A 56,974-nucleotide genomic window follows, 5' to 3' on the forward strand; every position below is an offset into this window, starting at 1 on the left:
TTGCACAAGGCTTCCGCCACGATCAGCCAAAACCACGCGCTTGTGGTGCTCGAAGACTTGCAGGTAGGCAACATGTCACGGTCGGCAAAGGGCAGTGTTGAGCAGCCGGGGCGCAACATCCGCGCCAAGTCGGGGCTCAATCGCGCCATTCTCGACCAGGGCTGGTTCGAGTTCCGGCGCCAGCTCGACTACAAACTGGCTTGGCGCGGGGCGCATCTGGTGGTGGTGCCGCCGCGCAACACCAGCCGCACGTGTACCGAGTGCGGGCATGTGGCCGCGGAGAACCGGGGCAGCCAAGCTCGCTTCGCCTGTGTCGAGTGTGGCTTTAAGGCCAATGCCGATCTTGTCGGCGCGATCAATGTGCTAAGGGCAGGGCATGCCCGGTTAGCCTGTGAAGTGAGCGGTGCAGTAAGGCCGCCAGCAGCAGGAACCCACCGAAGCGACTCAGGAAAGCCGTAGGCTGAGCCTGAGCGCCGTAGGAATCCTCTTCCTTTCCGCCCCAGGCGGCAGCTTCCTAAGAAGCTGAGGGAGAGGAGGATGTCAAGTCTATTTCACGCTCAGCGTGCCAGGCGTCGTAGGCCGCCTGGAGGCGCAGCCATAGGCCGGGGCCGTTACCGAATAACTTGCCGAGGCGTGCAGCCATTTCTGGCGATACTGGCTTGCGCGTGGCCAGGATAGCGTGCAAATGCTGGCGTGAGATGCCTAACATTTGCGCAATGGCTTTCTTGCTGTAATTCATATCCTCTAGCATGTCTTCGATCACCTCGCCGGGGTGCGGCGGGCAGCGGTTGGGGTTTTGCTTTGCGGTAATAGACATAGTGATTCCACCCTCTCAGTGGTATTGCTCGTCAATGGTATTGTTCGAAATCAACTTGGTAAACGTTACCGTCCTCAAACTCAAAAGTGAGGCACTTATTTGACTTGGCAGGAGGCCGACTTGTCGGGCGAGCCCTTGGTGTTTACCCCAGGCGCCTGCGGCGCCAATCGCCGGCTAAAGCCAGCTCCCACGGGGTAGTGGCCGTGGTTTGGTAGGAGCCTGACTTGTCGGGCGAGCCCTTGATGTTTACCCCAGGCGCCTGCGGCGCCCATCCCGGCTGAAGCCAGCTCCTACGCAAGAAACCCCTCGCGCGATGAATCGCCCTCCCACCCCACAGATTCAACCAAGCCAAGTCGGCGCCCTGATGAATAAGCTGGGCTGAAAGCTGTTGCAGTTTAGTAGTCTAAAAACTACAATCCAGTCATGCTTGATATCAAACAGACAGATACCTACCGAAAATGGGAGCGCAAACTCCGTGATCAGCGCGCCAAGGCACTGATTGCCGCGCGTGTTTTCCGTCTGGCTAACGGCCTATCCGGGGACGTCAAGCCTGTTGGACAGGGAGTCAGCGAGCTTCGTATCCATCACGGCCCAGGGTATCGGGTATATTTTAAGCAGCGTGGAAGCGAAATCGTCATTCTTCTGTGCGGTGGCGACAAAAGTACGCAGCAAAGTGACATCGAAACAGCACAGCGTCTTGCGGCAGAATGGGAGGCGTTATGAGCGATAAGATCTATGATTACGACCCGGCAGCGGCCCTTGAAAGTGAAGAAGCAATTGCCGTGTTTCTCGCCGATGCACTGGAAACCGGTGATTCAGCCTACGTGGCCAAGGCGATGGGCGTCGTTGCACGCGCCAAGGGCATGACGGAGCTTGCCCGTGAGACGGGCCTTTCTCGTGAGCAACTTTACCGCTCGTTCAGCGAGCAGGGGAACCCCACACTGAAAACCATGCTCACCGTGATGCGGGCGCTTGGCGTCGACTTGACGGCTCGTCCTCACGAACCCACTGCTTAAGCTTGGATTACCACCCAGGCGAGGGTGGTGTTGCCCAGGCGCCTGCGGCGCCAATCGCCGGCTGAAGCCAGCTCCTACGCAAGCAACCCCTCGCGCGATAAATCGCCCTCCCACCCGATAATCAACCTCCCATAGTCAGCCAAGCCGGTGGCGGGTGCCATCCAGGCGCAGGGAGGTATTGATACGCTAGACGGGCCGCTAGTCAAAGCCACCGTGCAAGCGGTAAATGGGAGCCTTTCGCTAGTGACGGTGATGGTGGGGTTTGCTATGTTGGCCTGCTTGTGGAGAAAGATCATGAGTGAGCAAGATATCCGCTGGCAACAACGGTTTGCCAACTTCAAAAATGCACACGCGCAGCTTGCTAGTGCATTGGCGTTGATGGAACAGCGCTCGCTCAGTGACCTGGAAAAGCAAGGCCTCATTCAGGCATTCAAATTCACCTACGAGCTTGCCTGGAACCTGCTGCGCGATTATCTCATTTGGCAGGGGGCGGCCACCATCGCTGGGGCAAGGGACGCGATTCGTGAGGCGTTCAAGCGTGAGCTGATCAGTGATGGCCACGCCTGGATGGCGATGCTGCAAGATAGAAATCGCACTGTGCACACCTACAACGAAGCCACCGCCAACGAAATTCTGGCGCATCTTAGTCAGCGTTATGCCGCCCTGTTTCGCGAGCTCAGGGAGACGTTCGCTGAATTGAACAGTGAGCAGGCCCAGCAGCTCGGGGAGCCTTGATCATGGCGGCACGGTTTGGTTTGTCACAAGACGATATCGAGAAGCTGTGCGGGGTGTTTGAACGCTATCCCCAGATTCAGCAGGTGGTTGTTTATGGCTCGCGTGCCAAGGGGAACTATCGACCCGGCTCCGATATCGATCTCACCATCATGGGGCATCTGGACTGGCTGACGTTCAATCAGCTGGAAATTGACCTCGACGACCTGCTATTGCCCTACCAGATCGACCTCTCGTTGCACGAGCACATCGACAATGCCGAGTTGAAAGCCCATATCGAGCGTGTAGGGCAGGTGCTGTATTCCTCCGCATCAGGTACGAAATAATAGGGCCGCCGCCGGCAGGAGCCCGACTTGTCGGGCGAGCCCTTGATGTTTACCCCAGGCGCCTGCGGCGCCAATCGCCGGCTGAAGCCAGCTCCTACGGAGGGGGTGGCAGCGGGGTGGTGGGAGCCTGACTTGTCGGGCGAGCCCTTGATTGTTGCGTGCATCAGTGGGACGCCAGTTCGTTGAAGAATGCCGGGTTATCTTGGAGGGTCGCCAACACCTTGGCCGCCAAGCCGGTGGGATTGCGGCGCTTGGTTTCCCAGCTTTTGATCGTGTCGACGCTGGTTCCCATGGCATTGGCAAACTCGGTCTGAGACACCTGTAGCTTCGCCCGAATGGCCTTCACATCGGCTACCTCGTGCCGCGTGACACGGCTGGCCTGGGCCTTGTCCTGTTTAATGTCGACAGCTTCCTGCAGCGATGTGTGGAGTTCGTCAAAAATGCTCATTGGGAAGCCTCCCCTTTTAACTGGTGGGTCAGGGTTTTCAGTGTAGCCTTTTCAGCAGACGTCAAACTGTCTTTTGCGCTTTTGGGATAGGCCAGTATCAGGTAAACGATGTCGGCGGTGGCCGAGGAGGTAGCCGAGGCGGTGCGCTCCATCTTCGATACATAGAATCCTGAAGGAAGTAGGGCAGGTGTACACCACCCGGCTGATACAAAGTGGGAGGCCGACTTGTCGGGCGAGCCCTTGGTTATTGCCCTTTGCAGCCAACCCCTCGCGCGATAAATCGCCCTCCCACCCGGCAACCCCACCCGGCTGATACAGGGCCGGCATGTCGCGCGATAAATCGTCCTCTCATCTATCCTCTTTTTAATTCAAAGGCGTGATCATTATGCGTAAATATTTCGGTACCGATGGGGTGCGCGGGCGGGTCGGGGAATTTCCCATGACCCCGGATTTTGCCATGCGCTTGGGCTGGGCGGCGGGCCAGGTGCTCGGCGCACAGGGCGTCAGCGAAGTGTTGATCGGCAAGGACACCCGCGCCAGTGGCTATATGCTGGAGTCCGCCCTGGAGGCGGGCTTTTCCGCCGCCGGCGTCAACGTTGCCCTGGTGGGGCCCTTGCCCACCCCGGCAATTGCCTATCTGGCCACCACCTTTCGTGCCAATGCCGGCCTGGTGATCAGCGCCTCGCACAACCCCTTTTACGATAACGGCATCAAGCTTTTTGCCCAGTCGGGGCATAAATTGACCGATGCTCAGGAGCAGGAGATCGAGCGCTGGCTGCAGCATGCGCTGGACGAGGGCATGACCTGCGTGAGCTCGGAAAAGCTCGGCAAGGCGCGGCGCATCGAGGATGCGGCGGGGCGCTATATCGAGTACTGCAAGTCGCACTTTCCCAGCCGACAGAGCCTCAACGGCCTGAAAATCGTGGTGGATAGCGCCAACGGCGCGGGCTATAAGGTCGGCCCGGCGGTGTATCGCGAACTGGGCGCCGAGGTGATCAGCCTGCACGATGCGCCCAATGGGGTGAACATCAACCATGAGTGCGGGGCCACGGATCTCACCAGCTTGCGTGCCGCGGTGATCGAACAGGGCGCGGATTTAGGCATTGCCCTGGACGGCGACGCGGATCGCTTGATGATGGTGGATCATACCGGCGCGATAGTGGATGGCGATGAGCTGCTGTTCTTGCTTGCCCGCGAGGCACAGGCGGCAGGCTACACCGGCGGCGTGGTGGGCACCCAGATGAGTAACCTGGGCCTTGAACAGGCGCTGGCGGAGCGGGGCATTGCGTTCAAGCGCGCCAAGGTCGGCGATCGTTATGTGATGGAGCAGCTCACAGCCACCGGGTGGCGGCTGGGCGGCGAGGGCTCCGGCCACCTGCTGAGCCTGGACCACGCCGCCACCGGCGATGCGATCATTGCCTCCATCCGGGTGCTGGCGGCGCTGCTCGCCCAGGGGACTACCTTGCACCTGGCCAAGCAGGGCATGCGCAAGCTGCCGCAGACCCTGGTGAATGTGCGCTACCAGGCCCAGGAAGGCGTTGACCCGCTCGGCACGCCAGGGGTCAAGGCCGCCATGCAGGCGGTGGAGGCGCGCCTGGGCACCGCCGGCCGAGTATTGCTGCGCAAATCCGGCACCGAGCCGTTGATCCGCGTGATGGTCGAAGCCGAAGACGCCGACCAGGCCAACGGCTGTGCCCAGGAAATCGCCGGCGCGCTGGGGTAGGGCGCCCCCCTATAGCCAGCCAAGCCGGTGGGAGGCCGACTTGTCGGGCGAGCCCTTGATGGTTGCCCCAGGCGGCGCCAATTGCCGGCTGACGCCAGCGCCTACGGGTGGGGTAGTGACAGAGTTGGTGTTGACCGGCAATATGCCTTATGGTTTAAGGCATGTTGCCGGATGAGGATGGTTTGTGATGGAAGCACTCGATATTGAGCTAGAGGAAGAGGTTGCCCTGCTGATGGGCGGTCGTCGTGGGGTCCGCACTGACGAGCTGATCCGGCAGGGTGTTCCGTTGGCTGCGCTGGAGCGTCTTGCGCAGCACGGCGTAGATGTCGCCCGGCTAGGAATCATCAAGCCCCGCACGCTTAGTCATCGTCGTGCAAAAGGTGAGGCCCTCTCTCCTGAAGAGGGTGACCGACTGTATCGCGCCAGCAAGATCATCCTGCTCGCAGAGGAGATCTTCGGGTCCCAGGAGAAGGCCGCCAAGTGGTTGAAGAAGCCACGGCGGGCGCTGGGCAACCTCAGTGCCCTGCAAGCCATAGCCACCACGCCCGGCTACGCGGCTGCCGAGGAGCTTTTAGAGCAACTGCGTCACGGATTCGCTGCCTGATGGGGCGGGTACTGTGGCGAATTTCAGAGTTCAAGGATCTTTCTGGCATCGGCGGGACTGTCGTCTCAGGACGCTGGCACCATAAGGGGCGGCCGATTGTTTATCTTGCCGACTGTCCGGCCACGGCGCTGCTTGAAATTCTCGTAAACCTGGAAATCGATTTGGATGAGCTGCCCGAGACGTTCACCCTGCTGCGGGTTGAGCTACACAGTGATGCCAGCGAGCGTGATGCCCGCGATGTTCTCCCAGTAGAATGGAACAATCATTTGGCTGTTACCCGGCAGTTTGGAGATGACTGGCTGAGAAAGGCCGACACACTGCTTTTGCAGGTGCCGACGGCGATTGTGCCGCACAACTCTAACTTTCTGTTCAATCCTCTTCACCCTGACGCTGGCCACGTCGAGCTGACTCACTTCGAGTTCCCGGTCGATCCCCGTTTGTTCAGGTCGGCGCGATAACTCGTCCTCCCACCCGATAATCAAATCCCCAGCGGATCTCAAGGCTTTTCCTTTGTTTACCCCCCGTTAGTTTGCCTAACTTAAGCACTTCATCCACTATCCCGGAATATTCTAAGCCTCCTAATATTTTCAGGGGCATTGCTACATGGAGCTATGTGCGTGAGCGATGATTTTACTCAGATGGAAACTCAGCAGACTATCCACGAACTGATCGCTCAGCAGGCGCCTCTGGAAAAAAGCCTGGATGCGATTGCTCATTGGATCGGTATCCTTTTTCCCGGTGCCATCGTGGCTTTCATGCGCTTCAATCCCGCTCGTCAGTCCTTGAGCCTCTATCCCGGCCAGCGCTTCTCCGAGCGCTATCAGAACCTGCTGCAAGACGTGCCGATCGGCCCTGATTCGCCCTCCTTTGGCTGCGCGGCCTACCAGCGCCAACTGGTGGTGACCGAGGACATTCGCAGCGACCCTCGCTGGTCAGCGTTTCGCGAGGCCGCCGAGCACGAAGGCCTGCGCGCCTGCTGGTCGAGCCCGGTGATGACTGCCAGCGGTGATTTGCTGGGAACCTTCGGCACCTATTATCGCCAGCCCGCCTTGCCTGACGAAGCGAGTCAGCGTCGTTTGCGCCAGGCCGCCGCGCTGGTGGCGCTGGCCATCGTGCGTGATCGCGATAGCCTCTGTCATCGCACCTTGTCCGAATGGCACCGCTCGCTGTTCGTGAACCATCCGGACGGCGTCTATGAGTTTGACCTGGAAGGTTGCTTCCAGCGCAGTAATGCCGCCTTGTCGCGCATCTCGGGCTATCCGGAAGAGGCGCTGATTGGCCGGCATTTCAACGACTTCCTTGACCCTGGCTACCGTGAGTTCACCCAGGCCAGTTTTGATATCGCCCGACAAGGCGGCTCGCGCCAATACGAAACCATGGGTAAGCACCGCGATGGCCACGCCTATTATCTGGAAGTCCTGAACTTTCCCGTGTCCATTGATGGCGAGGTTGTCGGGGTCTACGGCATCTGCCGCGATATCACGCGGCGCAAGCAGGCCGAGGCGTCACGGCGCCTGCTGGAGCGAGGTATCCAGGCGACGCCTAACGGGATTGTCATGGCCGATGCCAGCAAGCCCGACATGCCGCTGGTCTATGTCAATGAGGCCTTCTGTACCCTCTCCGGTTACCCGCCGGAGGAAGTCCTGGGCCGCAACTGCCGTTTGCTGCAGGGGCCGGACACCGATGTCGCGTCCGTCGCCACCATCCAGCAGGCCATCGCCAGGTGCGATCGCGTGGATACCACGCTGCTCAACTACCGCAAGAATGGCTCGACCTTCTGGAACCGCCTGTCGCTGAGTCCGGTGCTCGACGACCAGGGCGTATGCACCCATTACATCGGTACCCAGCAAGACATCACCCAGCATCGCGAACAGAAGGCCCAGCTGGCCTATCAGGCGACCCATGACCTCCTGACCGGCCTGGCTAACCGCACCGAGCTGGATAAGTACCTCTGTGAAGCCTTCGCCCGTGTCCAGCAGGAACAGAGCCTGCTGGTGGTCATGCACCTCGATCTGGACGGTTTCAAGGCGGTCAATGATGGGCTGGGGCATCATGTCGGCAACTTGCTGCTGGTCGCAGTGGCCGAGCGCCTGCAACAGCTGATAGCGCCGGGGGATACGGTGGCGCGTCTGACCGGCGACGAGTTTGCACTGCTGCTTCCCAACCTGGAGAGCATCCAGGCCGGCAAGGCCCTTGCCGAGCGGGTGCTGGAAGCGCTGACCATGCCCGTATGGGTCGCGGACAAGCCCTTGCACATCAGTGCCAGCATTGGCATTGCCTGCAACGACGCCACACTGGAACAGCCCCATGAGCTGATGCAGCGCGCCGACCTGGCGATGGCCGAGGCCAAGCAGCAGGGCCGCAACACCTGGCACTGGTATCAGGGTGACGTCCAGCGAGTCACCCGGGAATCGGTATTGCTGCGCCAGGAGCTGCATGCCGCGCTGAGCCATGACCAGTTCGAGCTGTTTTACCAGCCCATTGTGGAGGCGGTGAGCGGTCGCATTCGTGGCCTGGAGGCGCTGATCCGCTGGCGACATCCCGAGAAGGGTTTGGTTTCGCCGATAACGTTCATTCCGCTCGCGGAACAAACCGGTCAGATCATCCCCATAGGGCGCTGGGTGCTACGCCGCGCCTGCCAGGACGCCGCGGCCCTCTACGCGGCGGGCGAGCGGGGGGTGCCGGTGGCCGTCAATATCTCATCATTGCAGTTTCGGCGTGACGGCTTCCTGGAGGACGTCCAGCAGGTGCTGGCCGACACCGGCCTGCCGCCAGCACTGCTGGAATTTGAGATAACCGAGAGTGTGCTGCTGGACGGGGCCGACCAGGCCATCGAATTGATCAATCAGCTCAAGAACATCGGCATCCAGGTGGCTCTCGACGACTTCGGTACCGGCTTCTCAAGCCTGAGCTATCTGCGCGACCTGCCCATCCATAAGGTCAAGCTGGACCGGGCTTTCATCAAGGATATCCTCACCAACCGCTGCAATGCCGCCATTGTGCAGGGGATTATCACCATGGCGCACCATATGGAGCTGGTGGTGATCGCCGAGGGCATTGAAGAGCGCGAGCAGCAGGAGGATCTGGTGCGTCGTGAATGCGATCTGCTCCAGGGCTTTCTTTTCGCCAAGCCCATGCCGTTAAAAGACCTGCTGAGCCTGCCCGACTTCCTGCCCCACCCATAACAACCCCCAGCGTCAGCCAATCGGGTAGGAGCCTGACTTGTCGGGCGAGCCCTGGGGTTTGTCCTTTCTGATAATGAAAACTAAGGCTGGGATGGTAGAATGCCGCCCAGCCTTTTTTTTTGCTGTTTGGCCATCAACGGTCACTAACCCAATCTCGTTTCATTAATAGGTTCACATGAATACCTTCCCGTTCTGGCTGACGCCTTATGGCGCATTGGCAATGTCGGCGGCAGTGTTGCAGCACCGCAGCCTCAAATGACACGCTTGAACAATATTTGGGTGTTGCTGTTCGGCGCCCTGTTGATCGGGGTGCCATGGGGCTATGCCGTGATCCCGTTGCTGGCGGGCGGCTCGTTATTGCTCTGGCTGGGCATGCGGCCGAGAAGCATCCGGCGCCTGCAGTGCCTGGACCGGGACGATGCCTGGCTGTGCCTGGCATTGCTTGTTTTTGGTGGCGTATGGCTCGCCGATGTAGGGCGTAGCGGGCACTGGCCGGTGGGCCAGGGCAACCAGGGGGTGATGCTGCCGCTCTGGCCGCTGCTGGCGGCGGCCTTTCTGGCAGGGCTGCGCTTACGGCCCCTGACGCCTGGGGTGTTATGGGCCGCGGTGAGTCTCGGCGCCCTGGGCGCGGGCAGCATTGCACTGTATGAACGCTTGATCATCGGGCATGCCCGGGCCGCCAACGGCATGAATGCGATCCCCTTTGGCAACCTTTCGCTGTTGCTGGGTGGGCTGTCTTTTATCGGCGCCCTCTGGTGCATGCGGGGCGCCAAGACCCAGCATAAAAGCCTGCTGGCGCTTACCCTGGTCGCGGGGCTGGCCGGCATGCTGGGCTCGCTGTTGTCCGGTACCCGCGGGGGCTGGATTGCGGCACCGCTATTGTTGTGGGTGATCTACCGGGCGGCCCGCGAGGTGCTGTCGTTGGCGTGCCTGCATCGGCTGGCGGCGGGGATGCTAATGCTGCTGATCGCGGTGGTGATGGTGCCGCAAAGCGGGGTGCGCGATCGCGTGGCGCTGGCGGTGAGCAATGTAGAGGCTTACTGGACCCAGGATGTGCGCGGCACCTCGGTCGGGTTGCGCCTGGAAATGTGGCGGGCCGGCGGCAGCTTGTTTGTCGAGCGACCTTGGCTCGGCTGGGGAGAGGGGGCGCTTGAGGTGGCCAGAGACGACCTGGTGGCGGAGGGACGATTGCACCCGGGCATCAGCCGGCATGATCAGCTGCACAGCGACCTGATCGATACCGCCGCGCGGCGCGGAAGCCTGGGGCTGCTAAGCCTGTTGCTGCTGTATGGCGTGCCGATCGGGCTGTTCTGGAAACACCTGCGAGCGCCCGGCGCTGGCGCGGAAATACGCTTGCTTGCCGCCGCCGGCATGATGGTGCCGGTGGCGTTCATCGATTTCGGCCTCACCCAGTCCATGCTGCGCGATGCGCGTGGTCTGAGTGGTTATCTGGGCTTGCTGGTCATCTGCTGGACGGTGCTCAGGCAAGCTCAAGTCTCTGCGCCTGACGCCGCCTTGCGCAGGGGATCAGCGACTTGGTTATCGAAGCGCTGCACCGGATAAATCCCTGTCTAGAGACGCGAGATAAAAACCCCATGCCTGTAGCACTGCCTCGCCATTTGGCGATTTTACTGCTGATGACGGTAGCCACGTTGTTTGCTGCCAACCACGTCTCGGCACGGCTGGCCTTTGACGACGGTGCCGGGCTGCTGCTGGCCGTGTTGATGCGCTCCGGGGTGGCCTGCGTGATCTTGGCGGCATTGGTGATCGGGCAAAAAAAGCGCCTGCGACTGCCGGCGGGGACATGGCCGTGGCAGCTGGCGGTGGGGCTGCTCATCACGCTGCAGAGTGTTTTTCTCTACTCGGCGGTAGCGCGCCTGCCGGTGGTGATCGCGCTGCTGCTGGTCAACACCTTTCCCATTCAGCTGGCGCTGATCAGCTGGGCGCTGGGCGGGCGGCGGCCGACGCTGCGTCAGTGCCTATTCATGGGCACCATCCTGATCGGGCTTCTGGTGGTGCTGGATATTCCCACCTGGTTGAAAGAGGCGGAGAGCCTCGGCCCCGCCTGGACGCAAGGTATCGGTCTGGGGCTGGCGGCGGCGTTCTGCTTTGCCAATGCGTTGTGGATCACCGAGCACCGCTTAAGTGCGCTCAGCAGCACCGTGCGCAGCTACCTGACCATGCAGACGGTGTTTATCGCCATCATCATTGCCGGCATGCTGGGCGTTATGCCCGGCGGGCTGGCACTGCCGGCAAGCAGCACCGGCTGGCTGGGGCTGACGTTCTTGGCGCTACTTTACGCCACCGCCTTTTCGACACTGTTTATTTTCGTGCCGCGCCTGGACATGGCGCGCAACGCGCCGGTGATGAACGTTGAGCCGGTGGCATCGCTAATCATTGGCTACGTCGTGCTGGGGCAAATGCTCAACCCCAGCCAGCTTGTCGGCGGCGCCGTGGTGCTCAGCGGCATCGTGATGATGGGGCTTTCCAAAGGTCGCTGATGATGTGGTATTGGTAGGAAGGGCGCCCCCGTAGGAAATGGGGGAACGGGTCCATCCCATTTCCTACCCTGTATCAGTTGGGTGGGGTTGACGGGTGGGAGGGCGATTCATCGCGCGAGGGGTTACCTGCAAAGGGCAACCATCAAAAGCTCGCCCGATAAATCAGGCTCCTACCAATCCACTGCCACCACCCCGTAGGAGCTGGCTTCAGCCGGCGATTGGCGCCGTAGGCGGCTAGGGCAACCATCAAAAGCTCGCCCGATAAATCAGGCTCCTACCAATCCACAGCCACCCCCCGTAGGAGCTGGCTTCAGCCGGCGATTGGCGCCGTAGGCGCCTGGCCGTTCTGGATCACGAGCGCATGGTTAACGATTGCAGCGCTGATCGTTGCTAGCGGTGCGGCCCCGAAGGGCAATGGTCTATGCTATAAACCAACGTCCATTATCTTGGAGCAAGGCAATGAATCATCCGCAGCTCGATATGCCGCTCATCCGTAAGCGCCTGGAGAACCAGCGCCGGGCGCTGCTCGCTGAGAGTCTCGAGAGCCTGGCGTCTCGGGGGACTGTGATGCTGGATCAAACCGCGGTGGGGCGCCTTTCGCGCATGGATGCCCTCCAGGCCCAGGCCATGGCCGAGGCCGAGGAAGATCGGCGTCAGTTGCAGATCAGGCGCATCGACAATGCCCTTTTACGCATCGACAATGCAGAGTTGGGTGAATGTATCGAATGCGGCGAGTGGATCGGCACCCGCCGCTTGGAAAGCGATCCTACCTTGCTCAAGTGCATCGAGTGCGCAGCCTGAGGTCGTCCGACCGACGTTAGACGTCGATAGGGGTCACGCGGATCGGCAAGCCCTGACGCACGGCGGCGCCGCTGATCGGCTCCAGCCAGGTGCCGTCCACGTTGCGGGTGGGATCCTTGAAGCCCAGGTCGTTGATGTTGATGCCTGCGCGCAGCCATTCGAGGTCGGGCTGGGACTCGCCGTCGATCACATGGGGGGTGGCCCCCAGATCACGGTGGCCGTAGCCGTGCTCGATGCCCAGCGCCCCCGGCATCACCCCCTCGCCGACCAGCGCCAGGGCCACCACGCTGCCGCCGGGACTCTCGATACGGATGGTGTCGCCATGGGAGATGCCGAAACGCTCGGCGTCCTGGCGGTGCATCATCACCGGGTTGTAGGGCTTGATCATGCGCAGTCGCTCGAGACCGATGGCGTAGGAGTTCATCAGGTTCGACTTGAACGAGAACGCCAGCAGCGGCCACTCTTCCTCGGTGAATACCTCGCGCATGGCGCGCCCGTCGGCCAGCGGCGGCAGGCCGTGGCAGGGCACACCGCGGTTGGGCTGGCCACTCTGGGTGTTGATGCTGGTGCCCACCTGCTCGTTGTAGACGCACAGGGTGCGCTTCCAGGCGCTGGTGAGGTTCTGGCCCTTGAAGTGGTCCTTGAAGTCCTCGAAGCGCCCACCGCGGGCGTAGAGGTAGGCCACCGGGCCGCGCTCCTCGGGCTTGAGGGTGCGCGCCAGGCGCGGCATCAGCGGTGCCAGGCCGGCATGCTGGATGTCGCTCGCGTCGGCGGCGGGCAGTGGCTCGCCCTGCATGGCCACGTTGGCGGCGGCGCGCAGGAAGAAGTCCTCGGCACGGTTGAGCGGGTGCAGCTTGCCCTCGGCATCGGGGATCGCCTCGTCGCCGAAACCGGGCAGGCCCAGACGCTTGGCGGTGGCGATGAAGAAGCTCTCCATGGAGACCGGCTCGCCTTCCGCGGTCTGCTGCTGGCGCGGTTCCACCACCGGCCAGCAAGCGGTGGTCATCTTGCCCAGATTGCCCTTCCAGGCACCGGTAAAGCCCCACACTTCGTACATCACCGAGTCCGGGACGATATAGTCGGCGTAGCGGTTGGTCTCGTTGAGGAAACCGTCGATGGCCACGAACAGCCCCAGGCGCTTCGGGTCCTTGAGCTTCTCGGCGATCAGCGCTTCAAGGCCCGCCTGGCCGTAGATGGGGTTGGCCATGCAGCCGATCACTGCCTTGATCGGGTAGGGGTAGCCGTCCAGCGCCGAGGACAGGTGCTCGGTGAGAATGGGCGGCGCCAGCGAGCGCCAGGGGGCCCGGGCCGGATAGGGGTCCTCGCCGGCGGCCACCTTGCGCTGGTACTCGGAGGACTTCTCGTAGGGAAAGCGCGAGCGGGACAGAAACAGGCCCTGGGGGCCGCGCTTGCCGGGGAAGTTGGCCAGGTCGTAGCGGGGGCCTTCGCCGACGCCGTTGAACTGGCCGCCGCCCATGGCGCTGCCGCCCTTGCGGTTGTGGTTGCCGGCCAGCACGTTGAGCATCTGCATGCCGAAGGCGGCGTAGAAGCCGTTGCCCGACATCATGCCGCCGTGGGAGTTGGTCACCGCGCGGCGCCCGTGACTGGCGAAGCGCCGCGCCAGGTCAATGATGGTGGCCTCGGGGATGCCGCAGTGCTCGGCGTACTCGGCCAGGCCGTGCTCGTTGGCGGCCTCGCGCAGCAGGGTCATGCTGCTCTTGACGCGCACGCTGTTGCCATCGGCCTGCGCCACCTCGCGGTCGACGAACAGCTCGGCGGCCATCACCTGGGTGCCTTGCACCAGGTCGCCGTCGGCCACCACCATGGGCAGGTCGGCCTCGCTTCCGGCCTCGGCCTGGCCCAGGTCGCTGGCGCGCAGGAAGCGGCCGCGGCGCGGGTGGCCCTCGGTATCGATCACCAAATGGGTGGCGTTGGTGTGGGTCGCCTCACCGGCGGCCTCGGCGGCGGGCTGGCCGGGAAGCTCGAGGAAGTCCTTGGCGTAGCCCGCGTTGTCGAGCAGCCACTGGATCATGCCCATGGCCAGGGCGCTGTCGCTGCCCGGGCGGATCGCCACCCAGCGGTTGTGATCGGCGGCGTGGGAGACCGAGGCGTTGAGTGCCGGGTCGATCACCACGTAATCCAGGCTGCCGGCGGCGCGCGCCTGGGCGATCAGGCGGCCCTGGCGCTTGAAGGGGTTGCCGGCCTGGCTGGGGGCGGTACCTACATAGAGGATGAAGCGGGCGTTCTGGATGTCGGGCTTGGTATGGGCGTTCTTGGCCAGGTCATCCATCACCGCGCCAGAGCCCATGCGATAGGCCAGCCCGCAGTAGGAGCCGTGGTGGCCGTAGTTACGGGTGGCAAAGGCGTTGAAGGTGAAGCGTTTGAGCAGCGCGGAGCGGCCGTAGTCGGTGGCCTCCATCACCATCAGCTGGTTGGCCTTCGGGCCGTACTCGGGGTTCTCCGGGTCGATCAGGGTGTCGTGGTCGTGGATGGCGCGTAGCCCATCCACGTCGCCCTCGCCGAACAGATCGCCGCCCTCGCAGACCTCCTCGATCAGCTGCTCGAAGGAGACCTTCTGCCACTCGCGGCCGCCGCGGCCGCCCACCCGCTTGAGGCAATGGGTCACACGGAAGGGGCTGTCGATCTGCGCCATCATGGCGTTGCCGCGGGCACAGGCGGTGGAACGGTTCTGCTGACCCTGGTCGCCATAGGCGCTCAGCCCGCGCAGCGCATCCACCACCGGGGTGCGCATTGGCAGGTGCTCGTCGGCGGAGAGCGGGTTGTAGGGATTGCCGGAGACGCGCAGCACCTGATCGGTGGCGTTGTCCACGCGCACCCGTACGCCGCACTTGGTGGTGCAGCCGTAGCAGACGGTGAAGGCCACACGCTGGTCGGGGTTGAGGGTCAGCTCGCCACTCTGGGGGTCGACGCTGTATTCCGGCGCCAGGGAGTTGCCGTGGATGCGATCCTTCGGCTTCTCGCCCGCGCTGCCGGTGACGCCCTTGCCCATCTTGAGCAGCGGGTCGGCGTAGCCGGCGACGAAGGTGGCGGCGCCGCCAGCGGCGACAGCACCTTTCATGAAGCGGCGACGTGATTTGTCTACAGAAGACTTAGCCATGGCTGGGAGTTCCTTCAGAATTTTCCGCAGCGCTCTGGGCGGCGGGGTGTGCAGGGGCGGGGGTTACAGGTGACAGATCGGCAGCACTGCCGCCTTGGCGGGCCTGGCGCCACGGCACGAAGAGGTCGATCAGCAGGATGGCAGCGAGCCACAGGCCGAAGGTGCCGACGATGCCCAGGATGCCGGAGGAGCCGGCGGGGATGCCGTAATGGTGGAAGCCGGCGCTGTGGCGGGCCACGGTCTGCACGTCCATCAGCACCACCCAGCGGAACATCCAGCCCACGTGCAGGGCCACCAGACCGAGCACCCAGGTCCAGGCATAGAGTGCCGGGCGGCGCGGCGCAGGACGACTGAGCAGGTAGAGCACGGCGCCGAACAGGGCCAGGCCGGTCAGGCCGCCCCAGAGGGCGGTGCTGCGCCACTCGGCGCTGCCGCGTACCGACTGCATGGCCGCAGCCACCGAGCCGACGTCGGCGTTGATACCGTCGAGGAACCAGCTGCCGGCGACCAGGCCCGCCACCAGGCAGGCGCCCAGCATCACCTTGAGCATCTGGCCACTGACCACGGTGCTGCGCTCACCGGTCACAGGATTGAGCACCAGAATCAGCCCGGCGGCGGCGATAAAGCCGGTGGCCACGAACATCGGCGGCAGCCAGACGGTATTCCACAGCGGTCGGGCCTTGACGATGGCCACCTCGGCGCCGGTATAGAGCATGATGCCGGTGGAGAGGGCCAGCGTACAGAGGCCCACCAGCACCAGCAGGGCGCGCGGGGTGGGAGAGTCACCCAGCGACAACCAGCGGGCAATGAACCCTGCGATGCCGGGCGCCTGGCGATTGGCCTGCAGCGCCGGGCGCCAGGCCAGCCACGCCAGCACGATCACACCCACCACATAGAGCGGAAGGATCAGGCTGCCGACGGACATCCAGGAGTGGCTGTTGGCATAGGCGTAGAAGTGCCAGAAGCGCAGCGGCTGGTGCAGGTCGGCGAGCAGCGCCACCGGGGCCACCAGGGTGGTGGCCAGGCAGGCGAGCAGCGCCAGGCGCGCGGTGGGTAGCCACTTCTGTTTGCCGAATACCAGCGCCGGTGCGGCCAGCCACAGGGTGGCGTAGGACAGCGCAATCATGAAGAAGTACTGTACTGCCCAGGGATACCAGGCGATGTCATAGCGCGGGGCGAGCAGCTCAATGGTGGAATTCATAGCCCATCTCCTTGCCGTGGGGGTCGAGGACGTCCAGGGCCACCGGCTCGGCCTGGGGACGGGTGACGAAGCGCTCGTCCATGCCGAGGTAGAAGACCTGGGGCATTGTGTTCTTCTCGGGCTGCAGCACCATCAGGGCGTCGCCGTGCTCAGCGATCATGCGGCTGATCTGGCTCTCGGGGTCGCGCATGTCGCCAATGATCCGTGCGCCGCCCACGCAGCTCTCCACGCAGGCCGGCAGCAGGCCGGCTTCGAGACGATGGGCGCAGAAGGTGCACTTGTCGGCGGTCTGGGTACGCTCATTGATGAAGCGGGCGTCGTAGGGGCAGGCGTTGACGCAATAGGCGCAGCCCACGCAGCGGTCGCTGTCGACCACCACGATGCCGTCCTGGCGCTGGAAGGTGGCCTCCACCGGGCACACCGGCACGCAGGGTGGGTTTTCGCAGTGATTGCACAGGCGGGGCAACATGAAGGTGGCAACCTCGCCGGTCTCCTGGTGCTCCACCTCGTACTGGGCGACGGTGGTGCGGAAACTGCCCAGCGGCGCGGCGTTCTCGATATGGCACGACACGGTGCAGGCTTGGCAGCCGATGCACTGGCGCAGATCGATAAGCATGCCGTAGCGCTTGGTAGGGTCGCCTTCACGGCGGGGCGGCTGCTGATTGATGCCGGCGTTGGCAACGCTCGATAGCGGTACCAGGGCAGCCCCCGCACTCAAGCGAGCCAGCTGGCCGAGAAGGGAGCGGCGAATGGGATCCATGGGGCCTCCGGTGGCCGATGAAGAGAGTGCTCCGCAGTGGTGCGAGCGCGTTCGATATCGGTAGGCTACTCTGCCCAGGACCCTGTAGCTTGACGTGCATCAACTAAACGTTAGCAGGCTTTTAATGTTCGCTTAATCTTCTATTAACTATTTGATTTAAAAATATTTTATCCGATTCTGCGTTCAAAAAAATTTTGCCAAGCAGAACAGCTTCCTGTGCACCTGCCATGTCCTCGCTCTCGCGGGTGTGATGATTGTTTAGGTCTTGGCTAGTGTCTCTCATCCTGACTTCATCGGCATATGCCAAGCTATGCCGGGAATTGATTTTCGCATCACGGAACAAGGAGAGGGGTATGCGCGTACTGCTCGTCGAAGATGACGCGCCAGTGGCCGCTGGCGTCGAGACCGGCTTGGCCCTGAGCGACTTCGTGGTCGATACCGTCACCACGCTGGTGGCCGCGCGAGGTGCTCTGGCGACGATCGACTATGAGGCGGTCGTGCTCGACCGCCGTCTGCCCGACGGCGATGGGCTGACGCTGTTGCAAGAGTGGCGTCGGTCGGGCGTTGCGACGCCGGTGCTGATGCTGACGGCACGAGACGCCGTGGCCAGTCGCATCGAGGGCCTCCAGGGAGGGGCCGACGATTACCTGGTCAAGCCGTTCGATCTGGACGAGTTGACCGCGAGGCTTCAGGCGCTCCTGCGCCGTGCGGCAGGGCAGGTCGACAGCTCCCTTCGTCACGGTAATCTGGCCCTGGACCCTGTCGCTCGCAGTGTCACGCTTGATGGCGTACCGGTGGCACTGGGACGCCGGGAGTTGATGCTGCTGGAGGCACTGATCCGTGCTCGCGGGCGAATCCTGAGTGCCGATCAATTGAAGGATTGCCTCTACAGCATCGATGACGAGATCGAAAGCAATGCGCTCAACGTGCAGATCTATCAGCTGCGGCGCAAGCTTGGGCGCAACGTGATCGAGACGGTCCGAGGCATCGGTTATCGCCTCGGCGCACCGAGTGGCGATACGCCATCATGAGCCTGCGTCTGAGACTCGTGGCCACGCTTGGGATGACATTGATGCTGCTGTGGGGAATCACCGCGGCGTGGTCGATGCGCGACCTGTCGAACCAGCTCGAGCACGCGATGGATCAGCGCCTGGCGCAATCGGCGCGCATGGTGGCGAATCTGCTGGATCGCGCCCCGGCGGCTGCATGGAATGGCGAGGAAGGCGGTGTAACGTCGACCATTCCCGCGCTCGAGAATGTCGCTTGTCGCGTTTCGTCGCTGCGCGGAAAGATGGTGGCCGGCACGCATCCTGAAATGAACGACGTTCTTGCGATCGATGCCGAAGGTTACAGCTATCGCAATCACGCTGGGCAGCGCTGGCGTGTCTACACCCTGGTCGACGATGACAAGCGAATCACCGTGGCGGATCGCCTGCGTGAGCGGGAATCGCTTTTGGCACAGGTGCGCCGTGCCGCCTTCTATCCGTTTCTGCTTGCGCTGATCGGCAGCCTCATCGCCTTGTGGTGGGGCGTGACCCGGGGGCTATCGCCGCTTTCGAAGTTACAGCGGCAGCTGAATTCACGCGACCATGACGACCTCTCGGCATTGCCCGTTCGCAGGTTGCCCGGCGAAATTCGGCCGCTGATCGATGGCTTCAACACCTTGCTTGCACGGACTCGGCGGATGCTCGAATTGGAGCAACGTTTCACCGACGATGCCGCTCACGAGCTGCGGACACCGCTGACCGCCATTCGCACCCATCTTCAGATCGCACGACGGGTCGAGGGGAACCCGCACCGGGAAGCAATGCGGCAGGCCGAGGCGGGTGTGAGACGGCTGACGCAAACGCTCGACCAGCTGTTGCTGCTAGCACGGATGGAGAGCGAAGAGATCACCCGGGGAAGTCTCGATCCCACGCCTCTCGAGGAGGCACTGGAAACCGCGATGACCGAAACCGGCAGTCGCGACCGTTGTCGTTACAACGAGAGGGTGAGCCGGATACACATCGCCCTGTCGGGTTCGCTACTGGTGATCACGCTGCGTAATCTGCTCGGGAATGCGGTGCGCCATGGTTTGCCTGGCGCCCCGATCGAGATCGAGGCGCAAGAATCGAATGGCATGGCGGTGATCAACATCATCAACCAGGGGGAAACCATTCAGCCCGAACAGCTTGCCCGCCTGACGGAGCGGTTCCAGCGCGGAAATCACCCCCAGGGTAGTGGCCTGGGGCTCTCCATCGTCGACGCGATCGTCACCCGTGCCGGTGGTCGGGTGACGTTCACGTCCGGCAACGGCATCGGGCTGCGGGTGTCGCTCCAGTTGCCGTCGAGTTGATCCAGTGAGGGGTCAGGGCGCGTCGCTACCCATGACGCGGCGAAGCTTGTCCGGCGTGGGAGCACCCATGACTTTGCGTACCTCGCCATCATCGTCCTGATAGAAGGTCACGGGTGTTGCGTAGAGTTGGCCGTCGCGCATCATCTGGGTGTTTTCGCTGACCCACTGTTCGCTTTGATCACTGCCCGCGCTGTCCGGTAGGGCGCCGCTGCGAAAGTGCTCGGCGATCGCATCGCCGGGGTTATCTGCGCTGAGAAGCGCTGCCGCTTTTTCGGGGCTGTCTGCCTTGAGAATACCCACCATCAGATGGCGAATCTGAACCTTGCCGCTCTCGACCCAGGGTTGGGCATCCTCCCAGAACTTGCGGCAGTAAGGGCAGTTGGGGTCACTGAAGGTATAGATCACGCGTGGTGCATCGACATCTCCATCGCGAACCCAGTGATGATCAGCCATCTGCTGCCAAAGCTCGGCGTTCCTGGGGCCGTTGACGAGCTGCTCCAGCCGCTGGGTAGAGACGTCTCGTCCCTGGGCATCGATCAGCGTGCCGACGATGGCATGCTCACCGTCCGTGGTCATATACGCCGCGACGGCCTGGCCGCGCATGCTGGCGGCATAGCCCAGGCCGTCGGGCGCGTCGAATTCACCGTGAATCGTGAAACCTTGCTGCTCCAGCGCTTTAATCGGCGTGGGCCAGTCGTTGTCGGCGGCAGCTGGCAGGCTCGCCGCCAGGGCGATGCCGACACTGAAGGTAGCCATCAAAGCGCGCCGTGGCGTCATGCGGGGATTGCGAATGTACATAGGGGTTGTTTCCAAGGTTGAAAGGTTCATGGTTCGAGACGCTCGAGACTGCGATCGAGCGTGGCGCGGGAAAGCTCACCGAAGTGGGTGTCGATAAGCATGCCATCGGCGTTGTAATAGAGCGTGGTCGGCATGGCCATGGCGCCCACCTCCTGGCCGAAGGCCATGTTCGGGTCGCGATAGACGTGATCGAGTGCCAGAGACTCTCGCTGCATGAAGGTATTGATCGTACCGACGCTCTCGCCCTGGTTGACGAACACGAACGTTATGTCGTCCCGCTCCTGCTGGGCCTGTTCGAGTATCGGCATCTCGCGACGACAAGGAGGGCACCAGCTGGCCCAGAGATTGATCACCATGGGCTGGTCGGCGTCTTGCAGCACGCCGGGCAAGCTCACCTGCGTACCATCGAGGACGGTCAGCGGTATCGACGGTACGGTCGCCCCTCGAGGGACCATCAGTGCCAGTACACCCGCGGTCAGCGACCAGACCAGAGCGCCCGATACCACGGCGATGCCGAGCGGTCGCCGCTCGCCAGGGTGGCGCCATAGCCGCCAGGCGAGATAGAGCGAGGCGATGGCAAGACCGGCCAGTGGCTCGAAGCCGCCATCGCGGATGTCCAGCCAGGACCAGAAGGTTTCGTAGCTCTCCCAGTATCGGGCGACGAAAACGCCCCGCGCCCCGACCACGCCGATGAGCAGGGCATTGAACAAGCGATCGCCGACACTGAGCTGTCGCCGGCGGCCTAGCCAGGCACCGACGATCAGCGCGACGACCATCGACACAACCAGCAACAGCTGTCCCAGACTCAGGCCGAGCGGGCCGATGGCCAGGCTGCGATCCAGGGGATTCATGAGCGACTCCCATTTGTGTTTTTGCCCGCTCGTTTGGCCTGATCGAAGCGGTCGAGAAAGGTTTCGGCGTTCAGTTCGCCGATGATACGGGCACTGCGACGTTCGTCCCCGTCGGGGCCGAACCACATCAGCGTCGGTGGGCCGACGACACCAAAGTGCTGCATGATGGCCTGGTCATGAGCATCATAGTCGGTGACATCGATGCTCAGTCGTTGCACATCCTGCAGCTCGGCCTGGACGGTCGGGTCGGTGAAGACTTCCTGCTCGATCACCTCGCAGGAAATGCACCAGTCGGCGGTGAATTCGACGAGCGTCATCCGGCTACTTTCAGCGGCCTGCGCGATACGGGCGTCGAGCATTGCCAGGTCATTGACCTCATCGAACGCGAGCGGCTGGCCGGCGGGCGATACCGTCGAGGCATCGCCCGCCGAGGCATAGACCGCCAGCGGTCGCCACGGATCATGGGCGCCACCCGCGGCTCCGATCAGTATCAGCGAGCTCCACAGAGCGATGACCGCTGCGCTGGCGGTCGTTACCTGGGGCACCACGCTCGAGGCGTTGGCGCTTCGTGCCAGGGCGCGGAGCGAAACGGCAAAGCCCAGCCCCAGAGCGCCCCAAAGGCCGAGGACGATGGCGTCCGGCACCACGCGAGCGACGAACCAGATCGCCATCCCCAGCAGAACGAAGCCGAAAAAGGCTCTGACGCGAATCATCCAGGCACCCGGCTTGGGCAGCAGGCGACTACCGATGGTGCAGATCAGGATCAGCGGTGCGCCCATCCCGAGGCCAAGCGATAGCAGCGCCGCACCACCTAGCCAGGGATTGCCGCTTTCGGCGATGAAGAGTAGCGCCCCCGCCAGCGGTGCGGTCATGCAGGGACCCACCAGCAGGGCGGAGAGCACGCCCATCCCGGCAACCCCTTTCAAGCGTCCGCCGCGTTGGCGCACCATCCGGGCATCCAGGCGCTGCCGCAGCATTCTCGGCAGCTCCAGTTCGAACAGGCCGAACATGGCCAGTGCGAGAACAATGAAAAGCAGCGCAAACAGGCCGATGAACCAGGTGTTCTGGAACAGTATCTGCAGGTTGGCGCCGGCCATGGCGGCGGCAACCCCGAGTACCGCGTAGGTGGCGGCCATGGGCAGAACGTAGGCGGTAGACAGCACGAAACCGGTCCTCCGCTGACTCTCTCCCGCCTTGCGCTGACCGACGATCAGGCTGGACAGGATCGGGATCATCGGCAGCACGCAGGGGGTGAACGTCAGAAGCAGGCCCATGCCGAAGAAGGCGGCCAGCGCCCAGACCCAGTTACTGCCGGCCAGCTGCGCCGCCAGTTGCTGATCTTCCGCCATCCCTGCTTCTGGATCGGAAACGGGACTCGATGTCGCGGTCGAGACGGGGGTCGTGTTCGTGGTATCGGAAGCCAGGTCGAAGGTCCGCTGCTGCGGCGGATAGCACAGCCCGGCGTCGGCGCACCCCTGCCAGTGGAGGGTTAACGTGTCGACGTCACCGGGGCGCGTGGTCATGCTCAGCGCCTGACGGTAGACCTCGGAGCGACCGAAGTACTCGTCCTCGATGGACTCCCCATCGGGCATGTCCAGCGATAGCTCCCGGCCTTCCGTGTCGGCAGAGAAACTGTGGCGGTAGAGGTAGTAACCGGGTTCGATCTGCCAATCGATCGCCAGTTCATCGCCATCCTGAGCCAGCGTTGGCTTGAAGGCCTGATCCGGGTGCAGAAAATCCCCCTGCTGCCCGAAGGGACTCTGGGCGGTGGCCACTGTGGCAATGCTGAGCATGGCCAGCATCAGTAGCCACCGCACGAGCCCCGATCGCATGACCCCTTGCATTGGCCGCGTCTTTGGTCGCATTTCCATCACTCCTGATTTGATGCCGGCCAGGTTGGACCATGGGGATGAGCTGAAAATGAAGCTCGCTTGCTATCGCGGGCTCGAAGGTATATTCATAAAACAAATATCGTTATTCTGATGGAATTCGGCTGGCGTTATTCTGGCCTTACGGTCGCGTCATCAACCTATCGCCTCATTAACCTATCGCGAAAGAAATCAAAGCTTAAAATTGAGTATTGTCATGAACAGTAATCTAGTGTCATCAGGTTTAAAGAACAGTGTGATGGCAGTGCGTACTGCAGTAGCGTTAGGAGCCTGTATGTGGCCGTTAGTGGGATATGCAGACGCGGACGCTGTGCCTGAAAACCACCATGTGATTCCGGCCCAAGGCGACCTTATAGGCCAGGATTATCAAGTGATCGCCAATAAAGAAGATACGCTGATCGACATTGCCCGTACGCATAACATTGGCTACGAGGAGATACGTTCCGCGAATCCCGAGGTGAGTATCTGGATGCCAGGTGAAGGCGTCGCGGTCACAATTCCAAGACGCCATATTTTACCTGACGTAGCGCGAACAGGCATTGTGATTAACGTCGCCGAACTTAGGCTTTATTATTACCCTGAGGTAGGGGAAGGGGAGACGCCGCGGATAGAAACGTATCCGATTGGAATTGGCCGCGAAGGCTATAATACGCCGCTTGGGATCACTGAAACGACCATTCGTTTGGAGCAGCCGGCGTGGTATCCGCCGCAATCAATGCGCCAGGAGGCCGCTGAGCGCGGAGATCCTGCCCCAGCTGTTGTTCCCCCAGGGCCTGATAATCCCCTAGGTGAGCACGCTATCTTATTGGATATTCCGGGCTACTTGATACATGGCACAAACCAGCCTGACGGTATCGGTATGCGCGCCAGTCGCGGCTGCATTCGGATGTACCCTGAGGATATTGGGTCGATATTTGATGACATTCCCAGCGGTACCCAGGTCAATATTATCGATCAAGCGATTAAAGTCGGTGCAGACGAAGACGGTGCTGCTTATGTGCAAGTCTTCAAGACATTTGCTAATGATGAGTCAATCACTGAAACATTAAAGGAAATGCTTGTTTCGCAATCACTTGTTGCAGAGGATGCCTTGGATAAACTCGATGACCAGCGATTAGGCGAACTGTTTGAGCAGCCGGATGAACAAGTAAAATCGTTATCGTCATTATATAAAGTGCCTAATGGAAACGGTGATGAACCAACTGATGGGTCAGGCATCCTGAAAGACTTTTTAACGCGAATCGAGTGACAGTACGCAGCGGCTAAGCCGCGCGTTTTCTAATAAAATACCCATTATACGAACTGTGAAGTAAGAAGCAGGGCGCAAGAAAGCAACGAAGTTGGCTGCTTTAAAAAGTGCTTTCACGACGTGCTTTCAAGCGTTCGCGCTTCAGGCTTCCAGTGTGCCTGCCGAAAGAATGCGCCATGGCGCTTGAACCGTCGTGCCGAGAATTGCTGCGTTATGTTGCCGCACCACCGGGGGCAGCCAATTCGCCTAAATGCTTTGGCAAGGTATAGTGGCCGCTGTTTTATTCCCTATGCAGATATCCTTATGCTTAAGCGCTTAATACCTGTGGTGATCCTGGCCCTCGGCATCGTCGGCTTTATGGCTTTGCGTTTGACGCGCCCTGAGCCTGCCCCGGCGGTGGCTCAGGAGCGCAGCTGGCCCGTAGAGGCGTTGTCAGTATCGCTCGTCGAGCATGTCCCGTTGCTGCCGCTATTTGGCGAAGTGATGGCACCCGAGATGATCAATTTAGTGGCGCCTATAGAAGCCCGGGTGGCTGTTCGCCCGGTCAGTGACGGGCAGCGAGTTGATGAAGGTGAATTACTGGTGGCGCTTGACGAGGCTGATCTTTTTCCACCGCTGCGCCAGGCCGAAGCAGAGGTGGCGGATCTTGAGGCCCAGCTGGAGAATCAGCGCATCCGCCATGGCAACGATCGCCAGGTATTAGCCCGAGAGCGTGAAATCCTTGCAAGTGCCAATCGTCAGCTGGAACGTAACCGTACGTTGGTGGCGCGGAACCTTACTTCTCAAGCCGATCTTGACGTGGCACGAGACAATGTTGCGCGCGCTCAATTGAATGTGACCAGCCGTGAAAGTGCGGTCGCCGAGTTTCCCTCGCGTCTGGCAAGTCTGGAAGCGCGTCTGGCACGCACTCAGGTGATGCTGGCGACAGCGCAACGCGACCTGGAACGCGGGCGTGCTCATGCACCCTTCGAGGGTAGAGTCACTCGTGTACAAGTAGCGCCCGGGGATCATGTGGCCGCCCGTGCCCCCTTATTGTCACTTTATCCAATTGACGGCTTGGAAATGCGCGCTCGCATCCCCCAGCGCTTTCGAGCGGAAATTGAAGAGCATCTGACGCAAGGCACACCGTTACTGGCCATAGCCGAGAGGGGCGAGCAGCGCTTTGTCCTTGAACGTTTAGCGGGGGAGAGCGACCCGACTGGCATCGAGGCAATCTTCTCGCTGGAAAGCCAAACTCATGGGCTACGCCCCGGGTCCATGGTGACAGTGCAGCTAGAGCGCCCTGCAGTAGCCAATGCGCTGGCGGTTCCCTATGCCGCTCTGCACGGCCCCAACTTACTCTACCGCATTAATGGTGATAATCGACTTGAGCGCCAGCGCGTTGAGCGCCTGGGAGAAATCCAGAGGGATGAAGGTGAGCGTTGGCTATTGGTGCGTGCTGAAGAATTAAATGAGGGTGACCGAGTGATGGCAACCCATTTGCCCAATGCCATGCAGGGACTGCGTGTCGAGGTGACTGATGGGCTGGTGGGCAAAGGGATAAACCCATGAACAAACGTAGAGGCCTGATTAATTTTTTTGTCCACCATAAGGTGGCGGCCAACCTGGTGATGCTGGTGATGTTGTTAGGCGGCGCCTTAGGCATCGCACGCATGAACATCCAGTTTTTCCCTACCTTCGCCCTTGATGTGGTCACTGTGCGTGTGGTGTGGAGCGGGGCCTCTGCTGAAGACATAGAACAGGGCATTACCAATCCTCTTGAGCAGAAGCTTCGCAGTCTCGATGACTTGAAGCGCATGACATCGACTTCGGCTCAGGGCATCGCCAACATTACCCTCGAATTCGTGGAAGACAGCGACCCGGTGCTGACGCTTGATGAGGTTCGCCAGCAGGTCGACAGCTTCACTAATTTACCCGCCACTGCTGAAGCGCCGGAGGTTTCGCGCCAGGCGCGCTATGAACCGGTGGCGCGGTTAATAGTACACGGTGATCTGGCGCCCCATGAGCTGCGCCAGTTAACGCAGCGTTTTGAAGACGAGCTGTTGATGAAGGGTATCGACCGAGTAGAAATTACCGGTCTCCCTGCACAGCAGATCAGTATTGAAGTACCGTCCGAGCGATTGCAGGAACTGGGGCTCTCACTGGAAGAAATTGCCGCTCGGGTTCAGGGGATGTCACGCGATTTACCGGCAGGGTTGCTGGGCCAGCAGGACAGCACGAGAGAGTTGCGCTCACTCGAGCAACACCGTGACGCCCTAGCCTTCGAGGACATGACGGTTCTCAGTAGTGACCGGGTGCAGCTACGTCTGGGTGATATTGCCAGGATTCACCAGGAGCCGCGCGAGAGGCAGGTCGAACTCGCCTATCGCGGTCAGCCGGCGGCCGAGCTGATTTTGCAGCGCGCCGAGACAGGTGACTCACTGGAAGCGGCTCGAACGTTGGACGCTTGGCTGGAAGAAGTGCGTCCAATCCTGCCATCTAACGTTGGGCTTGAGGTTTACGATGAGTCCTGGCAATTAATCGATGAGCGCATCTCGTTGCTATTGGGCAACGGCGCGACCGGCCTGCTGTTGGTGATTATCCTTCTGTATTTCTTTCTTCCAGCGCGCGTGGCGCTGTGGGTAGCCATCGGCATTCCCACGGCCTTTCTCGCATCCTTGGGCGTCTTCTGGGGCATTGGCGGCTCGATCAATATGCTGTCGTTGTTTGCCTTGATCATGGCGCTAGGCGTGATCGTCGACGATGCCATTGTTGTCGGGGAAGACGCTGACGCTCATCACCGTATGGGCGAGGAGTCTCAGTATGCCTCGGCTGGCGCGGCGCGGCGCATGTTATGGCCAGTGGTGGCATCATCACTCACCACGGTCGCCGCCTTTATGCCGCTGTTGATGGTGGGTGGGGTGATCGGCAATATCCTGGGAGATATTCCGGTCATCATGATCTGTGTCCTGATCGCATCGCTGCTGGAGTGCTTTGTCGTGCTGCCCGCGCACCTGCGCAACGCCTTTGCGCCAAGAGAAAAAAATAAGCGGCCTGTCCGTGGCATCGCGCGGCTACGTGAAGGTTTCGAAACGCGCTTTGATGACTTCCGCGAAGGGCCGTTCCGGCGTTTCTCGGCGCTGACACTGCGCTACCGTGGCGCCACTCTTGCCAGTGCCTTGGCGATCACGCTGGTCACTGCCGGGCTTCTGGCCGGTGGTCGGCTGGGCTTCAACTTTTTCCCATCGCCTGAGTCTAGCGTGATGTATGCCAATGCCAGTTTCGTCGCGGGTACCGACCGTACGCGTGTGGCTGATTTTGTCGATCATCTGCAGTCGACGCTGGAAGAGACGGATCAGGCCATGGGCGGAGGGCTAGTGCGGGTCGCAGTATCCCGTTATGGCGCTACCCAGGAAGGTGGCTCGCCTGGGCGCACGGGTGATGAGGCCGGATCGTTGATGGTGGAGCTGATTTCCCCAGATGCTCGCGACGTGCGCAATGCCGCCTTTATTCGCGCCTGGCGCGAGCGTATACAACCGCCGGCGGGTCTCGATAGCCTCAATATTAACGAGCGTGCCGCTGGCCCACCGGGACGTGATGTCAACGTGCGACTGACGGCGGACGACGCTGAAGCACTGCGCCGTGCCGCCGATACCCTGGGGCAAGCAATGGCAGGCTTGCCAGGGGTGATCAGTACGCAAGACGACATGCCGTGGGGGCGCGAGCAGCTGATCTACCGGGTTAATGCGTTTGGCCAGGTGTTGGGCCTGACCACCGATGCGCTGGGGAGTCAGTTGCGTACCGCCTTCGATGGCCAAGTGGTACAAATCCATCAGTCCGGTGCCGACGAAATAGAGGTAAGAGTGCAGCTGCCTCGGGCGCAGCGCGAGCGTTTGGCAACCCTCTCACGTCTGGCAATAACCTTGCCGGATGGCCGTCAGGTGCCGCTTTCCCAAGTGATGGACTTGGAACATCGTCAAGGCTTTGAAACCTTGCGTCATGCTGACGGTCAGCTGGCCGTGGAAGTCACTGCCGAGATCAATAGCCAGGCCACCTCGGCAGAGCAGGTGCTGGAAAGTCTTTCAGCAGAGCTATTGCCAAACTTGGAGCGTGAGCATTTCCTGAATTATAGCTTCGAGGGACGAGCGGCTGACCAACGAGAAACGTTGGCGGACATGCGTACCGGCTTAGTGATTGGTCTGGGGTTGATGTATGGTGTTCTGACGTGGGTGTTCGCGTCCTGGAGTCTGCCATTGATCGTCATGGCTATCATTCCTTTCTCACTTGTCGGGGCGCTGTTGGGGCATTGGGCGCTGGGTATCGATCTCACTATCTTGTCGCTGTTCGGCCTATTTGGGTTGTCGGGTATTGTGGTAAATAACGCGATCATATTGGTTAGCTTTTATCGGCAGCAACGCAAGCAGGGGCTGGCGATTGATGCCGCACTCAATGAAGCGGTAGTGCAGCGAGTACGGGCAGTGCTGTTAACCTCACTGACAACGATTGGCGGACTCTTGCCCTTGTTATTTGAAACGTCCCTGCAGGCTCAGTTTCTGATTCCCATGGCGACCTCTATCGCCTTCGGCCTGGGTGGTTCTACGCTGCTGGTGCTACTGGTGACACCCGTTCTGCTTTCATGGCTAGAGCATGGCCGCGAATGGTTGGCCCTAAAGCCGGTGCGGGCCGCCTGAGCTTGATCCGGCGGAGCCTGCACAAAAAAAGCCACCCCGGAATCACCGGGGTGGTGCCAAGAACGCGAATGCGAGCTTTTTGCTTACTTGGGCAGTTTGGTTTTGCGCAGGTACGGGAAGATTGTCTCGTAGTCGCCGAACTTCGCCGTGGCGTCTTCATTGGAGACAGTCGGCGGAATAATCACGTCCTGTCCTACCGTCCAGTCTGCCGGGGTGGCGATGCCGTGCTGGGTGGTGGTCTGCAGGGCATCCAGGGCACGCAGCACCTCGGCAAAGTTACGGCCAACGCTCATCGGGTAGGTCATCGAGAGCTTGAGCTGCTTGTCCGGACCGATGATGAACACCGAGCGTACCGTGGCGCTGTGAGCCGGTGTACGGCCATCGGGCAGATAGGCTTCTGCCGGCAGCATATTGAAGAGCTTGGAAACCTTGAGGTCTTCATCGGCAATGATCGGGAAGTGGACATCGTTCTTGCAGTAGCTTTCGATGTCATCGATCCAGCGCTTGTGCTCTTCGACACCATCAACGGACACGCCAATCACCTTGGTGCCGCGCTTCTTCCATTCGGCATCCAGTGTCGCGACCGCGGCAAACTCCGTGGTGCAGACCGGGGTGAAGTCCTTGGGGTGTGAGAACAGGATTGCCCAGCTATCGCCAATCCAGTCATGAAAGCGAATCTTGCCTTGGCTGGTATCGGCTTCAAAATCCGGAACAACTTCGTTGATTCGTAGTGACATCATCGACTCCCTCTAAGTGGGTTGAAACCACCTGTATAACACGGGCGCAGCAAGGATTGAACAACACCTGGGCGAAGAAAGCCATGATAGGCAGGGGAGACCCCCACCTACGTGTTTGGCTGGCAACACTTCTTGGCCACATCATGGGATAGGCGTATGTGATCGTCCAACAGTGACCGTCCCGCAGCTATGTCACGAGATAACGCCAATTCCATCAGCTCACCATGCTGGACATTCAGCACCTGACGTACTTCAGGGTTAGGCGGAGCCAGGCGGCGATAGCGATCAAACTGGTCATGCAATTGCTCAACAAAACGCAGCAACCAAGTAGAGCCGCAGGGCGCGAGTAACGCACGATGAAAGCGTAAATGCGCGAATTCCCACTCTTCGACCTGCTGTGGCTGTTCATCGGCGCGCTTGAGCCGATGATGTGCCGCGAGTAGTAGCGATTCCCATTCTGCATCGCCTTTCTGGAATGCCTGAGTCAACGCCATACACTCCAGCTTGGAGCGCAGGTTGGCGATGTCATCCAGCTCTTCCAGATGTATCTCCGGTACCCTGAAGCCGCGCTGGTTTAACTGCTCCAGCAAACCATACGCTGCCAGTCGGTTAAGTGCTTCACGCAACGGGCTCAAACCCACCTGGTAATGGGTTTTCAAGGTGCTAATAGCTAGTTTTTCTCCTGCAGCGAAACGTCCACGAATAAGATCCTTCTTTAAAGCTTCGAAGGCTTGTGTGGAGGCAGTTGCATTCTCTGATTCCGATATCGACATAGTGCGCTACTCACTGATCATAAATGCTTGATGGTCTAGTTAGGTTGACGCTACCCAGATCAAGAGTCATAGTGATAAAAATCGTTTTTTAATATTAAAACGATTTATATCACAACAAACGATCGGATGTCGTATGCTTACGCTCTTCTCTCAGAATAACCCTTATCCCTCCCGCCGTAGTGCCACCTATGCCAAGCGGGGGATGGTCGCTACTTCTCAACCTCTCGCCAGTCAGATCGGACGCGACATGCTTGCTCAGGGCGGAAACGCTGTTGATGCAGCCATAGCCGTCGCCGCCGCCCTGACAGTAGTTGAGCCCACCGGGTGTGGTATCGGTGGGGATGCTTTCGCCTTGGTCTGGATCGCCGCAGAAAATAACGGGAAAGGTAAGCTTCACGGTCTCAATGCCAGCGGTACCGCTCCGGAAAATTTGACGCCCGAAGCCGTCAAGCAGGCCGGGTACGACAACATGCCCCTCTACGGCTGGACCTCAGTCACCGTGCCCGGCACACCCGCTGCTTGGGCGGAACTCTCTAGAAAATTCGGCAAGCTCGATTTTGCTACTCTACTCACACCTGCCATCCGTCTGGCCCATGAGGGCTTCCCAGTTTCACCAGTCATAAGTACTTTGTGGCAGCGAGCAGAGGTGACGTTCCGCCAACATGACCAAGCTTCGATGCAAGCCTGGTTCGATACCTTCACGCCTGAAGGTCACGCACCGCGCCCTGGAGAAATGTTTCGCTGCGAAGCCCAAGCACGTACGCTCAAAGCGCTGGCCGAGACACAATGCGAAAGCTTCTATCGTGGAGACTTAGCCGAGCAGATTGATGCTTTCTCGCAACGCACCGGTGGTTATCTACGCCGCAGTGATCTCGCCGCTTATCAGGCCGAGTGGGTCGAGCCTATTTCTGTTAACTATCGAGGCTATGACGTCTGGGAGATTCCCCCTAACGGACAAGGATTGGTCGCCCTGATGGCGCTTCGCATCCTTGAGGGCTTGAAGATTGATAGCCGGGACAATCCGCATACGCTGCATCAGCAACTCGAAGCCATGAAGCTTGCCTTCATCGATGGTCAGACCCATATCACCCAGCCTGAGTTCATGAGCCATTCGGTTGAAGCCCTGCTTAGCGATGATTATACGCGTACACGTCGCGCTCTGATCGGTGAGCAGGCGCTGGACCCGACTCCTGGCAAACCTACGGGAGGGGGGACCGTCTACTTTTCCACCGCTGATGAAGAAGGGAACATGGTTTCCTTCATTCAGAGCAATTACCACGGGTTTGGCTCTGGCGTGGTAATACCCGAAACCGGTATCGCGATGCAGAACCGCGGTCATAATTTCAGTCTCGACCCGGCGCACGATAACGTGCTCGCCCCTGGTAAGAAAACGTTTCACACCATCATCCCCGGCTTCTTGACCCGCGACGGCATCGGCCTCGGGCCATTCGGTGTCATGGGCGGCTTCATGCAGCCTCAAGGCCATGTGCAGATGATCATGAACTTGGTCGACTTTGGCCTCAACCCTCAGGCTGCTCTGGACGCTCCACGCTGGCAGTGGATGGGAGGTCACCGCATCGGTATGGAACATAATTTTCCCATACACCTTGTTCGGGAGATGGCGACTCGTGGCCATGACATTCAATTGGCCCACGACAGTACCGGCTTTGGCCGTGGCCAGATCATTATCCGCGATCCTGACACCGGCATTTATTGCGGCGGTACCGAGCCAAGAACTGACTCCAGCATCGCGGTGCTGTGACCATGCTCAAAACTCAAGGACAGCTTTTTCTCGCCTTCCTGCGCATTGGCCTGCTTGGCTTCGGCGGCGGCCCATCGATGATTCCGCTGGTCTATCAAGAAGTGGTTAAGCGTTACGCCTGGATGAGTGACGAGGAGTTCGCCGATGTTCTGGCCATCGGTAACACCTTGCCGGGCCCGATTGCCACCAAGATGGCCGGTACCATCGGTTACCGGGTGGGGGGGACGATGGGTTGCCTAAACGCCGTTCTTGCCGTGATCGGCCCGGTGATCTTAGCAATGATCGCTCTACTCGGTCTGTTCAGTCGTTATAGCGACCAGCGCTGGATGCAGGGCATGAGCCAAGGTGTAGTGCCGGTGGTGATGGTGATGATGGCTCAACTCACCTGGGACTTTTTCAAGAAAGCCAAGGGCAATCTGGGTTGGATCATCACCCTGTTAATGGGTGCCGTGGCTGGCGTGCTCATCTACTGGCTGGATATTCATCCGGGCATTGTGATCGGGGCGATTCTCATCGCGGCTCTGCTGCGTCCCGAGCATCAGCACAGAAAGGAGATCACTACTAAATGATCTATTGGCATGTCTTTCTGGCCTTCTTCATTCCTAATATCGTTGGCTACGGTGGCGGTCCGGCGATTATTCCGCTCATCGAGAACGAGGTGGTGGGTCGCTACGGCTGGATGACTTCGCAAGCCTTTGCCGAAACCTTGGCTCTAGGCAATGCCCTGCCCAGCCCGATTGCCACCAAGATGGCTGGCTATATCGGTTTTGAAGTGGCGGGTATCTCCGGCGCGCTGATTGCCACCTTTGCCACGGTAGCTCCGTCACTACTGATCATGTTGCTGGCCTTGGGTACGCTTTACCGCTATCGCGATTCGATCAAGGTTAAGTCGATGAGCCAGTGGGTGAGGCCAGTAGTCATGGTCTTGATGGGATATCTCACTTGGTCCTTTCTGGCCGAGAGCATTGAGGGTATGGGTGTTCTACATACCGCAATCATCGGGAGTATCGCCGCCGTACTTCTATTGAAGACTCGCATCCACCCAGCTTTCGTCGTCTGTTTCGGACTCGGTTACGGCGCTTTACTGCTTGGATAGGAGGACGTATCTATGCCTGGCGGTTCGACTTTCATGGCCAATGCCAGTCGGCAATGCAAAATCACGCCGCTGAGCGAGACCCTCATCAGATTTTGCGCGGGATACCCGGTACTTTTAGTGCCGGGAGGGATAGCGCGTCGTGCGCAGCACGACTCGGGATTCCCTATCCGCGCCTCCTTTAGGCTTGAATCGTGGGTAACGGGTGGTAGCCGTAGCCATCACCACGTTGCAGCAGGGTGCAATAGCGCCAGGAAATCCCCTGGATCGCACCCTGTTCGGTCTGAATGTTGAAGCTGCCGGTCTTGCGAATCGCCACGCGACCTGTATGCGTGCCGGCCTTCTTACCGGTCGGGACAATCGCCCTGACCCTATCGCCGGTCTGAAAGCCCTGTACCTGCTTCTGGCGCATCAAGTAGCCACGCGGGAAACCATATTTGTCGAGCCGGGTGCGCTGATAACTGCCACGCCCGGTGGCCTTGATGACCAGAGTGGGTATTTGCCAACCCTTCAGGAAGTCGACGTTTCCAACACAGGCCGCATCCAGGGCATGGGTTTTGGGGATGCCCAGGCACTGACGGTTGTACTGGGTGCGACCGCCGCTGCCCACGGCGACCGGCAGGCCGGTGGTTTTCATGGCACCAAACAGCGCCCAACGGGTGGCATTGACGGCAGTGGCATCCCGAAGGGGTAACTTGAGCTGGCGCTCTACGCGCTCAAGGCGAACGGCTGCCGACAAGCCGTTGGCCTTCAACCGTTTCTTGAGTCCCTTGTCGGTAGCGAAAAAGTCGGTAAGCCACTGGCTGTCCTTGGCGGTGTTGCAGTCGTGACAGGCGATGGTCAGGTTGCTCACCCGATCCGAGCCGTCCCGAGATCGGGGCACCACATGCTCAATCTCCAGCCGTGTATCACCGGTGCCGCAGTAGGCGCACGCTCGCCCCCATTTTTCTAGGAGGTACTCGCGTACCTCATAGCCAAGCAAGGTGCCTTGCTGGTACTCGACCCCGGTAATCTCCGGATTTTCCAGCTTCTGCATATCGAAGCGCACCAGCTCCATGCTCAGGTGAGTCACCGGCACCCAACGGCACAGCTTGTCCACCCAGGCCATGGTTGTATCGACCCGATGCTGCAGGCTGGGCGGTAGCCAGCCCTTCTTGCGCGTCCGGTTGTCGAAACGTGGCTTCCGATGGCGCAGGTTCTTGCTGCGACGCCGCCGCCGAAACCCCGCCCGTTGCTCCAGTGCCTGACGAATCTGGAAACCCCGATGGACCAATTGAAACAGGCAAAGCACATGACGTATCGCCGGTGCCTGCTCGTCCGTCGTGTTGTCTTCCAGGCGTATCAGCGCCAGGCCGGTTTCCTTGCTGCCCGGATCAGCGGCCAGCAGGGTTGGCTGCAAGGTGCCGTCACTCTGGCGCCGATCCCGTAGCCGGATCACGAAGGGGGTGCGATTCACCACCACCGCCCGACCGCGCTCCAATAGCAGGCGTGCGCGTTTTTCACTGCACGGCATCAATGGCTGCTTGTTCTTTCCCAATACGAAAACCGCCATGCGATCTCCTTCTAAAATAGAACCCTTACGGGCCTGGTGACGCAGGTCTTTCAACCTGTCTCCCCTCGGGAATGTCTGCAAGCGGCTCCTGCGTTGCCGCAGCGATCAGAACCTTCGGCGCTTTACCTTTCACCAGCATGATCCTGATCTTCCAGAGCGCCGAACTGAGTGAAGCATTCGGCGGTGGGTCTTAACGACCTATTGCAAACGTAGCGGGTTGATTACCGCTTTCCCTGGTCAACCTGGCTTGTTTTCACAAGCCTCGCCCTTCAGGGCGAGGTAGTTGACGAATGCCGTTTTCAGGGTGGTGACGAAGGCAGAGTTACACAATGCGGTTCATGAGTACTGTTGTGATCATCCGGGGAATGCAGGGCCTGCCAGGCGTCATAAGTGCTGAGAAATATTTGCCCCGTTAATTGATTGATAAACGCTGTTTTCTTGAGTCGATCCATTACCGGGCCCTTTACTTCGGCCAGGTGCAAGGTGGTACCCATATCGTGAAGGCGTGCATTAATGGTTTCCAGGCTTTCCAGAGCTGACGCATCAATGACATTGACGGCCTGGCATGCGATGACTACGTGCCGAAGAGGCGGTTGCCCTGCAGCTATCGCGGTAACGGTGTTTTCCAGGTAGCGGGCATTGGCAAAGTAAAGGCTCTCATCTATTCGCAGAATCACAAGATGCGGGTCGGTTTCCACGGCGTGGCGTTTCACATTACGAAAATGTTCACTGCCCGGAACACGCCCCACCACGGCACTATGCGGACGGCTAGTACGATAAAGATGAAGCGCTAATGAGAGGCTCACGCCGGCTATAATGCCACTCTCGACGCCAATGCCAAGCGTTACGACGATCGTTGCCAGCATGGCGCTAAAATCGCTAAGCGAGTAATGCCAAGTACGCTGGATCGTACCGAAGTCCACCAATGATAAAACGGCGATGATAATCGTGGCAGCTAGGGTGGCGATGGGAAGGTAGGCAATTAAGGGCGTGAAGAAAAGAGTGACCAGCATTATGCCGACAGCTGTGAAGGCCCCAGCAGCAGGCGTTTCTGCACCGGCTTCGAAGTTGACGACTGAACGCGAGAACCCTCCGGTAACCGGCATGCCACCTGTAAAAGACGAAGCGATGTTGGCAGTACCCAAGCCAATCAGCTCCTGGTTCGGATCAATTTGTTGGCGACGTTTCGCTGCCAGCGTTTGTCCTACTGACACGGATTCGACAAACCCGACGATACTGATCAACAGTGCGGCGAGAAACAGCTCTTGCCAGACACCACTATCACCACCGGGCAAGGTGAGTGGCGGAAATCCAGAAGGAATGTCACCGACAACGGCGACGCCCTGATGATCCAAGCCGAATGCCCATGTGATGTAGGTTGTTACCCCAACGGCGAGGATCGGCGCCGCTTTGGTCAGCATATCTGCCACTCGAGCCGCTGTCCCGAGAGAGATAAGTAGTCTTTTTAACCAGCGACGCGTGACATGAAGGAAGGCAAGGACGCTTACACCGATTGCCAGCGTCGGTAAGTTAAGCTGGTTAACATTGGCCGCCATGCTTTGGCCCAAGGCTATTAGCGTGTGTCCGCTTCCTTCGATGCCAAGAATGTGTTTTGTCTGGCTGGCGGCAATGATCAGACCTGATGCGGTGATAAAGCCAGAAATGACCGGATGGCTCAGAAAGTTGGCCAGAAAACCCAGCCTTGCAAGGCCCATCAAGACCAGTATGGCTCCCGATAGCAGCGCCAATATGAGAGCCGCTGCCATGTATTCGGAAGAACCGGGCGTTGCTATGTTACCAATCGCAGCGGCGGTCATGAGTGAGACGACTGCAACAGGGCCTACGGCGAGCGTACGGCTTGTGCCAAACAGGGTATAAATGACTAGCGGCGCGATACTGGCGTAAAGACCCACTTCCGGGGGAAGACCCGCCAGCATCGCGTAGGCCAGTGATTGAGGAATCAACATGACGGTCACGATCAGTGCGGCGAGTAAATCACTGACCAGTGGTTTACGTCCGTAATGCGGCAGCCATTGTAAGATAGGGAAGTAGCGTCTTATTTGCATTGCATGTCTCACACGCTGCGATCGGTTGTGTTTTCTAACCTGTTGCGGTGCCCTTCAAGATCATGCCCGCGGCACGTACCGGATATCTTCGGCACGCGAACGTGAAAGCGCCGCCGTGAAGCGGGCGGCGCATCAAGGGATATCAATCCCAGGCGGCGCCTTCCAGGGCGTCGAGGGGGATTTTCAGGTAGCGGCGACCGTTGGCTTCCGGTTCCGGCAAACGTCCGCCACGGGTATTGATCTGCAACGCATGCAGAATCAGCTTGGGCATCGGCAATTCGCGGTCACGCTCGTTGCGCAGGGCGATGAAGTCGGCTTCATCCATGCCCACCAAGTGCGGATTTTCCGCCTTTTGCTGCTTCACCGTGCTTTCCCACTGCGGCTCGCGGCCGTTGGGCATGTAGTCGTGGCCGGTGAACAGGCGTGTGTCGTCGGGTAGGCTCAGAATCGCCTGAATGGAGTTCCACAGCGTTTTAGCGTCGCCGCCGGGGAAGTCGGCCCGGGCGGTGCCGAAGTCCGGCTGGAAAATCGTGTCGTGAATAAATGCCGCATCGCCGATCACGTAGGTGATCGATGCCAGCGTATGCCCCGGCGAAAACATTACCCGAGCGTCGAGCTCGCCTACCTTGAACGTATCGCCCTCGGCGAACAGCTGATCCCACTGACGACCATCGGTGGGGAAATCCGGCCAGTGATAGATGCCTTTCCAAAGTTCTTGAACGTCAGTGACGTATTTACCGATTGCGGTGGGCGCACCGGTTTTCTCTTGCAGGTAGTGTGCGGCAGAGAAGTGATCTGCGTGCGGATGGGTGTCCAGAATCCACTGCACCTCAAGGCCTTGTTCTTTGACGTAGGCCAAGAGCTCGTCTGCGTGATGTGTGGCGGTGGCGCCGGATTTCTCATCATAATCCAGTACCGGGTCGATAATCGCGCACTGGCGCGTGGCCGGGTCGCTGACGATGTACTGCACGCTAGAGGTGCGTGGGTCGAAAAACCCGGCAACATCCGGATGATTGGTGGCGGTGCTGCGAGAAAGCGAAAACGTTTGCATATGTGCCTCCTGAAAATGACACGGGGTAAAACCACAGAGATGAAACTGACCGTGCTGGTCAGTGTACTCATTAAGGATAATGCTGCACAATTAATATTATAAAGTTAGACCATAAAATTATATAAGAAAAGCTGGTCACAACTATAACTATAATAGCGTGGGTTTATCGGACCCCCTGTTCCACTGCCTTCACTGCTGCGCTTTTGACATGGATCATAGTGATGGTGGTTTAGGGTCTGGTGTCATGGCGTACCGCCCATTAAGATAGTGACTAATTACTATCTTTTGGAAATGCCCATGACTGCCAAACGTAACCTCCCGGCCGAGGCGCGCCGCGAACGCACCGTGGAGACGGTCATCGCTTTATGCGGGGAGGAAGAACCCGCCACATTGACCACCGGGCGCATCGCCCAGCACATGGGCGTCACGCAAGGTGCCTTGTTTCGTCACTTCTCCAGCAAGGCTGCCATCTGGGAGGCGGTGGTGGCCTGGGTGGCCGAGCGGGTAATGGCGCGGGTCAATGACGCCGCCAAGGGCATCGAGGATCCGCTGGCGGCGCTGGAGGCGATGTACCTGGCGCATGTTGCCTTCATTGCCGAACACCCTGGGGTGCCACGGCTGCTGATGGGCCAGCTGCAGCACCCTGGGTCAACGCCCGCCAGCCGCATGGTGCGCAGCTTGATGGGTCGCTATCACCAGCGCTTGTTGTGCCTGCTCGAGGAGGCCCAGCAGCGGGAGCAGCTGCGAGCCGGACTCGACCTGGATGCGGCGGCGACCCAGTTCATCGGCACGCTCCAGGGGCTGGTGCTGCAATCGCTGATCGCCGGCGATGTGGCGGGTATCGTCGACCGGGCACCCGCAGCTTTCGACCTCTACCGGCACGGCATCGCCATGAAGGCAGGGGGTGACTCATGCGACCTTTGATGCGGCGGCTGGGGCGGTGGCTGACGGTAGTCGTCGGTGTGGCCGTGGGCGCTGCGCTTCTGGTCCTGTTGGTGATCAACCGCCAGGCTCCCGAGCGCCAGGAAACAGCGGCTTCCGAGACTCCGGTGCGGATCATCGAGGCCCGGCCGTTGGCATTCCGCCTGGAGGCGCGCGGCCACGGGGTGGCGCGTCCCGCCGAGACCTGGCAGGCGGTGGCCAACGTGGCGGGGCGGGTGGTGAAGCGCCACCCGGAGCTGGAGAGCGGCACCCTGCTGCCCGAGGGTACCCTGCTGGTGGCGCTGGACCCCAGCCGCTATGAGCTGGCCATCGCCGAGGCCGAAGCGGAGCTGGCCAGCCTGGCCGGCGAGCTGGCCCAGCTTGAGGCCGAGGAGGAGAATACCGGTCGCCTGCTGGCACTGGAGAGGGAGGCGCTCGCCCTGGCCGAACAGGAACTGTCGCGCATCGAGCGCCTGGCCGCTAGCGGCTCGGTCTCCACCTCGCGGCGCGACGAGCAACGGCGCAGCACCCTGGGCCAGCGCCAGGCGGTGACCTCGCTGGAGAACAGCCTGGCGCTTGTACCACCGCGGCGCGAGGTGCTCCAGGCCCAGCGTGAGCGGGCTGCCGTACGCCTGGCCCAGGCCCGGAAGGATCTCGCGGATACCCGTTTCGTGGCACCCTATGACCTGCGTCTGGCGGAGGTGGAGGTGGAGCTTTACCAGTTCATCGGCACCGGGCAGCGGCTGTTCCAGGCCGAAAGTCTGGCCGCCGCCGAGGTGGAGGCGCACATTCCCATTGCCATGATGCGTCGCCTGCTGGGCGCGGTCCTGCCCGATGAACCCTTCGGTCAGGGGCTCGACCTGGATGAGCGCCTGGACTTCTCCGCAGTGGACGCCAAACTGGCGCTGGCGGGGGCGCCGGATGTGGGCTGGTCGGGGGAGCTGGTGCGCGTGGCCAGCGGGCTGGACCCGGCCACCCGTACAGTGCGTGCGGTGGTGAGGGTCGAGCATCCTTACCGCGATGCCCGACCGCCGGATCGTCCTCCGCTGCAGCGCGACATGTACGTGCGCGTACAGCTTTCTGCATCCAGCCCCAAGCCGCAGCTCGTTATACCGGCCAGTGCGGTGCACCAAGGTGAGGTGTGGCTGGTGGATGCCGAGGCGCGCCTCGAACGGCGCGCAGTGAGCGTGGCCTTCGAGCAGCGCGACCTGGCAGTGATCGCGGCGGGCCTTGACCCTGGCGAGCGCCTGGTGGTCGATGACCTGCCCGCGGCAATCGCCGGAATGGCGCTGGCACCACGTCGCGACGAGGCCCTGGAGGCGCGCATTGCCGATCAGGCGCTGGGTGAAGGACAAAGGGGAGCGCAGCCATGATTCGCTGGTTCGCTGCCCATCCTACCGCGGCCAATCTGCTGCTGGTGCTGCTGCTGGCCGCGGGACTCTTTTCCGCCCCGTCACTCAAGCGCGAGACCTTTCCCGACTACCGCCCCGTGGAGGTGAGCGTCGAGGTGGTCTATCGCGGGGCCAGCGCCGCCGACGTGGAGGACGCCCTGTGCCGGCGCCTGCATGAGGCGGTGAAGGGGGTGGAGTACCTCGACGAGTTCATTTGCGTGGCCCAGGACAACCTGGCCAGCGCCACTGCCACCATGCAGGCCGCCGGTGACCCCCTGCGCTTTCTCAGCGAGATCGACACCGAGGTCAGCGCCATCAGCGAGTTTCCGACCCGGGCCGAGGCGCCGGTGGTGCGTGAGCTTCACCGCAGCGACCTGGTGGCGGCGGTCGCTGTGTCGGCCGACATGCCCGCGGGCCAGCTCGAGGAGTACGCCCTGCGCCTGGAAGAGCGCATCATGACGCTGCCCGGCGTGGCGGACGTCACCCTGCATGGCATGTCCCAGCGCCAGTGGCAGGTGGAAGTGCCCGGCGAGGTGCTCGGCCAGCATGGCCTCTCGGCCCGCGAGCTGGCACGGCGGATCTCGGCCCAGAGCCTGGACCTGCCGCTGGGCACCCTGGAGACGCCCGAGCGCGATATCCTGCTGCGCTTCACCGACCAGCGTCGCTCGCTTGCGGAGCTTTCGCGCCTGGTGGTGATGTCCGACCCGGCTGGCGGCGAGCTGACTCTGGGCGATATCGCCACCCTGACCGAGACTGGCGAACGCGAGGAAGAGAAGATTCGCTTCAACAGCGAACCGGCGCTGTTGCTGGAAGTGAGCAAGAGCCTGCGCGACGATGCCCTGACGGTGAAGGAGGAACTCGAAGCACTGATCCAGACGGAGTACCACCGCTTCGACGGCAATATCTCGCTGACCCTGACCCAGGACATGACCAGCATCGTCCGCGACCGCCTGCAGATGCTGGTGACCAACGGCCTCATGGGCCTGGCGCTGGTGGGGCTGGTGATGAGCCTGTTCTTCCGCCCGCGCCTGGCGCTATGGGCGGTGCTGGGGCTGCCGGCGGCGTTCATGGGTGCCTTCTTCGTCATGGCAGTATCGGGACTGTCGCTGAACATGATCACCCTGGTGGCCCTGCTCATGGCCATCGGCATCGTCATGGACGACGCTGTGGTCATCGTCGACAACATCGTTGCCCATGCTGATGGAGACGCCACACCTCTGGAGGCGGTGGTGGCCGGCACCCGCCAGGTGCTGCCCGGGGTGCTGTCGTCGTTTCTGACCACTGTGGTGGTGTTCGCGCCGCTGTCCTTCCTCGCCGGTGAAATGGGCGCGGTGCTGGAGGTGCTGCCGGTGGTACTGATCGCCGCCCTGGCGGCGAGCCTCATTGAGGCGTTCTGGATCCTGCCTCATCATCTCAAGGGCAGTCTCAAAGGCAGCGTGAAGCACCTTCCGCAGGGCCATGATTCGCGACTGCGCGCGGCCTTCGACCGCGGCTTCGAGCGTTTCCGCGAGGGCGTAGGGCGGCTGGCCGACCGGGCGATCCGCTTTCGCTATGCGGTGCTGGGGACGGTGCTGGCGGTGATGCTGGGGTCGGCCGGTTTCATGGCCGGTGGCCACGTCGGCAGCGAGGCGATGCCCGACATTGATGGCGATGTGCTGGAGGCGCGCATTCTGATGCCCCAAGGCACCCCCCTTGAGCGCACTGAAATGGTAGCCGCGCAGGTCGAGACGGCGATACGCGAACTTGACGCGCGTTACTCTCCCGAGCAACCGGCGGGGGCGGCGCTGGTCGAGGCGATTCAGGTACGCTTCAATCACAACCTCAGTGCCCGCGAGACAGGACCCCATGTGGCCACGGTCAGCATCGACCTGCTCACCGCCGAGCAGCGTACCCTGGCCCTGGACGTCCTGACCGAGGCCTGGCGCAAGGCGATCGGTGAGGTCGAGGGTCTGCAGCGTCTGATCATACAAGAGCCAGGCTTCGGCCCCGCCGGGGTGCCGGTGGCAGTACGCCTGACCGGCGAGAACCTGGACGCCATGAAGGCGGCGGCATTTGAGCTGGCCGAGCAGCTTGAAGGCTACTCGGCGGTCTACAATGTCATGGACGACCAGCGCCTGGGCAAGCCTCAGCGCGCCTACTCCCTGGCGTCGGGCGCCCACGGCCTGGGGCTTACCGCCGAAGAGGTAGCCAGCCAGTTGCGCGCCGCCCTGCTCGGCGAGATCGCCGATACCCAGCGCATCGGCGAGCAGGAGATCGAGGTACTGGTGCGTCAGACCGAGGCCGACCGCGACGGCCTCGATGACCTGGCGGATCAGACGCTGATGCTCCCCGACGGCAGCCGGGTACCGCTCTCGGTGGTGACCGAGGTGGCCGAGCGTCGCGAATGGGCGCGTATCACCCGCATCGATGGGCGGCGCACGGTCACGGTGGAGGCCAACGTCGACGCTCGTCAGGCCAGTGCTCAAGCCATCGTCGACGATCTGGTGGGCAGCGGCTGGCTGACCGACTTCAAGGGGCGTCATCCCCAGGTGGAAGTCAGCTTCGAGGGGCAGGTAGCCAGCTCCGCCGAGACAGGAAGCTCGATCGGCCGTGCCCTGCTGATCGGTCTGGTGGGTATCTTCGTGATCCTGTCGTTCCAGTTTCGCAGCTATGTGGAGCCGATGATCGTCATGCTGGCGATCCCGCTGACCTTCATCGGTGCCATCTGGGGGCACGTGATCATGGGCTACTACCTGTCCATGCCCTCGCTCATCGGTGCCGCCGGACTCGCCGGTATCGCGGTCAACGACGCCATCCTGCTGGTCCAGTTCATCAAGGGGAACCGCGCAGCGGGAATGGCGGCCGCGGATGCTGCCGGCCAGGCCAGTCGCGACCGCTTCCGCGCCATCCTGATCACCTCGACCACCACCATCGCCGGCCTTTTGCCCTTGCTGCTGGAGACCAGCACCCAGGCGGACGCCATCAAGCCCCTGGTGGTGTCGGTCGTGTTCGGGCTGCTGACCATCACCGTGCTGGTGCTGCTGGTGATCCCGGCGCTCTACGTGCTATTCGACGACTGGGGCTGGACCTCAGAGACTTCGATGCCAACCACTCCCGTGTGAATGGCCATTTGGTGAAAAGCATGGCCTGGTACGACAATGAGTGGGAGTCTCCAGTTGGGGCGGGCAATGGATGCAGTAATCTAACTACATTATTGGTCTGTTTATAAATAGGAGCTGAGATGAGCCAGTCACATGCCTTGCTTGGCGATCCGAAACACGCTATTGATTTAGCGCTTTTTGGGGCGCTTGGCGACCTTGCCATGCGCAAGCTGTTTCCTGCGCTGTATCAACTTGACCGTGAAGGCTTAATGCCTGAAAGCACGCGGATCATGGGACTGGCGCGTCAAGAACACGATACGGCCGCATTTCGCCAACTGGTCAACGGTGCGCTGCAAAAGCGGCTAAAAAAGGAAGAGCAGGACAAGGAGAGCTTGACGCGCTTTTTGAGTCGGCTTGACTACCTAAAGCTTGATTTCACCAACGCCGAGGGCTTCGAGGCAGTGCGCCAGTGGCGCGAGGGTGCCAACCGCCCGATGGTGGTTTACCTCTCAGTGGCAGCGCGTATCTACGGCGATATTTGCCATAACCTGCAGGCCAGTGACAGCCTGGATGACGATACCCGTGTGGTGGTAGAGAAGCCGATCGGCTATGACCTGGCCTCGTCCAAAGAGATTAACGACGCCATCGGTGCCGTTTTCCCCGAGTCACGAATCTACCGCATTGACCACTACCTGGGTAAAGAGACGGTACAGAACCTGATCGCCCTGCGCTTTGCCAACCCGCTCTTTGGCACCCAGTGGAATCAGAACCATATTTCCCATGTTGAGATCACGGTGGCAGAAAAAGTGGGGATCGAAGGGCGCTGGGGCTACTTTGACGAAGCGGGCCAGCTGCGCGATATGGTGCAGAACCATTTGCTCCAGCTGCTCTGTCTTATCGCCATGGACCCACCCTCCAACCTGGATGCCGACGCCATTCGGGATGAGAAAGTAAAAGTCCTCAAGGCGCTGAAGCCCTTTACGGGTGAAGCCTTGGGACGCGACGTGGTGCGAGGTCAGTATATTGCCGGCACCAGCAATGGCCAGGCGGTGCCGGGCTACCTGGAAGAAGAGGGCGCTAACCCCCAGAGCCAGACCGAAACTTTCGTGGCCATGAAAATCGAAGTGACCAACTGGCGTTGGGCAGGCGTGCCGTTCTATCTGCGAACTGGCAAGCGGTTGCCCGAAAAACTGTCACAAATTGTCATCCACTTTCGCCAACAGCCACACTACATCTTCGACCCCGACCAGCGGGGCATTGCGTCTAACAAGCTGATTATTCGCCTGCAGCCAGAGGAGGGCATTGCACTTCAGGTGCTCACCAAAGATAGTGGTCTGGATAAAGGCATGCGCTTGCGCCAAGGCCCGCTGCATCTGGATTTCAACAGCGTCTTCCCCAAGGCGCGGATTCCGGATGCCTACGAGCGCCTGCTGCTGGAGGTGATGAAAGGCCAGCAGTACTTGTTTGTGCGCCGCGACGAGGTGGAACACGCATGGCGCTGGTGCGATCAGCTGATCGACGGCTGGAAAGCACGCGAAGCCGCGCCGCGCCGTTACCCGGCAGGTTCCTGGGGGCCGGTCGCCTCCATTGCCATGATTACCCAGGATGGCCGCAGCTGGTACGAGGATTATTGATAGGGGTGAAGGATGTCAAATACCATGATTGCTTGGAGATTCACTGATGACAATCGATAAACAGCTACCCTCAACGCGTACCGCCGAGCTTGACAGCATCTGTCTGAAAGCAGAGGTGATACCGGTAATCACCATTGAGCGCATTGAAGATGCCGTACCGCTGGGCCGCGCCTTGGTGGAGGGTGGCTTGACCGTGCTGGAAATCACCCTACGTACCGATTGTGCACTGGAAGCGATCAAGCGCTTGCGTGAAGCGCTACCGGGAGCCAGCATCGGCGTTGGCACCGTGCTGACCCCGGCGCAGTATCGCCAGGCCGAGCAGGTGGGGGCCGATTTCGTGGTTACCCCTGGTACCACTGAAGCGCTCTACCGCTACGGCATCGAAAGCCCGGTTCCGATGTTGCCCGGGGTGTCTACCATCTCTGAACTGATGACCGGTTGGCAGTACGGCTACCGTCGCTTCAAATTCTTTCCCGCTGAATCCAGCGGTGGCGTGAAAGCGCTTAAAGCCTTTGGTGCCCCCATTTCGGAAGCACGCTTCTGCCCCACCGGAGGTATCACCGTGGATAACGCCGAGTCTTACCTTTCCCTGCCTAACGTCATGTGTGTCGGCGGCTCCTGGCTAACGCCCAAAGCGATGGTAGATGCAGAGGATTGGGACGGTATTCGTGAACTGGCCCGCCAGGCAGCGGCGCGCTTTCACCACTGAACTCACTTGACCTCCTCGTTTTGCAGGGCCTCGGCGGCGCCCAGCAGGCCCATCCAGGGTGCGGTGACCACCTGTATCGGGATGGTCCGGGTATAGGCGCTCATGCGTCCTCGTCGTGGATCTGGCCCTCCTGGCGCGCCAGGTCGTCGGCCTCGAAGCCACCGAACACCCCGGCACCTTCCTCACCGCGCATCGCCAGGTGGCGAAAGCCACCAAACAGCTCGCGCCCCAGGCCCACGTGGTAGTGGTCGAGCTCGCCGATGCGCCGCTCGCGCCGGGCCCATTCATGGGCGTCGACCTTGACCTCGAGGCTGCCGCTGTCGGTATCCAGGCGCACGATGTCGCCGTCGCGCAGCTTGGCGAGCGGTCCGCCGTCCAGTGCTTCAGGACTAATGTGAATCGCTGCCGGTACCTTGCCCGACGCGCCGGACATACGGCCGTCGGTGACCAGCGCCACCTTGTAGCCCCGATCCTGCAACACGCCCAGGAAAGGCGTCAGCTTGTGCAGTTCGGGCATGCCGTTGGCCTTGGGGCCCTGGAAGCGCACCACGGCAATCACGTCGCGGTCAAGTTCACCGGCCTCGAAAGCACCTTTCAGGTCGTTCTGGTCCTCGAAGATGCGGATCGGCGCCTCGACCAGACGGTGCTCGGGCTTGACCGCCGAGACCTTGATCACCCCGCGGCCCAGATTGCCATCCACCACGGTGAGACCGCCGGTGGCGGCGAAAGGCGCCTCCACACCGCGCAGCACGTCCTCATCGAGGCTCGCCGCCGGCCCCTCGCGCCACACCAGGCTGCCCGCCTCCAGGAAGGGCTCTTGGGTGTAGGCGGTAAGGTCGGTGCCGAACACCGTGGGAATATCGCCGTGCAGCAGGCCCGCTCCCAGCAGCTCGCGAAACAGGTAGCTCGTGCCGCCTGCTGCCTGGAAGTGATTGATGTCCGCCTGGCCGTTGGGGTACACCTGCATCAGGCTGGGCGTTACCGCCGAAAGGTCGGTGAAGTCGTCCCAGTTCAAGGTAATGCCCGCCGCAGCGGCCATGGCAATCAGGTGCAGGGTGTGATTGGTCGAACCGCCGGACGCCAATAGTCCAACGACCGCGTTCACAATGGCACGCTCGTCAATCTGCTTGTAGAAGGGACGGTAGTTGCCGCCGGGTTCGGTGTTGCGAATCGCCTGCTCGGTGGCGTAGCGGGTCAGCGCTTCGCGCATCTCGGTGCCGGGGTTGACGAAGGAGGTGCCGGGAAGGTGCAGGCCCATCACTTCCATCATTAGCTGGTTGGAGTTGGCGGTACCGTAGAAGGTGCAGGTGCCCGGGCTGTGGTAAGAGTCTGATTCCGCTTGGAGCAGCTCTTCACGGCCCGCCTTGCCTTCGGCGTACAGCTGGCGGATGCGCGCCTTCTCCTTGTTGGGCAGGCCGCTGGGCATCGGGCCCGCCGGCACGAACATGGCCGGCAGGTGGCCAAAGCGCGCCGCGGCGATAAACAGCCCCGGGACGATCTTGTCGCACACGCCGAGGTAGAGTGCGGCGTCGAACATGTTGTGGGAGAGGCCCACCGCGGTGGCCATGGCGATCACATCGCGGGAGAACAGCGACAGCTCCATGCCCGGCTGGCCCTGGGTGACGCCATCGCACATGGCCGGCACGCCGCCGGCGAACTGGGCGGTGGAGCCCATGGCGCGGGCGGCGGCCTTGATAGTCTCGGGGAAAGTTTCCAGCGGTTGGTGGGCCGAGAGCATGTCGTTGTAGGCCGAGATGATGCCGAGGTTGGCCGAATTCATCAGCTTCAGCGAGTTCTTGTCCGTCTCGCCGCAGGCTGCGAAGCCGTGGGCCAGGTTGCCGCAGGAGAGCTCGCCGCGGTGCACGCCACGGTGGTGCTGGTCGGCCATGCGCCGCTCGTAAAGGGCGCGCCGCTCGGCAGAGCGCTCACGAATGCGTTGGGTAACCTCGGTAACAGTGGTATTTAAGGTGGCGTGTATTGAGCTCGGCATAGAGACCTCTGCGTGGTGGAGACGGTGAGGTAGTATTGTAGTTTTACTACTAATAAGTATGGCGGCAATTGACTGATAAATCGTATAAAAAGGGCGCCACTTGGGCGCCCAACATACATATAGCCTATACAGCTAAAGGTGTGTCAGTGATACCCTTCGCCAACCTTGACCTTGCCGCGGAACACCCAGTATGACCAGGCGGTGTACGCCAGTACCACAGGGATGACAAATATCATTCCAACGAGCAGGAAGAGCTGTGATTCCGGTGCGGAGGCGGCGTCCCAGATAGTATAGTCAGGCGGCACAATGACGGGCCATTTGCTGGCAATGAGACCCAGGTAGGTGAAAATGAAAAGCCCCAGCGCCATTACGAATGGCAAACCCTCTTGCTGGCGCTTAACCGAACGGTAGAGCATGGCGGCGCAGGCCATGGCCAGGATCGGAAAGACCCAGATCAGATGCAGCTGATCGAGCCAGCGAGCGCGGACTTCCAGACTGACAAGGGGCGTCCATAGACTGACAATGCCGAATACCACGAGTACTGCCAGCAGCAGTTTAGGCGCAATGCTGTAGGCCCAGGCTTGTACATGGCCTTCAGACTTGAGAATAAGCCAAGTGGCACCCAGTAACGCATAGCCTGCCATCAAGCCTAAGCCGGTAAGAACGCTAAAGGGTGTCAACCAGTCAAGGGCGCCGCCCACGTAGACGAAATCCACCACCGCGAAGCCTTGAATGTATGCGCCGACCACGGCGCCTTGGGCAAAGGCGGCTACCGCTGAGCCCCAGCAGAAGGCGCGGTTCCACCAGTGGCGATTTTTCTTGGATTTAAACCGAAATTCAAAGGAGATGCCGCGGAAAATCAGCCCGGCGAGCATAAGAAAAACGCCGATGTAGAGCGCCGGCAAAAACACCGAGTAGACAAGCGGGAAGGCTCCGAGCAGGCCTGCACCACCGAGTACCAGCCAGGTTTCATTGCCGTCCCATATTGGCGCGATCGAGTTCATCATCACATCACGGGATTCTTCATCCGGGGCGAAGGGATACAGGATCCCCAGTCCCAGATCGAAGCCATCCATGAGCACGTACATGATGATGCCGAAGCCGATAATCGCTGCCCAAATCAAGGTAAGGTCGAGACCCATCATGCGTTAGCTCCCTTTATGTCATCCCCCTCAAGGGGGGTATGGGCCGCTGAGAGCGGACGTTTCGGACGTTCTACTTCATCGCTGTCCTTTTCATCGGACCCCGGAAGCATGCCTTCACCAATGACACGGCCCAGGTAGTAAATCCCGACCACAAACACCACGCCATAAACCGCCATATAGCCAATCAGGGTAAAGAGCGCCATGGCGCCGGTGAGCGAAGGTGTCAACCCCTGAGCATGGGTCATCAGGCCATAAACCAACCACGGCGCTCGACCGGCCTCGGTCACAATCCAGCCGGCGAGAACCGCGAGGAAGGGGGTGCCGATCATTGCCACCAATGTTTTCAGGTACAGCGGGCTTTCAAACACCCGACCTTTCCAGCGCAGCAATAGTCCGGCCAGCGCCACACCGATCATCAAGACACCAATTCCGACCATGACGCGGAACGACCAGAACACAATCGCTACCGGCGGCTGTTCCTCCGGTGCAGCTTCATTGATGCCGGGTACCTCGCCATCGGCGCGGTGGGTCAAGATGATGCTTGCCAGGTCGGGAATGCCGATTTCAAAACGGTTTGTCTGAGTGTCTTGATCGGGTATGGCGAACAGAAGCAGTGGCACATTGGACTGGGTTTCCCAGTTCCCTTCCATGGCCGCAAGCTTGGTAGGCTGATGCTCCAGTGTATTGAGGCCATGGAAATCACCGATCACCGCCTGAGCCGGCGTCAGCACCAGCAGTAACCATAGGCACATGGAGAGTGCTTTCTTGTTCGCCTCTACATCACGTTGGCGCAGCAGGAACCAAGCGCTCACGCCAGCCACGACGAAGCCACCCGTGAGGAAAGAGGCCATGCCCATGTGAGTGAAACGGTACCAGAACGACGGATTGAAGATCGCTTCTGCCCAAGAGGTGATATGGAAGCGACCGTCGATTAGCTCGTAGCCGGCGGGTGTCTGCATCCAGCTATTGGCCGAGAGAATCCAGAATGAGGAAATAAACGTGCCGATGGCAACCATGATCGCCGCGAAGAGGTGAACACCCTCAGGCACTTTGTTGCGCCCAAACAGCAGCACACCCAAGAACGCCGCTTCCAGGAAGAATGCCGTTACTACCTCGTAGCTAAGCACCGGACCTAAAAAGTTAGAGGTGGCCAGGGCAAAGTTGCTCCAGTTCGTGCCGAACTGAAATGACATGACAATGCCCGAGACCACGCCCATGCCGAAGACCACCGCAAATACCTTGGTCCAGAACAGAGCGAGGCGGTCCCATGCGGTGTTTCCGGTTTTATAGAATAATCCGTGTAAGAGGGCGATATAGGATGCCAGGCCAATGGTAAACACTGGGAAAATGGCATGAAAAAGAACTACAAAAGCAAATTGCAGCCTGGATAATAATAGGGGATCCAGCTCCATGATGACCTCCAACGCATGTCGCAAGGAAGAGATAAGCGCATCCAAGAATAAAGCCTTATTAATCAAGCATATCGGGGCATTTATTTTTTAACGGAATATGCTTATTACGTAGATCTATTTTAAACGAAAGGGGTGGGTTTAGTTAACATTTGTTAATGTTTGCGCCATGACGTATTGTCGCAGCCGTGCTGCGGGCGTCCTTCTATCAGTCTCAGGGTATGGGTAATACCGGGCGGGGCAGGAGCACCGTTACTGATGTCATGAACGAGATAGATAACGCTGCGCTCTTTTAGCCAGGCGTCTAAAGAAGCAGACAAGCGTTGTGCGGTGGGCTCATCAACGCCGGCAAATGGTTCGTCCAGGATGACCAGGTCCGGTTGGCATAGATAAAGACGTGCCAATGCGACTCGGCGTGCCTGTCCGCCGGAAAGTCGGCGTCCACCTTCCCCGACCCCTGTATCTAACCCGCGGGGCAATGCCTGTGCCCAGGACGTCAGGGCGACGCGTTCAAGCGCCTGCCACAGGGCGTCTTCACTGGCGTCTGGATTAGCGAGACGCAGGTTGGTCGCTAAGCTGGCATCCAGAAGTTCGGTTTGCTGCGTGAGCACCGCGACTCGTCGGCGCAGTGCCGCGTCGGGCCAGTGTTCAAGCGGTATGCCGCCAAGAATGATATGCCCTTGAGTGGGTGTAAGTTGCCGGCTGATGAGCATTGCCAGCGTGGATTTTCCCGAGCCGGATGCTCCCACAATTGCCCAGCGTTCGCCGGGTTTGAGCGTTAGTGACAGATTATCCAACGCGGGCAAGAGGGCTGTAGGGTAGTGAACGCTAACAGCGTTTAATACCATTTGGTGGGCACTGCCCGGGTCGCTCGTGTCCGCTTCTCGCACCGGCTGACGCTGCGCCTCCAGCTGGTTCAACCTCTCTGCGGCACTTTTGGTCGCTCCAAACCAGGTAAAGGCGGCGGGTAGTGCACCGAGCGCCTCGTTCATGGCCAGCACCGCCATGGGCAGCATCACCATCACTGCACCACTGATGTTGCCCGCCTGCCACGCCAGCGCGGCGAGCCATAGCGTCATTAACGTGGCTGCGCTGACGAGCCATCCTTCCAGGGCATTGCCCAGCGCGACCCAGTGCCCCAGGCGCTGCTGGGCATGCTGCAATTGCCGCTCAATGGCGCTCAGCCGTTCACGGTGAATGGCCAAACTTCCGTACGCCTTGAGCTCTGCCAGGCCCTGCAGCTGCTCCATCGTGCGGCTGCGCAACGCCTCGAGCTGGCCGACGTGACGTTCGCTTTCCGTCAGGCCCAGTCGCGCCTGGCCGAGCGTCAGCCATAGCCAGCCAAGCAGGAGCAGTGCCGCGAGCGAACCGCCGGCTAAGGGCACGAACAGTGCCACTCCACCGCTGAGCAGCAGAATTGCAAGCAGCGCCACGGCAGGCGGTGCCAGCAGACGCAGGTAGAGACTATCCAGGGTGTCGATGTCGGCTGTCAGGCGGTTGAGCCAGTCGCTGGCGCGGCGCTGCGCCAGGGCACGGCTATCCAGGCCGGCGAGCACACCAAATAGCTGGGTGCGCAGATCGGCGAGTAGGCGCAGTACGCTATCGTGGTTATACAGTCGTTCCACATAACGGCTGACGGTCCGGCTAACGGCAAAAAAGCGGATCGCACCGCCAGGAACATACACCTCAAGCGAGGCGGCAACGCCAGCGGCGAGCAACAGGCCGGTGAGGCCGGTGGCAGTAATAAACCAGCCTGAGACGGCGAGCAGGCCCAGCGCTGAAAACAGCGTCAGTGCCATCAACATCGCCCCCAAGCCAAGCCGTTTACGCCGTTTGGCGAGAACGGTCAGCCAGGGACGGAACGTGACGGCTAGAGAAGTGAGTTTAGCCATGGGGCACCTCCAGAACGTGGCCGTTGCGGATTTGCCAGTGGCGGTCGGTGAGGGCCATCAAGGCGGGGTGATGGGTGGCGATCACCAGGGTGCGTCCAGCATGACGCAGCGTTTGCAACGCTGCGATCACGGCTTGCTCGGTAGCTTCATCTAGACTGGCGGTAGGCTCATCGAGTAATACCAGTGGCGCTTGAGACAGGAATACTCGTGCCAGTGCCAAACGCTGTGCCTGCCCGCCGGATAGGCCGAAGCCGCGTTCGCCAATGGGGGTGTCGATACCCGCAGGTAGCCGTTTGATCAATTCGCCGAGGTGAGCGCTCTCCAGCGCTTGATGCAGGTCGTCAATGCTGGCTTGGGGCGCGGCCAATCGCAGATTGTCGGCCAGCGTACCTTGAATCAACAGTGGACGCTGATCCATCCAGGCAAAGCGAAGCGCATCCGCCGGACGGCGCTCGCCGTCACTGGGCGCCACAAAACCTGCGAGCAGCTGTAGCAGGCTGGATTTACCGCTGCCCGAAGCACCAGTGACGACAACGGTTTCTCCACGTGCCAACTGTTGCGTGACCGGCCCCAGGACAATTCCACGCCCAGGGTGCGTGACACTGGCGCCCTCCAGTTCGATGAGTGTATCGCTGGCATGAGGGGGAGCTACTGTGGTGTGGGCATGGCTGGTGAAAAGAGGCTCGTTTAATAGATGGGTCAGGCTATCAGCGGCGCCCAAGGCAGCAGCGCGGTCGTGGTAGCGCTGCGCCAAGTTTCGCAGTGGTTGGAAAAACTCGGGGGCAAGCAGTAGTACCAGTAAGCCACTGAACAGGGTTAGCTCATCGGCGGGGCCATAGTCGATATAGCCTAACAGGCCAAAACCGACATAAATCGCCACTACCGCAATAGCGACTGAAGCAAAAAACTCCAGCACAGCGGAAGAGAGAAATGCTAAACGCAAGGTGCGCATGCTACGGGCACGGTAGCCTTCCGAGGCCGCCCGTACGCTCTGCTCGGCTTGACGCGTTTGGCCGAATAGCTGCAGCGTAGTGAGGCTTCGCACGCGATCAATAAAGTGGCCGGAAAGGCGTGCCACTTCAGCGAACTGGTCGCGGTTCAGTTGCTCAGCACCCATGCCGACCAAGGCCATGAACAGCGGAATCATCGGCGCGGAGAGCAGTAAAAACAGGGCGGCTAGCCAGTCTTGCGTCAGTGCTATCATCAACACGCCGAGTGGCAGCAACATGGCAAGCCAGAGCTGTACGCGAAAGTGGGCAAAGTAACCGTCCAGCGCCTCCACTTGCTCGACCAGCTGATAGGACAGCGACGCGGAGTGGTAGCTCGCCAAGCGTACCGGCCCGAGAGCGGCTAGGTGATCAAGCAGGCGTTGGCGTAACTGCTTGCGAATCACCAGTGATGCCCGCTGGCTCAGCGTTTCTTGAGCGTAGGTGAGCAGTCCACGTAGCGGCAATAGTAGCAGCCAGATCACAAACAGCGGCGTGAGGCGCCCAAGCGGCTGTGCATTCACCAACAATGCGCTGACCAGCCAGGCAAATAGTCCCATTTGCACCCAGGTCAATGCGCTGGCACCCACGCCGCTGATAACCGCCAGCGTTAAACGACGGCGCTGAGTCGCCGCAAGGTCGTTCAGTAACCCTTTGGCAGTGAGCGCAGGCATGATAATTCCTTTAGCGATGTATAAGTTTGGTATCGCTATCAAGCCTACGACGAAAGTGACCCATCACCAAGGGGTGTGCGGCAAAGCGACTCGCATTGTGCGTCTCCCGGCCAGGTTAGAACGCTGGCTGTGACTCTTCCTGAAATATTTTTTCCAAGAGAGACTTACGTTCTATATTGGTTAGTGTCCGTCGGCTACCTGCCTTCTAAGCTAAAGGAGTTACGATGAAATATTTTGAGAACTTTTTTCTCTGGATGCTGGGACTTTTTTTACCCGCTTTTGCGTTGGCTCAAGCTCCAAGCCGCATGGGAAACGGCATGATGGATGGAATGATGTCGGGCATGGGCATCATGGCAATCTTTATGATGATCGTCTGGATTCTTCTGATTGTGCTTTTGGTGCTCGGGATATTGGCCCTGATCAAATATTTGCGAGAAAAATAATGAGCCAGAAAAAGCCGCCTATTTTGGATAGAAAGAGGGGGTATAAATCACCACAATGGGGGAACAGTGACCATGACTCAGGCACCCGCTAGCTTTGAAAAAATATTTTCCGATGAAACCGCCAGTATTGAAAATACAGCGTCCATCCCTCTTTCCATCAGCTTGGTTAGCGACAGCGGTTGCCAGGTTGAAATGGAGTTAAAGCCCGGCCAGGTGATCAATTTTTCCGCAGGCAGCATGGATGCAAATGTCATTTTGCATAACGGTGATCCAGCTAACCTGCTGGTGATAAAACCAGGGCCTCCCTCCTGAACCTGTTATCCACGCAAAGCAGAGGAGGCTTGCCCGGCCGGAGACGGTTATGGTGGGCATGGCGCCTGCATCAGGATTCGCGCTTCTCGAACCAATCCTCGGTGCCGCCCTCGTAGTCGTACACCTGAGTGAAGCCGGCTTCCTCGAGCTTTTTTGCGGCCTTGGGCGAGGCGTCGCAGTCGAAGTTGGCACAGTAGACCACGACCTTGCGATCCTTGCCGCCCGCTACGTCCTCGACCTTCTCGACGAAATCGTCATCCTTTACCGGGATGTTGATCGAGGTGCGGATGTGCTGCTTGTTGAAAGCATCCCGGGGCAGGACGTTGATCAGCACGAAGTCCTCGTGCTCGGTTTCGTTCATGACCTTCAGGTCGTCACGGGTAATGGCTTTCATGAGTATCTCCTGAAAGAGAATTTACAAACTGGAGCCATGGTCTGAAATTGAAACCATGATTCTGAAACATAGCAGCGGGAAGGATATTTGCAATTCAGGGTACGGCGACGGTATCGCGAACTGTACGCTTGATAGCGAAGAGGTCGTCTTACACCACGATTGCCTGGTTTGCGAAAATTGCTTTCCCATGGCGTCGGTGTAAGCATGCGTCATACAATAAAATCCTGACGTCGCGATTGTTGCGGGCATCATTACAACAAGAGGTGTTTTTCTATGCGCCCTTTAGAGAAGCCATCGTTTGATGAATGGCAGGCTAGCCTTTGCGCAGTTTGTGGTAGCTTTGAAACCCATCAAGATGCTAGCCGTCAATTTGTAGGGAATGTTTCCAAGCAAGACCTTGATGGGCTTGAAATTGCCCATATCACAACGAATGTGCAGCGTATGATTCATCGCAGGAGCCATTCGCATAATGATGATCGCTTCTGTTTTCTTGTCTTGCAGCGCGCGGGTACCGCAATTTTCAAGCAGTTTGGGGAAGAGGTCTCTTTGCACTCCGGTCACATGGTGCTGATGGACTCGGGAAGCCCGTTTGAAATTAACCCTCAGGGCCTGTCGGATCAGGTCTCATTGCACCTGGATCGAGAAAAAGTATGTAGCATCTTGCCTGAGCGCGTGAAGAAATTCGGCAGGTTACAGCTGGGCTCGGTCAGTGGGCGCCTATTGCAGCTTATCGTAGGCCAATTGCTTATGGATACGCAGAAACCCCTGTACCAGGCGGAAGGGAGTTCGTTGCAGGACTCTGTCATACCTTTACTGAGGTCTGCGCTCCAGGGGGGTCATGAAACGCCACCGGTTTATCATCTTGAGGAGCTTTATCAACTGGCGACTCACGAGATTGAAAAGAACCTGCAAAGCCCTAAGCTGGATGCTGAAACCTTGGCGGTTCTCGTGTGCGTTTCCGTGCGAAAGTTGTACCGTTGTTTTGAAAACCAGGGCGAGTCCGTGCACGGTTATATTGTGAAAAGGCGTATCCAGCGTGCTGCGCAGGATCTGATTGACCCGAAACTCAACGTCCGCTCCATATCTGCTGCTGCCTACGAATGGGGGTTTTGCGATCCTTCTCATTTCAGTAAGGCATTCAAGAAAGTTTATGGCTGCAGTCCCAAGGAATATCGTGCCAATTTCCACATGCTACATTAAGTAATCAACGCCTGAAAAATAGCACCACACCAGACCGGCTTTAAAGCCGGTTTTTTAATGCCGCAAGGCTGGTTTTTCTCTGAGTGCATTCAGCACTTCTGCGTCGATTGGCAGGAAAGTACCGGTTTTTGGCAGAGATATACAGGCGCCGCAAGCCTATGCCAAGTACTTTGCATATGAGCCCCTATTAAAACAATCAAGGAAGGGACGAAATGCAAGCAAGTCATATAAAGCAAATCTTGACAAGGCTGGCGACCAGCGGCTGTGCCTTATCAGTGCTGACAGTCGCCCCGGCTAGTTTCGCCTATGAAATGGCGGACCTGGGCGAATCCACTGTCAATATCAACGTGCAGGCGGTTTATGCTGCCTTTCACAGTGAGCGGGGCTATAACCAGTTCGGCAACACTGAAGATAAAGATTATGACTGGCAAGAGGGTTACCTTGAATACGGGTTTGAGTTGGCTCCCAAATCCTTCGAAAAAGGGGGCGTTTACGCTGAGCTAAGTGCCGTTACTACGGCCACTTGGGGAGATGGGGATGCGGCGGGCTTCACCATGGGGGACGAGAACGAGTCTGACATAGAAGATGCCTATCTGGGATATCGCCATGATGGGGTCATGATAGGTGGAAAGCCGTGGAGTGTGGATGTGTCCGCGGGTAGCCAGGTCATTCAGCTAGGGGATGGCTTTCTCATTGCCAGTGATGCCGTCAATTTCGGTAGCGGCCTGGGTGACGA

48 protein-coding genes and 1 pseudogene (2 of these 49 cut by a window edge) are annotated in these 56,974 nt (G+C 60.1%); 29 read left to right on the top strand and 20 right to left on the bottom strand.

Annotation, left to right across the window (positions count from 1 at the left end; all coding sequences use genetic code 11):
* Positions 1–459: the 3' portion of an RNA-guided endonuclease InsQ/TnpB family protein gene (locus tag GPM19_RS09845; RefSeq protein WP_160418864.1), read on the top strand. The gene continues 750 nt to the left of window position 1, outside the view; the window shows 459 of its 1,209 coding nt (coding positions 751–1,209); its start codon lies off the left edge, out of view; the stop codon is at positions 457–459.
* A 55-nt stretch (positions 460–514) separates the two neighbouring features.
* Here GPM19_RS09845 and GPM19_RS09850 read toward each other — a convergent pair whose 3' ends face one another.
* Entirely contained in the window at positions 515–817 is a 303-nt protein-coding gene (locus tag GPM19_RS09850; RefSeq protein WP_160418865.1) for a HigA family addiction module antitoxin, read from the bottom strand.
* Positions 818–1,240: 423 nt separating this feature from the next.
* Here GPM19_RS09850 and GPM19_RS09855 point away from each other — a divergent pair, with 423 nt between their 5' ends.
* From GPM19_RS09855 to GPM19_RS09870, 4 genes are all read left to right on the top strand, one after another.
* Positions 1,241–1,540, top strand: a complete 300-nt coding sequence (locus GPM19_RS09855; protein WP_160418866.1) for a type II toxin-antitoxin system RelE/ParE family toxin — start codon at positions 1,241–1,243, stop codon at positions 1,538–1,540.
* The gene (locus GPM19_RS09860) at positions 1,537–1,833 is read left to right on the top strand and encodes an addiction module antidote protein (protein ID WP_160418867.1); all 297 of its coding nucleotides are present in this window, start codon (positions 1,537–1,539) and stop codon (positions 1,831–1,833) included. Before GPM19_RS09855 ends, GPM19_RS09860 begins: the two co-directional genes overlap by 4 nt.
* Before the next feature lie 294 nt (positions 1,834–2,127).
* Positions 2,128–2,568, top strand: a complete 441-nt coding sequence (locus GPM19_RS09865) for a nucleotidyltransferase substrate binding protein (RefSeq protein WP_160418868.1) — start codon at positions 2,128–2,130, stop codon at positions 2,566–2,568.
* A gap of 2 nt (positions 2,569–2,570) precedes the next feature.
* On the top strand, positions 2,571–2,891 hold the full coding sequence (locus tag GPM19_RS09870) for a nucleotidyltransferase domain-containing protein (protein ID WP_160418869.1): 321 nt from the start codon (positions 2,571–2,573) through the stop codon (positions 2,889–2,891).
* A 163-nt stretch (positions 2,892–3,054) separates the two neighbouring features.
* On the opposite strand, the gene nadS is transcribed toward GPM19_RS09870, so the two are convergent.
* A complete protein-coding gene (gene nadS / locus GPM19_RS09875) occupies positions 3,055–3,339 on the bottom strand; it encodes a NadS family protein (RefSeq protein WP_160418870.1) in 285 nt (94 codons plus the stop codon).
* Positions 3,340–3,724: 385 nt separating this feature from the next.
* Here nadS and glmM point away from each other — a divergent pair, with 385 nt between their 5' ends.
* From glmM to GPM19_RS09910, 7 genes are all read left to right on the top strand, one after another.
* Positions 3,725–5,062 carry a phosphoglucosamine mutase gene (glmM, locus tag GPM19_RS09880; RefSeq protein ID WP_202114784.1) on the top strand — a complete coding sequence of 446 codons (1,338 nt, stop codon included), beginning with the start codon at positions 3,725–3,727 and terminating at the stop codon, positions 5,060–5,062.
* Between the two features lie 187 nt (positions 5,063–5,249).
* The gene (locus tag GPM19_RS09885) at positions 5,250–5,666 is read left to right on the top strand and encodes an Xre family toxin-antitoxin system antitoxin (RefSeq protein WP_160418871.1); all 417 of its coding nucleotides are present in this window, start codon (positions 5,250–5,252) and stop codon (positions 5,664–5,666) included.
* Positions 5,666–6,124, top strand: a complete 459-nt coding sequence (locus tag GPM19_RS09890; protein ID WP_160418872.1) for an RES family NAD+ phosphorylase — start codon at positions 5,666–5,668, stop codon at positions 6,122–6,124. Before GPM19_RS09885 ends, GPM19_RS09890 begins: the two co-directional genes overlap by 1 nt.
* 159 nt (positions 6,125–6,283) lie before the next feature.
* Positions 6,284–8,851 carry a sensor domain-containing phosphodiesterase gene (locus GPM19_RS09895; protein WP_319928113.1) on the top strand — a complete coding sequence of 856 codons (2,568 nt, stop codon included), beginning with the start codon at positions 6,284–6,286 and terminating at the stop codon, positions 8,849–8,851.
* A gap of 255 nt (positions 8,852–9,106) precedes the next feature.
* Positions 9,107–10,414, top strand: coding sequence for an O-antigen ligase family protein (locus GPM19_RS09900; protein WP_160418873.1), 1,308 nt, complete (start codon positions 9,107–9,109; stop codon positions 10,412–10,414).
* A gap of 32 nt (positions 10,415–10,446) precedes the next feature.
* Positions 10,447–11,352, top strand: coding sequence for an EamA family transporter (locus GPM19_RS09905; protein ID WP_160418874.1), 906 nt, complete (start codon positions 10,447–10,449; stop codon positions 11,350–11,352).
* 459 nt (positions 11,353–11,811) lie between these two features.
* Entirely contained in the window at positions 11,812–12,153 is a 342-nt protein-coding gene (locus GPM19_RS09910) for a TraR/DksA family transcriptional regulator (protein ID WP_160418875.1), read from the top strand.
* Between the two features lie 16 nt (positions 12,154–12,169).
* Here GPM19_RS09910 and GPM19_RS09915 read toward each other — a convergent pair whose 3' ends face one another.
* Genes GPM19_RS09915 through dsrO form a run of 3 tightly spaced genes read right to left on the bottom strand, consistent with a single transcriptional unit; the run spans position 12,170 to position 17,232 of the window.
* On the bottom strand, positions 12,170–15,271 hold the full coding sequence (locus tag GPM19_RS09915; protein WP_160418876.1) for a molybdopterin-dependent oxidoreductase: 3,102 nt from the start codon (positions 15,269–15,271) through the stop codon (positions 12,170–12,172).
* Entirely contained in the window at positions 15,264–16,472 is a 1,209-nt protein-coding gene (gene nrfD, locus GPM19_RS09920; protein WP_160418877.1) for an NrfD/PsrC family molybdoenzyme membrane anchor subunit, read from the bottom strand. The genes GPM19_RS09915 and nrfD overlap by 8 nt, the downstream gene beginning before the upstream one ends.
* Positions 16,456–17,232: a sulfate reduction electron transfer complex DsrMKJOP subunit DsrO gene (gene dsrO / locus GPM19_RS09925; protein ID WP_160418878.1), complete on the bottom strand. Its 777-nt coding sequence runs from the start codon at positions 17,230–17,232 to the stop codon at positions 16,456–16,458. The genes nrfD and dsrO overlap by 17 nt, the downstream gene beginning before the upstream one ends.
* A gap of 353 nt (positions 17,233–17,585) precedes the next feature.
* On the opposite strand from dsrO, the gene GPM19_RS09930 reads away from it, so the two are divergent.
* Both GPM19_RS09930 and GPM19_RS15775 read left to right on the top strand, forming a co-directional pair.
* Positions 17,586–18,263, top strand: a complete 678-nt coding sequence (locus GPM19_RS09930) for a response regulator (protein WP_160418990.1) — start codon at positions 17,586–17,588, stop codon at positions 18,261–18,263.
* 41 nt (positions 18,264–18,304) lie between these two features.
* Positions 18,305–19,567, top strand: coding sequence for a sensor histidine kinase (locus GPM19_RS15775; protein WP_227842357.1), 1,263 nt, complete (start codon positions 18,305–18,307; stop codon positions 19,565–19,567).
* A gap of 12 nt (positions 19,568–19,579) precedes the next feature.
* Here the strand turns inward: GPM19_RS15775 and dsbG are convergent, their stop codons facing one another.
* Genes dsbG through dsbD form a run of 3 tightly spaced genes read right to left on the bottom strand, consistent with a single transcriptional unit; the run spans position 19,580 to position 23,081 of the window.
* Positions 19,580–20,365: a thiol:disulfide interchange protein DsbG gene (gene dsbG / locus GPM19_RS09940; RefSeq protein WP_227842344.1), complete on the bottom strand. Its 786-nt coding sequence runs from the start codon at positions 20,363–20,365 to the stop codon at positions 19,580–19,582.
* Positions 20,366–20,391: 26 nt separating this feature from the next.
* On the bottom strand, positions 20,392–21,216 hold the full coding sequence (locus tag GPM19_RS09945) for a TlpA disulfide reductase family protein (RefSeq protein ID WP_160418880.1): 825 nt from the start codon (positions 21,214–21,216) through the stop codon (positions 20,392–20,394).
* On the bottom strand, positions 21,213–23,081 hold the full coding sequence (dsbD, locus tag GPM19_RS09950; protein ID WP_227842345.1) for a protein-disulfide reductase DsbD: 1,869 nt from the start codon (positions 23,079–23,081) through the stop codon (positions 21,213–21,215). The genes GPM19_RS09945 and dsbD overlap by 4 nt, the downstream gene beginning before the upstream one ends.
* 298 nt (positions 23,082–23,379) lie before the next feature.
* Here dsbD and GPM19_RS09955 point away from each other — a divergent pair, with 298 nt between their 5' ends.
* The 3 genes from GPM19_RS09955 to GPM19_RS09965 all read left to right on the top strand — a co-directional run bounded on the left by GPM19_RS09955 (position 23,380) and on the right by GPM19_RS09965 (position 29,024).
* A complete protein-coding gene (locus GPM19_RS09955) occupies positions 23,380–24,354 on the top strand; it encodes a L,D-transpeptidase family protein (protein WP_227842359.1) in 975 nt (324 codons plus the stop codon).
* A gap of 303 nt (positions 24,355–24,657) precedes the next feature.
* Positions 24,658–25,905, top strand: coding sequence for an efflux RND transporter periplasmic adaptor subunit (locus tag GPM19_RS09960; protein WP_160418881.1), 1,248 nt, complete (start codon positions 24,658–24,660; stop codon positions 25,903–25,905).
* Positions 25,902–29,024, top strand: coding sequence for an efflux RND transporter permease subunit (locus GPM19_RS09965; protein WP_160418882.1), 3,123 nt, complete (start codon positions 25,902–25,904; stop codon positions 29,022–29,024). Before GPM19_RS09960 ends, GPM19_RS09965 begins: the two co-directional genes overlap by 4 nt.
* 83 nt (positions 29,025–29,107) lie before the next feature.
* Here the strand turns inward: GPM19_RS09965 and GPM19_RS09970 are convergent, their stop codons facing one another.
* Together GPM19_RS09970 and GPM19_RS09975 are read right to left on the bottom strand one after the other, a co-directional pair.
* Entirely contained in the window at positions 29,108–29,761 is a 654-nt protein-coding gene (locus GPM19_RS09970; RefSeq protein WP_160418883.1) for a peroxiredoxin, read from the bottom strand.
* 107 nt (positions 29,762–29,868) lie between these two features.
* Positions 29,869–30,534 carry a GntR family transcriptional regulator gene (locus GPM19_RS09975; RefSeq protein ID WP_160418884.1) on the bottom strand — a complete coding sequence of 222 codons (666 nt, stop codon included), beginning with the start codon at positions 30,532–30,534 and terminating at the stop codon, positions 29,869–29,871.
* Between the two features lie 133 nt (positions 30,535–30,667).
* Here GPM19_RS09975 and GPM19_RS09980 point away from each other — a divergent pair, with 133 nt between their 5' ends.
* The 3 genes from GPM19_RS09980 to GPM19_RS09990 are packed head-to-tail and all read left to right on the top strand — an operon-like array spanning position 30,668 to position 33,392.
* Positions 30,668–32,296 (top strand): gamma-glutamyltransferase family protein, encoded by a 1,629-nt coding sequence (locus GPM19_RS09980; protein WP_160418885.1) that lies wholly within the window; start codon positions 30,668–30,670, stop codon positions 32,294–32,296.
* A 2-nt stretch (positions 32,297–32,298) separates the two neighbouring features.
* Positions 32,299–32,865 carry a chromate transporter gene (locus tag GPM19_RS09985; protein WP_160418886.1) on the top strand — a complete coding sequence of 189 codons (567 nt, stop codon included), beginning with the start codon at positions 32,299–32,301 and terminating at the stop codon, positions 32,863–32,865.
* Positions 32,862–33,392: a chromate transporter gene (locus GPM19_RS09990; protein WP_160418887.1), complete on the top strand. Its 531-nt coding sequence runs from the start codon at positions 32,862–32,864 to the stop codon at positions 33,390–33,392. The genes GPM19_RS09985 and GPM19_RS09990 overlap by 4 nt, the downstream gene beginning before the upstream one ends.
* A gap of 178 nt (positions 33,393–33,570) precedes the next feature.
* Here GPM19_RS09990 and iscB read toward each other — a convergent pair whose 3' ends face one another.
* From iscB to GPM19_RS10005, 3 genes are all read right to left on the bottom strand, one after another.
* Complete coding sequence (gene iscB / locus GPM19_RS09995) at positions 33,571–34,941, bottom strand: RNA-guided endonuclease IscB (RefSeq protein ID WP_160418888.1); 1,371 nt, start codon at positions 34,939–34,941, stop codon at positions 33,571–33,573.
* 299 nt (positions 34,942–35,240) lie between these two features.
* Positions 35,241–37,007, bottom strand: coding sequence for a SulP family inorganic anion transporter (locus tag GPM19_RS10000; protein WP_160418889.1), 1,767 nt, complete (start codon positions 37,005–37,007; stop codon positions 35,241–35,243).
* A gap of 142 nt (positions 37,008–37,149) precedes the next feature.
* Positions 37,150–38,058, bottom strand: a complete 909-nt coding sequence (locus GPM19_RS10005; protein WP_160418890.1) for an MBL fold metallo-hydrolase — start codon at positions 38,056–38,058, stop codon at positions 37,150–37,152.
* Positions 38,059–38,355: 297 nt separating this feature from the next.
* Between GPM19_RS10005 and GPM19_RS10010 the strand changes: the two genes are divergently transcribed.
* The 5 genes from GPM19_RS10010 (at position 38,356) to GPM19_RS10030 (ending at position 45,793) form a co-directional block, all read left to right on the top strand.
* Entirely contained in the window at positions 38,356–38,982 is a 627-nt protein-coding gene (locus GPM19_RS10010) for a TetR/AcrR family transcriptional regulator (RefSeq protein WP_160418891.1), read from the top strand.
* Positions 38,970–40,352, top strand: a complete 1,383-nt coding sequence (locus GPM19_RS10015) for an efflux RND transporter periplasmic adaptor subunit (RefSeq protein ID WP_160418892.1) — start codon at positions 38,970–38,972, stop codon at positions 40,350–40,352. Before GPM19_RS10010 ends, GPM19_RS10015 begins: the two co-directional genes overlap by 13 nt.
* Positions 40,349–43,471, top strand: coding sequence for an efflux RND transporter permease subunit (locus GPM19_RS10020; protein WP_160418893.1), 3,123 nt, complete (start codon positions 40,349–40,351; stop codon positions 43,469–43,471). Before GPM19_RS10015 ends, GPM19_RS10020 begins: the two co-directional genes overlap by 4 nt.
* 119 nt (positions 43,472–43,590) lie before the next feature.
* Positions 43,591–45,084 (top strand): glucose-6-phosphate dehydrogenase, encoded by a 1,494-nt coding sequence (gene zwf / locus GPM19_RS10025; RefSeq protein ID WP_160418894.1) that lies wholly within the window; start codon positions 43,591–43,593, stop codon positions 45,082–45,084.
* Positions 45,085–45,130: 46 nt separating this feature from the next.
* Entirely contained in the window at positions 45,131–45,793 is a 663-nt protein-coding gene (locus tag GPM19_RS10030) for a bifunctional 4-hydroxy-2-oxoglutarate aldolase/2-dehydro-3-deoxy-phosphogluconate aldolase (protein WP_160418895.1), read from the top strand.
* 2 nt (positions 45,794–45,795) lie between these two features.
* Here GPM19_RS10030 and GPM19_RS10035 read toward each other — a convergent pair.
* The 6 genes and pseudogenes from GPM19_RS10035 to cydD all read right to left on the bottom strand — a co-directional run.
* Positions 45,796–45,906: pseudogene (locus tag GPM19_RS10035) on the bottom strand (glucokinase); the annotation flags it as partial.
* Positions 45,894–47,783, bottom strand: coding sequence for a phosphogluconate dehydratase (edd, locus tag GPM19_RS10040; RefSeq protein ID WP_160418897.1), 1,890 nt, complete (start codon positions 47,781–47,783; stop codon positions 45,894–45,896). The pseudogene GPM19_RS10035 and the gene edd, both read right to left, overlap by 13 nt.
* Positions 47,784–47,926: 143 nt before the next feature.
* Positions 47,927–48,928 carry a cytochrome d ubiquinol oxidase subunit II gene (cydB, locus tag GPM19_RS10045; protein WP_160418898.1) on the bottom strand — a complete coding sequence of 334 codons (1,002 nt, stop codon included), beginning with the start codon at positions 48,926–48,928 and terminating at the stop codon, positions 47,927–47,929.
* Complete coding sequence (locus GPM19_RS10050) at positions 48,925–50,340, bottom strand: cytochrome ubiquinol oxidase subunit I (RefSeq protein ID WP_160418899.1); 1,416 nt, start codon at positions 50,338–50,340, stop codon at positions 48,925–48,927. The genes cydB and GPM19_RS10050 overlap by 4 nt, the downstream gene beginning before the upstream one ends.
* Before the next feature lie 152 nt (positions 50,341–50,492).
* Positions 50,493–52,229, bottom strand: a complete 1,737-nt coding sequence (gene cydC, locus GPM19_RS10055; RefSeq protein WP_160418900.1) for a thiol reductant ABC exporter subunit CydC — start codon at positions 52,227–52,229, stop codon at positions 50,493–50,495.
* A complete protein-coding gene (cydD, locus tag GPM19_RS10060; RefSeq protein ID WP_160418901.1) occupies positions 52,222–53,889 on the bottom strand; it encodes a thiol reductant ABC exporter subunit CydD in 1,668 nt (555 codons plus the stop codon). The genes cydC and cydD overlap by 8 nt, the downstream gene beginning before the upstream one ends.
* A gap of 224 nt (positions 53,890–54,113) precedes the next feature.
* On the opposite strand from cydD, the gene GPM19_RS10065 reads away from it, so the two are divergent.
* On the top strand, positions 54,114–54,332 hold the full coding sequence (locus GPM19_RS10065) for a hypothetical protein (protein ID WP_160418902.1): 219 nt from the start codon (positions 54,114–54,116) through the stop codon (positions 54,330–54,332).
* Between the two features lie 72 nt (positions 54,333–54,404).
* Positions 54,405–54,644, top strand: a complete 240-nt coding sequence (locus GPM19_RS10070) for a hypothetical protein (protein ID WP_160418903.1) — start codon at positions 54,405–54,407, stop codon at positions 54,642–54,644.
* Between the two features lie 70 nt (positions 54,645–54,714).
* Here GPM19_RS10070 and GPM19_RS10075 read toward each other — a convergent pair whose 3' ends face one another.
* A complete protein-coding gene (locus tag GPM19_RS10075; protein ID WP_160418904.1) occupies positions 54,715–55,038 on the bottom strand; it encodes a rhodanese-like domain-containing protein in 324 nt (107 codons plus the stop codon).
* 273 nt (positions 55,039–55,311) lie between these two features.
* Here GPM19_RS10075 and feaR point away from each other — a divergent pair, with 273 nt between their 5' ends.
* Both feaR and GPM19_RS10085 read left to right on the top strand, forming a co-directional pair.
* Positions 55,312–56,238 (top strand): transcriptional regulator FeaR, encoded by a 927-nt coding sequence (feaR, locus tag GPM19_RS10080; RefSeq protein WP_160418905.1) that lies wholly within the window; start codon positions 55,312–55,314, stop codon positions 56,236–56,238.
* Positions 56,239–56,450: 212 nt separating this feature from the next.
* Positions 56,451–56,974, top strand: partial view of an alginate export family protein gene (locus GPM19_RS10085; RefSeq protein ID WP_160418906.1) — the beginning only. Its footprint extends 814 nt past the window's final position; only the first 524 of its 1,338 coding nucleotides appear in the window; its start codon is at positions 56,451–56,453; the stop codon falls past the right edge of the window.

Origin of the sequence: Vreelandella zhuhanensis (assembly GCF_009793355.1) — a bacterium.
Classification (GTDB): Bacteria; Pseudomonadota; Gammaproteobacteria; order Pseudomonadales; family Halomonadaceae; genus Vreelandella; species Vreelandella zhuhanensis.

What these genes read in the sequence shown, in the direction of transcription:
- GPM19_RS09850 (WP_160418865.1), bottom strand. Translation starts at nt 817, where the DNA reads ATGTCTATTACCGCAAAGCAAAACCCCAACCGCTGCCCGCCGCACCCC.
- cydD (WP_160418901.1), bottom strand. Translation starts at nt 53,889, where the DNA reads ATGCCTGCGCTCACTGCCAAAGGGTTACTGAACGACCTTGCGGCGACT.
- dsrO (WP_160418878.1), bottom strand. Translation starts at nt 17,232, where the DNA reads ATGGATCCCATTCGCCGCTCCCTTCTCGGCCAGCTGGCTCGCTTGAGT.
- GPM19_RS09865 (WP_160418868.1), top strand. Translation starts at nt 2,128, where the DNA reads ATGAGTGAGCAAGATATCCGCTGGCAACAACGGTTTGCCAACTTCAAA.
- GPM19_RS10030 (WP_160418895.1), top strand. Translation starts at nt 45,131, where the DNA reads ATGACAATCGATAAACAGCTACCCTCAACGCGTACCGCCGAGCTTGAC.
- GPM19_RS09885 (WP_160418871.1), top strand. Translation starts at nt 5,250, where the DNA reads ATGGAAGCACTCGATATTGAGCTAGAGGAAGAGGTTGCCCTGCTGATG.
- GPM19_RS09965 (WP_160418882.1), top strand. Translation starts at nt 25,902, where the DNA reads ATGAACAAACGTAGAGGCCTGATTAATTTTTTTGTCCACCATAAGGTG.
- GPM19_RS10010 (WP_160418891.1), top strand. Translation starts at nt 38,356, where the DNA reads ATGACTGCCAAACGTAACCTCCCGGCCGAGGCGCGCCGCGAACGCACC.
- edd (WP_160418897.1), bottom strand. Translation starts at nt 47,783, where the DNA reads ATGCCGAGCTCAATACACGCCACCTTAAATACCACTGTTACCGAGGTT.
- GPM19_RS10070 (WP_160418903.1), top strand. Translation starts at nt 54,405, where the DNA reads ATGACTCAGGCACCCGCTAGCTTTGAAAAAATATTTTCCGATGAAACC.
- cydB (WP_160418898.1), bottom strand. Translation starts at nt 48,928, where the DNA reads ATGATGGGTCTCGACCTTACCTTGATTTGGGCAGCGATTATCGGCTTC.
- GPM19_RS09970 (WP_160418883.1), bottom strand. Translation starts at nt 29,761, where the DNA reads ATGTCACTACGAATCAACGAAGTTGTTCCGGATTTTGAAGCCGATACC.
- iscB (WP_160418888.1), bottom strand. Translation starts at nt 34,941, where the DNA reads ATGGCGGTTTTCGTATTGGGAAAGAACAAGCAGCCATTGATGCCGTGC.
- dsbG (WP_227842344.1), bottom strand. Translation starts at nt 20,365, where the DNA reads ATGTACATTCGCAATCCCCGCATGACGCCACGGCGCGCTTTGATGGCT.
- GPM19_RS10050 (WP_160418899.1), bottom strand. Translation starts at nt 50,340, where the DNA reads ATGGAGCTGGATCCCCTATTATTATCCAGGCTGCAATTTGCTTTTGTA.
- dsbD (WP_227842345.1), bottom strand. Translation starts at nt 23,081, where the DNA reads ATGCGACCAAAGACGCGGCCAATGCAAGGGGTCATGCGATCGGGGCTC.
- GPM19_RS10000 (WP_160418889.1), bottom strand. Translation starts at nt 37,007, where the DNA reads ATGCAAATAAGACGCTACTTCCCTATCTTACAATGGCTGCCGCATTAC.
- GPM19_RS10020 (WP_160418893.1), top strand. Translation starts at nt 40,349, where the DNA reads ATGATTCGCTGGTTCGCTGCCCATCCTACCGCGGCCAATCTGCTGCTG.
- GPM19_RS15775 (WP_227842357.1), top strand. Translation starts at nt 18,305, where the DNA reads ATGCTGCTGTGGGGAATCACCGCGGCGTGGTCGATGCGCGACCTGTCG.
- GPM19_RS09915 (WP_160418876.1), bottom strand. Translation starts at nt 15,271, where the DNA reads ATGGCTAAGTCTTCTGTAGACAAATCACGTCGCCGCTTCATGAAAGGT.
- GPM19_RS09960 (WP_160418881.1), top strand. Translation starts at nt 24,658, where the DNA reads ATGCTTAAGCGCTTAATACCTGTGGTGATCCTGGCCCTCGGCATCGTC.
- GPM19_RS09985 (WP_160418886.1), top strand. Translation starts at nt 32,299, where the DNA reads ATGCTCAAAACTCAAGGACAGCTTTTTCTCGCCTTCCTGCGCATTGGC.
- GPM19_RS09930 (WP_160418990.1), top strand. Translation starts at nt 17,586, where the DNA reads ATGCGCGTACTGCTCGTCGAAGATGACGCGCCAGTGGCCGCTGGCGTC.
- GPM19_RS09975 (WP_160418884.1), bottom strand. Translation starts at nt 30,534, where the DNA reads ATGTCGATATCGGAATCAGAGAATGCAACTGCCTCCACACAAGCCTTC.
- zwf (WP_160418894.1), top strand. Translation starts at nt 43,591, where the DNA reads ATGAGCCAGTCACATGCCTTGCTTGGCGATCCGAAACACGCTATTGAT.
- GPM19_RS10015 (WP_160418892.1), top strand. Translation starts at nt 38,970, where the DNA reads ATGCGACCTTTGATGCGGCGGCTGGGGCGGTGGCTGACGGTAGTCGTC.
- GPM19_RS09910 (WP_160418875.1), top strand. Translation starts at nt 11,812, where the DNA reads ATGAATCATCCGCAGCTCGATATGCCGCTCATCCGTAAGCGCCTGGAG.
- feaR (WP_160418905.1), top strand. Translation starts at nt 55,312, where the DNA reads ATGCGCCCTTTAGAGAAGCCATCGTTTGATGAATGGCAGGCTAGCCTT.
- nrfD (WP_160418877.1), bottom strand. Translation starts at nt 16,472, where the DNA reads ATGAATTCCACCATTGAGCTGCTCGCCCCGCGCTATGACATCGCCTGG.
- GPM19_RS09955 (WP_227842359.1), top strand. Translation starts at nt 23,380, where the DNA reads ATGTGGCCGTTAGTGGGATATGCAGACGCGGACGCTGTGCCTGAAAAC.
- GPM19_RS09855 (WP_160418866.1), top strand. Translation starts at nt 1,241, where the DNA reads ATGCTTGATATCAAACAGACAGATACCTACCGAAAATGGGAGCGCAAA.
- GPM19_RS10005 (WP_160418890.1), bottom strand. Translation starts at nt 38,058, where the DNA reads ATGCAAACGTTTTCGCTTTCTCGCAGCACCGCCACCAATCATCCGGAT.
- nadS (WP_160418870.1), bottom strand. Translation starts at nt 3,339, where the DNA reads ATGAGCATTTTTGACGAACTCCACACATCGCTGCAGGAAGCTGTCGAC.
- glmM (WP_202114784.1), top strand. Translation starts at nt 3,725, where the DNA reads ATGCGTAAATATTTCGGTACCGATGGGGTGCGCGGGCGGGTCGGGGAA.
- GPM19_RS09990 (WP_160418887.1), top strand. Translation starts at nt 32,862, where the DNA reads ATGATCTATTGGCATGTCTTTCTGGCCTTCTTCATTCCTAATATCGTT.
- GPM19_RS10075 (WP_160418904.1), bottom strand. Translation starts at nt 55,038, where the DNA reads ATGAAAGCCATTACCCGTGACGACCTGAAGGTCATGAACGAAACCGAG.
- GPM19_RS09900 (WP_160418873.1), top strand. Translation starts at nt 9,107, where the DNA reads ATGACACGCTTGAACAATATTTGGGTGTTGCTGTTCGGCGCCCTGTTG.
- GPM19_RS10065 (WP_160418902.1), top strand. Translation starts at nt 54,114, where the DNA reads ATGAAATATTTTGAGAACTTTTTTCTCTGGATGCTGGGACTTTTTTTA.
- GPM19_RS09890 (WP_160418872.1), top strand. Translation starts at nt 5,666, where the DNA reads ATGGGGCGGGTACTGTGGCGAATTTCAGAGTTCAAGGATCTTTCTGGC.
- GPM19_RS09980 (WP_160418885.1), top strand. Translation starts at nt 30,668, where the DNA reads ATGCTTACGCTCTTCTCTCAGAATAACCCTTATCCCTCCCGCCGTAGT.
- GPM19_RS09945 (WP_160418880.1), bottom strand. Translation starts at nt 21,216, where the DNA reads ATGAATCCCCTGGATCGCAGCCTGGCCATCGGCCCGCTCGGCCTGAGT.
- GPM19_RS09870 (WP_160418869.1), top strand. Translation starts at nt 2,571, where the DNA reads ATGGCGGCACGGTTTGGTTTGTCACAAGACGATATCGAGAAGCTGTGC.
- GPM19_RS09905 (WP_160418874.1), top strand. Translation starts at nt 10,447, where the DNA reads ATGCCTGTAGCACTGCCTCGCCATTTGGCGATTTTACTGCTGATGACG.
- cydC (WP_160418900.1), bottom strand. Translation starts at nt 52,229, where the DNA reads ATGGCTAAACTCACTTCTCTAGCCGTCACGTTCCGTCCCTGGCTGACC.
- GPM19_RS09860 (WP_160418867.1), top strand. Translation starts at nt 1,537, where the DNA reads ATGAGCGATAAGATCTATGATTACGACCCGGCAGCGGCCCTTGAAAGT.